The organism is Alteromonas sp. KS69 (genome assembly GCF_003989595.1).
Classification (GTDB): Bacteria; Pseudomonadota; Gammaproteobacteria; order Enterobacterales; family Alteromonadaceae; genus Alteromonas; species Alteromonas naphthalenivorans.
This window is the reverse complement of the sequence record NZ_PYHU01000027.1, coordinates 1-52,449: the sequence shown is the minus strand read 5'-3', so window position 1 is coordinate 52,449 and position 52,449 is coordinate 1. Positions and strand designations below refer to the sequence as shown.

Genomic DNA, 52,449 nt, shown 5'->3' with positions numbered 1-52,449 from the left:
AAAAAGAAAGAAACCCCTCCGCCACAAGCCACTAACTGCTTGGGTTATGGCGATTTATGTTACTTTAGAGGGGAAAATCCCTAGAACCCCATATACAAAAATAAAAAGTTCGATTATGCAACTATTAATACACCAGCAGCTAAATTTTTGTCTGAAATGGCTGGATACAGAACCGTATTCTACCAATGTAGGCATACTTTTATTACCAACTTGATGCTTATTTGTTCTGCGAAAATCGAAATAGCAACTGAAATGACATGCTATGACGCCACTCAAGTTGAGCAAATAAAGAAAGTATTTTGTATTAATCCGAGCACAATACTTGACCAAATTAGTGGATTTGTTGGTCATTTATCGCCACGAACAACGTTGACATCTTACGCACATCGTGTTCACTTTTGCCTTATCAATTATCTTGAAAAAGGCTATCACAACATAAGCTTAAAAGCGCTTTCGAAATTAATGAACATAAGGCAAAGTGATTTAAAAAGAAAGGTGCACATTGATGGGTTAAACACTAAAGATGATGAGCAAGATCTAATAAAGCATGTCAAAGACGAGCTGAAGAAGTACGTTAAAATACCGAAAATCACCAACCAAAACGCCAAGTCGCTAAACATACTAAACACAGAACATTGGAAGCCTCTCGCGCCCACTCTAGGGTTGGCTGCTGAAATTGGACGCTATTTGTCGCTATCACTAGATGAAAAAACAGTTGCCGAAGGTTTGTCTGTTGATATCAAGTTTTGCGAAGGTGTAAAACACTCAATATTTAAACTTAAAGATGATGGTTTTGTTGCTACTCATCAACAGGCTGAAAAAAAATATGTTGATGCTGATCCTAGCAAAATTACAATCCCCAGCATCAAGCCTATGACATACGATGAAACGATGGAAATTGCTAAAAAGCTTTTACCGCTACAGACAAATTACGAAGACTATGACGCAGTCGCTGAAAAATTTTTATTGAGCCCTGTCACCAAACCATATGTATTATTTTCAAATGCTGATGAATTAGTGAAAATGCTAAAAGCACTCAAAGTTGCAGTGCCATTCGAAAGATGGAAAGTAAAATATGAGTCAGTTTTTAATCAGGCCTCAAGCAAAAATATTGAAAAAATTGAAAAAATATTGCCAGAAAATAACGTGATTCCAAGTGAACACACCGTACAAGATGCAGTTAAATATCCAGAGGGCAGATATTATCTATATCATCGCCATATGAATGAACAAGAATACATTGAGGAAAAAGCAAAATGGGAAGTGTATAGCGACAATGTTGTACGCACCGCTATTTATTGGGCGGAAATATTTCATCTCTCAATTAAAGCGAATATACACGATTCTATAAAATCACCTCATATTGAGAAAAAAGCACAGTTACCAGAGCAGTTAAGTTTTTTAGATGATTTAGAATAAAAAACTTTCGATGGCCCCCTTATGGTGACAACAGTTGTTTTGACTAGGCTCGCTTTTTAACTCTGCCCAAACAAACCAGTTTCACTTGCCCACTACAACGGAACAAATTGACAAAACACCATTCTACTTTTATATGGATTTAGTTGAGAGATTGTATCTAATTTCAGCTTGTGCGACATTGCTGACGTAAGCAATGTCGGTATATCAGTCTAGCAGCCATCAGCAAGCAGCGTTTAAACATGACCCAACACGGCAAATACGATATGAATAGAAGACGCATGCCATTATAATAAAGGGCGAGATGGCACAACCGTAAACCGGCGTGCCATGTATTCTGCTCACCCATCAATTTCATTTGCAAATTAGTGGCACATATCACATCGCTGCGCCTCAACCTTACAATTTTTTCGGATTGCAGGGCGCCCCTCCGCCTAACAGTAACCTTAGAGCACAAGTGATGGCATCAAAGCGTGGAAATAACAGCCCTAAACTCGTAAATAGAGGAGACAGATAATCTGATAAGCCTAATCACGCGAGGAGCATGAGTCTGGCTCGCCGGTCACGGAATACTTTGTAGTTATCCGCTTTCTTGGAATGGTTTTCAACACTTCGAAGAGCAAATTACGGTTCATCAACTTATCTGCACTGACGATCCGTTTTGCTCAACGAGTGGTCAAACACCGTATAATTTTACATCATTACTTTCCCAATTTTTTGACTGACTCACCTGCAATACCAAAATGTTGCTTGGGCATTTCATTAATAATTATCCGAACACTTGGCTTGGGTGCACCAATCGCGCGCACAATGGCATCTGTTACTTCGCTGATGAGCGCTTCTTTTTGCTCGTCAGTTCTTCCTTCAATAATATTTATTTGCGCTATGGGCATCTCTATATTTTCCTATTTTGTACCTAGTATGTGACTTTAAGCTAGTATTTTAATAACAACTCTTTTAGAAACCTTGTGGCCCTTGGCATAGCAATATAGGTCAACAGCAAAACTTGAGCCGCTGGCATAATTAAACTGTGTAAGCAAATATTCAAACCTCGTTACCAGACTCACAAATATCGCTTTTGCCAAAGTGTAAGCGTTAATGCCCTCTTTATCATTCAATTGCTGTATCTATCTGTTTATGCTAAACAAATTTTCCAGATACGGTACCCAGCCCCTGATAACGAACACAAAACGAGTCACCTTTATTCACTTGCACCGCGGCAGTAATTGCGCCAATCATAATGAAGGTGCCTGCAGGGATGTGTTCACCTCGTTCTGCCAGCATATTAGCTAGCATGGCAACAGACGATGCTGGATGGCCCAATACAGCAGCGCCAGCTCCTAGTTGCACGACCTCACCGTTGACTTCCATTACCACACCCAAGTTTTTCAAATCTAGGTCTTCAGGTTTGGCCATTGTTCCGCCAGCCACAAAACGACTGGACGAGGAGTTGTCGGCAATGACACTTTTTAGGTCAAATTTGAAATCTTTGTATCGGGAATCTATGATTTCCACCGCAGGCATTACAAAATCAGTGGCGCGTAAAACGTCACCGATATGGATCCCGGGTCCCTTCAAAGGCGCTTTGGTTACAAAGGCCAGTTCAGCTTCAACTTTTGGATGGATCAGTTCATCATGCTTTATTTGCCCACCATCCGGTATTGAGAAATAGTCTGCCAAAAAGCCATAACAGGGCTTTTCTACACCCATCTGCGCCATTTTGGCCCAAGACGTTAAGCCCATTTTCATGCCTACAATTTTAGTTCCGCGGGCTTCCTTGCGGCGTCGAATTTCCCACTGGATATTGAAAGCATCCTCATAGGTCATATCTGGAAAGTCGTCGGTTATTTTGGTTACTTCATAGGCCTGCAACTCGGCATCTTCAAGATGTTTGGCAAGCTCTTCAACCTGTTGTTTTTTCAAATTTCCCATTATATCAACCCCTTATCTTTAGCCATTGTTAACGCTAAATCTTCAATCATATCTTCTTGTCCACCAACAGTACCGCGCTTGCCTAGCTCTACTAAAATATCACGTGCCTGGATGCCATATTTTGCTTCTGCACGCTGGGCAAATAACAAAAAGGAACTATAAACACCAGCATAACCAAGCGTTAGTGCGTCGCGGTCAACCCGTATTGGGTGGTCCATTAACGGGACAACTAGATCCTCCGCCACATCCATTATCTTATACAAATCAACACCATGAACAGCTTGCATACGATCCAGTACCGCTACAAAGACCTCTAAAGGCGTGTTACCTGCTCCAGCTCCTAAACCGGCAACCGAACCGTCAATGCGGTTAGCCCCTGCATCGACTGCTGCTAACGAGTTAGCAATAGCCATTCCCATATTGTGATGACCATGAAAACCCAATTCCGTTGCCGGATTAAGGTTAGCCCGCAAAACACTGATTTTATGCGTGACTTCATCAGGCAACATATAACCGGCGGAATCTGTGCAATAAATACAGTTGGCACCGTAACTCTCCATTAATTTAGCTTGTTCCAGAATTTTTTCAGCACTGACCATGTGGGCCATCATTAGGAAGCCAACTGTGTCCATTTTCATTTTTGCCGCCAAACCAATATGCTGTTCAGACACATCTGCTTCAGTACAATGAGTTGCCACTCGGATGGTGTGGACGCCGCAATCGCGAGCCATTTTTAGGTGATCAACCGTTCCAATACCAGGCAACAATAAGGCCGATATTTTAGCGTTTTTCATCTTAGGCACTACCGCATTGAGATACTCTTCATCTGTATGGGCTGGAAAACCGTAGTTTAACGATGCTCCGCCTAAGCCGTCTCCATGGGTAACTTCAATTAGCGGAATACCGGCTTCATCTAATCCGGTCGCAACAGCAACCATTTGATCTATCGATATTTGATGTTGTTTGGCATGCATACCATCGCGCAGGCTCATGTCATGGAGCGTTACTTTCTTACCTTTTAAGTCCATTACTTTAACCTCTCACTGGTAATTTGATTTTCTGGTTATAAGATTCTTCGGCGAACATTTCTGCAGTGCGCAGCGCGGCGGCCGTCATTATGTCGAGGTTTCCTGCGTATTCAGGCAAAAAATCACCCAAACCTTTTACTTCCATAAATACTGAGACTTTGTTGCCATCAAAAACAGGGCCATTAACTAATTTATAACCGGGTACGTATTTCTGAACTTCTTTAACCATGTTGTGAACCGACTCGATTATTTTAGCCTGATCGGGTGATTCTTTAGTTAAACAGTGAATAGTGTCACGCATCATTAATGGTGGCTCGGCAGGGTTGATAACAATTATTGCCTTACCCTTTTTCGCGCCACCAACTTTTTCAACAGCGCCAGAAGTTGTGCGAGTGAACTCATCAATATTTTGACGCGTGCCCGGCCCAACAGAACGAGATGACACAGTGGCAACAATTTCGCCATATTCGACTTCTTGCACTTGCGAAACAGCCGCAACCATCGGAATAGTAGCTTGTCCACCACAAGTGACCATGTTGACATTCATTTCCAGTTTTTCGGCATGCTGTTTCAGATTAACTGGCGGGATACAATATGGGCCAATGGCTGCTGGCGTCAAATCAATCATTATCACCCCAAGCTCATTAAGCTTGCGGCTGTTTTCAGCATGCACATAGGCTGATGTGGCATCAAACGCAATTCTAATATCATCCTCAATGACTTTTTCCAGCATGCCATCAACACCCGTGGTCGAAATTTTAATACCCATTTCTGCAGCTCGTTTTAAGCCTGCAGATTCAGGATCAATTCCTACCATCCAAACCGGCTCTATCCAGTCTGAACGCATTATTTTCATCAGTAAATCAGTGCCGATATTACCCGGACCGATAATTACCGCTTTTAATTTTTTAGACATCGTTAACATTCCTATAGTTAGACAAAACGGACGGAAGCGTTGCCAATTCCACCAATGCTGACACTCATGAAATCACCTGCTTTAACCGGTTCTAGCGGGACTAAAGAACCTGACAGGATCACTTCCCCTGCTTTAAGCGGAATACCGAACTGCCCCAGTGTGTTGGCTAACCAGGTCACACAATTAACCGGACTGCCGAGCGCCGCAGCGCCGGCTCCGGTAGATATAATTTGGCCATTTTTTTCAACCACCATTCCGCAAGTCGAAAGATCGACCTTGCTTGGGCTAACCGCTTTGTCACCTAAAACAAAAAGGCCGCATGAAGCGTTGTCGGCAACGGTGTCTTGAATTTTGATATTCCAGTCTTCAATACGGGAGTCGACAATTTCGAAGCACGGTATGACACATTCGGTTGCGGCCAATACATCAGCATTGGTAATGCCTGGGCCAATCAAATCTTTTTTAAGGATAAATGCAATTTCTCCCTCAGCCTTTGGCTGGATCAGCTTTTCGGAGATCGGCATTTCTTCACCTTGGCTATAAGCCATATCATCGGTGAGATATCCAAAATCAGGCTGATGAACATTAAGCATGTCCTGAACAGTTTTAGAGGTAACCCCTATTTTTTTGCCAATAATTTTTGCACCCGCTTGCACCCTGCGTTCGACCATTCGTAGCGAGATGTGGTAAGCATCTTCAATACTAATGTCATTGAAACGCTGAGTTAAAGGCTTGACTGTTTTCCTTTGTAAAATCGCGTTGTAGAGTTCGTCCCCACAAGCCAGAATTTGTTGTTTATTCATAATGTCCTCAGTCTCTTGCTAATTTGTTTCGGCTTCTGCCAGAAAATCTACCACCAGTTTAGAAAAACGTGCGGCATGTTCTATTTGCGTCCAATGTCCACAATGACCAAACATGTGTAGTTGGGCATTGGGTAGCCACTCGAAAAGAGTCTGGCTGGTTTGCAATGGAATGACTTGATCTTCTCGTCCATGCAAAATCAGCGTTTCGTGCGTGAGAGCCCGTATGTCACTTTCTTTACTTTCTAAGGCATCTACCCATCGCTGTCTAGGCGCTGGAAACATAGAAGAAAACGATTCTTGAAAGCCCGGCCGTATACTAGCTTCATAGCGCAGTACAGCCAGTTCATCTGTTACTAAGTTTCGGTCATAGGCAAAAACATCAAGTAAGCCTTTCATTGTTTGCAACGACGGTTCATAGCCCCAAACGGCATTGAGCCCAGGGGTGAGTTTAAATGGCACACCTACACTCCCCATTAACGCCAAACGACGCACTCGCTGTGGAAAGCGGATAGCCAGCGCTAGCGCGAGCCCTCCACCAAAAGAATTACCAATAAGATCGGTGCGTTCTATACCTAGTACATCTAGTAAGTCTATAGTGTGGTTTATCCAACGGTCGACGTTACACAAGCTACTCGCTGGCCTTTCGGTATAGCCAAAACCGAGCATGTCTGGAGCTATTACCCGGTGGTTTTTGGCCAGTTCCGGCATAGCCAGACGCCAATTTGCCCAGGCTGTTACTCCAGGGCCGGAGCCATGGATCAGCATGACTGGCGCGCCGGACCCGATATCGTGAACATTAGTTTTTACACCTTTTACATCGATCATCTGTCCGATTTCTGGATTGTTAATATTTGTCATAAAATTGTCCTTTAATGTCGGTGTATTTGTCATTTTCGGTTAACCTGTGCCGCGGTTTATAGCTTGATACAGATATTCTTCAATTCAGTATAAAACTCGAGGCCATGAACACCGCCTTCGCGACCAATACCTGATTGTTTTGCACCACCAAACGCGGTTCTTAGATCACGTAAAAACCAACTATTTATCCATACCAAACCTGACTCTATTTGTTCGGCAACTCGGATTCCCCGTGCACTATTTTCTGTCCAAACTGCCGCGGCTAAGCCATAGTTGGTGTCATTTGCCAGTGCTATAACCTCTTCTTCAGTATCAAAGGGCCGAATATGGCAACAAGGACCAAAAATCTCTTCTCGTATTACACGTGCATCGTCGGCAAGTCCGGTCCAAATTGTCGGCTCTATCCAAGCACCATCATTAAGGTCCTCACCCATATCAGGTATTCCACCGCCGATTTCAACAGTGGCGCCTTCTTTAACCGCTAATTGATAATAAGAGTGAACTTTCTCTCTATGTTTAAGACTCACTAGCGGACCGAAATTGGCTTCTATATCTTCAGGACGACCTAATTTTAATTGCGCTACACCTTCCTTCATTCGTTTTACGAAGATGTCAAAAATGGACCGCTCAACGTAAACTCGTTCAGTACCAAGACACACTTGACCACAGTTAACAAACGCCGAGCGCATTGTGCCCTCAATAGCTTTTTCTAAATCACAGTCAGCGAAAACAATACCTGGATTTTTACCGCCGCACTCCATAGAAATATTGCGTAAGCCAACAGAAGCTGCTTTCATAATAGTTTCGCCAGTAGAGGTTTCACCGGTAAATGTTATTGCATCAACCAAAGGATGACTGCTTAAAAATTGACCTGCAGAATTTCCACCAAAGCCATGTACCACGTTAAATACACCAGGTGGCACACCACATTCGTTCATAACGTCACCAAGTAATGTGGTAGTGGCAGGTGTTTCCTCTGAAGGTTTTACAACAACGGTATTGCCGCAAGCCATGGCCGGCCCAACTTTCCATGTCATTAACAATAAAGGTAGATTCCACGGAGAAATAACCGCAATCACTCCTTTAGGGGTGCGTTGACCAACATTAACAGCCCCTTTACCATCGGGTGTATCTAGACGGAAGCTTTCGGTCGGATGATTCGCCAACGTTTCAGCAAAGGCTTTAAAGTTAGCCGCCCCTCTTGGGATATCAATGTGACGAGCAACACTATGAGGTTTACCCGTATCGAGACATTCAGCGTGCAAAAACTCGTCAAAGCGTTCATTGATTCTGTTGGCTACTTTATTCAGTAAATCAGTACGCTGACGCTCGGTCATTTTACCCCAAGGTCCCTTCAATGCGGCTTTTGCCGCCTTAACTGCTGCGTCTACTTCTTGTTCACCTGCTTCATGAATCATGCCTAGCAAATGATTATCAACAGGGCACCGGTTCTCAAAAGTTTTACCACTTTGAGACCCGACATACTCACCATTAATAAAGTGCTTGTATTCTTTCATTTTTATATCTTCCAGTATAAATGTAATGCTAATCGACGATTGTTAACGCGGGCCAAGCCCGCAATCTCTGATTATGTTAGAACCGACAAGAATCTTTCGTTTAACACACGGTCATGATAGAAAATCGCTTTACCGAGGTCTTCGGCTTTCCAAGTAACTGGTTTATGATCTGGGTAGTTATAATCGCCACCAGCAAACACTTCAGTACGATTACCTGAGGGGTCGAAAAAGTAAATTGTTTTGCCATGAGTTAAGCCGTGTCGGGTGGGGCCAATATCGATTGGCACGTCCTCCATTGAAATCAGGTCGGCGGCTCTTAAAATGTCTTCCCAAGTTTCAAGAAAGAAAGAAGCATGGTGGAATTTGCCTTTTTCTTCATGCATGATAAAGGCAACGTCGTGTGCTTTGGTTGATAACGATAGGAATTGCGCTATTCGGTTTCCATCAGGATCGATTACTTGTTCTGCTAGATAAAATCCTAGAACATTTACAAAGAGATCATATGTTTCGGCTAGTGCATCACCGTAAAACAGACAATGGTCAAAGCGAACAGCTTTCATGCCTATTAAACCGCGGGGCCATGCTTCTGGATTGACTTCCGTTACACCCCATTTGCCGGTATATTTTTTATCAGCGTAGAGCTCAAAACAATGTCCTGAAGCTGAGTTGAATTGTATACGTCTTCCACAATCCTTTAATTCTCCCGCTTCCACGTGTTTGACAGTGCACCCAAATGCCACTAAGTCTTTTTCCAATTGAAGTAACGCGTCTTCATCGACAACCTTGAACGCCATAAAGTCGCAGCCAGGCTCATCAGCTTCGCGCAATACCACTGAAAACTTATCTACTTCGCTCCAAGCTTTTAAATAAACTCTGCCTGTTTCGTCTCTGTCTGTTTCGATTAAGCCAAGCAAATCAACATAATGCTTCAGTGCCGCTTCCATATCCATCACACGCAATTGTACGTGCCCTGGTCTCATTATACCTTTTTTCATTTTGAAACCTCTTTTAGTTACTTGTTTTGTGGGCTTCTTGATTCATAGAAGCCTTTGGTTGGGGTGCACACTCAAAAATTAAGTCACTTTTTGGCTTTACACGACAAGCCAGCGCATACCCGCTTTTTAATTCTTTCTCGGTAACATGTAGTTTGCTCATGCGACCATATTCTGCGGAGCCAGATATGATGTTGATTCGACACACCCCACAACCACCACCTTTACAACCTAATTTGATGCATTCTTTTTTGTTGCGTTGCATGGCATGAAGGACATATTCATCTTCACGACATACAAACACTTGTTGGCTAGTGATATCGGTTATTGTGAATTCACGCATCTTATGTACCGTGTTATATCTTTTTAAATAGCGCTGAGCGCTGGTCGTCAGCCCCATCAGCGGCGGTTAAGAATTTTTCCATAAAGATGTCTTTTTCAAACAACCTACCTTGCATCAAAGCAGTGACTGCCGCATCTATCATCGGAGGCGGCCCACAGAGGTAAGCTTTATGATTGGCAAAACGACCATCAAAATGGGCTTTAGCTGCTTCATGTACAAAGCCTTTAAATCCCTGCCATGTAACATCATTAGCAGCATCACTAAGCGCTGGGATGTAAGTAAGATTGGCGTGCTTTTCTGCCAAAGAAGTGAAAAGTTCTGAATTGTAGAGTTCTTCTTGATCACGAGCACCTTGGAATAGCGTGATTTGGCGTTGATCACCTTTTTCGAGAAGGTCTAAAATCATTGATTGAGGACTTGATAAACCTGAGCCCCCAGCAATAAATATTAGATCTCCAGGTTGCGAATCCCTCACAAAGAACTGCCCATATGGCCCTGACAATGGTAGTGTTTCACCTACCTTTAACTGCTCATGAATATAGCTAGTAGCAGCGCCCCCTATTACATGACGAATATGCAATTCAATTTCTTGACCGTTTGATGGTACGTTAGCGATAGAGAAGGCTCGAACACCATCGCAACCAGGTATAAGCAAATTTATATATTGGCCAGCTTGAAAGGTCATAGTGCCATCTAATGCAAGGTGAACACCTTTAATTGTGGGTGACAGATCAACAATTTTAGTAACGGTTGCAGTAAAATCTTCTACTGCATACCCTTTAAAATCTTCATCAACGTCAATGTCGGCCTCAATGGTGACATCGCTTTCTACTGTTGCGCAGCACGCTAGTACCATGCCGTCGTCGCGCTCTGAATCCATTAATGCAAAAGGTGATGCATTGCCAACATCTACGTCACCGTCAACTACAGTAACCTTGCAGGTAGCACATAATCCATGGCCGCATGCAAACGGAATCCAAACGCCTTGGCGCAGAGCAGCTTGCAGGATGGTTTGACCTTCTTCGACCTCAATTTGCTCGCCTGTAGGCTCGACTGTTACTGTATGTGTCATACTCAGACTCCTAGAAACTAACGTTATAGAGGCCGTTTAGACCAGGGGTAATCATGCTGAGCATGCTTTTATGATCTATGCCTTGGGCAAGCAAAGTGTCAGTTTCGCTAGGTGAAAACGGTTGACCGTTTAACTCCCACTGTATCTCGTCGTATTTGATTTTTGCTGCTTCAGGATGCGGAGCGATTGCCGGTTGTATATGCGACGCATAAACTTCAGGAAATGTTGCTTCAGGAGAAACTAGCAATGCAAATGGTGCGCAAAACATAATGTGATTACGCCAATGAACATAGAGTAGTTGCATACCGTTGAAGTTTTCAACAAGGTCGTTGGGTACTGCTGTGTAATCAGAAATTGCTTTTACAGCCATGGTGTTATCCTCGTATTTAGATTTCTCGGGTAGCGCAGGGCTACCCGAATGTTGTTATGCCGCGTCGTTATCTTTATTTAACGGTTTAATGCCTTTTATTTCATTCCAACGCTTCTCATCTGGTGAACCAACATAATCAAAGTTATCTTCACCAATATTGATGTGGTAATGGTCTGTTAACACTTGCGGTAGGTCTGGACCGCCACATTTGCCTTTATAAATTTCATGTACAGGGAGTACAGCTTGAATATACTTTGTGGGTTCATTTTCAAAAATTTCACAGCAGGCATCAGAGCAAAAGTGGTAACGCTCGCCTTCATGCACCGTATCACAATGGCTAAATGAGGTCGGATCATCAGTCTTAGTGAATAAAACTGGAACCTGACAAACCTGACATAGTTGAGGCAGTGTATTGTTGTAAAAACGTTCGCCTTTTTTATGTTGCGCATCCCAATGTTCAAAGCGAGGACGATAGTATTTATCAAACGTGTTCGGGTACTTTTCAGATAGCCATTCCATTTCTTCCTGCTTTGGAATCCAAGTATGAAAGTTTGTCGCTTGCCCGTATTGATAGAAAGTTGTCCACAACTGATGGCTGATATGCTCTTTGGCAGCATTAGCTACATCCTGATATTTAGGAGGCTTGATGCCATAACGCGCTAATTCTTTGAAAAGTGCCCCGCCACTTTGCTCGTAATAAACTTCCCATGCTTCTTGCCAAGACATCACTTTGTTTGGCAACATGTAGTCCATCATCATGCTTACTAAGCTAAGTAGACGAAAACCACGCCAGAACCATTTGTCTATCCATTTTTGAACAATTGGCACGTTATCTTCGTGCTGCTCAAGCATGAATTTTATTATCTCTAAACCCAGCGTCATATGGCGTGCTTCGTCAGATTGCGCCGAGAAACCAAAGGTTACCGTTGCCATATCACCGTTATATGCTGCACCCGACATAAATGGCACAAACAATAGATTGGTTAGCACGTACTCAAACGAGAACGAGATGGCGGTTAAGAATTCAAATGGTCCTGCAGAACGAGCATCGTCAAAGAATGACTTAGGCACTGACAAAAACCATACGCGGTCATGCATCAAAGGCGCATCGTGCAAGCCATTAAAGTGCTTGTTGTAGTGGCTCATCGCATGTTGCTGGGTTTGTGAGTGACGCAGTTCATCTATTGCTTGCATTTGACAAGCAACTCGCGCTCCCGCTCCGCTAAATTGACGCCCAACTTTCGCATACCCTTGAAAAGCTGCATATTCGAGTGGCGATACGCCGCTTAAAAATAGTTTTAGTGAGTTAACATATTTAGCATCTGAAATGTTTTGATGGCCGTTATTTTGGGCAAAAGCATCAAAAATAGCGTAAAGCTTTTTCTCTTTCTCAGCTTGATATTTCCAGTACGAGTCCATGGTAAGGCGGAAAGGGTCTTCCCAGCCATCCCAATCGACTATTTTGATGCCTTCAAAATCTTCATGTGGGAAAATATCAGATTTTTTCTGATAACTAGGTTCCCAGTCCATATCTCGAGTTAAGTATTGATACTTTTGCTTTAAATTTAGTTTCTTAGTAGCAGTCATTAGTTACTCCTGATTAATTCCACGAAAGGATAAAATGGTCGTCATCTTCATCAACATTGCCGCCAATACTGATGACATCTAACAGCATTTCTTGCACATCCCACTCACGATTTAGTTTTTCTTCCATTGTTTCTCGAGTAATCACCAAGCGTTTATCAGCCTGGATCCGAATCATCGCAGGCTGATGTTCTATTTCAGCATGTGGGTTATCTTCACTAATCGCTTCTACTAAGTAACGTGCGTTTTCGTTGTCTTGAAATGCAATAAATACATACTGGCTCATGATGTAGCCCCTGTTGATTGAAGACCTGTCTTTTTCAATAAGGCAGCGAGTTCAGCTTGAATTTTAGAAAGAGACTCTTTGCCAACTGTCTCTAGGGCAATAGGTTCTAGCGCTTCGAATACGCGCGGCTCCCAATGGTTGACCCAAGCTTGAATGGTTTCCTTGTTATAATCAGATTCTGCGACCGCAGTCTTAATAACGGCAACAATCCAACGTGTGGTGTCTTTATTCCAGTCGCGCATAAACTCAGTTAGCATGCCAACGTCGCGTGCGCCCATTTCACTAAACCATTCATCGAGTGCTTCATATGCGAATGAAAAAAGCACTTTGTCTATTAGTAAATTCTGTAGCAGTGTTGACTCAAACCAGTCGCTAACGGCCATCGAATCTTCGGCGAGCTTGCGCATGGGTTGCCACATTGGGTCATCCATCCAAAATGCTTTACTGGTATGCAATGCAGTACCGGTATTACCATCGATCATTAGTGCGATGCGCGATAAATATTGACCAATGCCAAGATGATCCATAGCTTGATAAATATGTGCTTGAGCAACTGTGGTGGCAATCGAGTCAGCGGCAACCATGCTGTTATTCATATTTGCTGATTGGTTCAAATGACGAAATGGCACTAAATATTTAAGCAATTTATGATGAATACTTTCGTCTAAACTAGATATGAGGTCACGTTTTTCGCAAAACTTAAAGCTCGACTCAGCGTTTTCTTGCATTTTGGCTCTGCTGCCTACATACGCACCATAATAAAATTGTCGAGGATCGCTGATTGCGTACCAGTCCTCCATTTTAAGCACAGTACGACTTGGATCGTTTAGCTGCTTGTCGGGTTCCCACAATGGTTTGTAGTGGAAGTTTTCAGTCGCTTCAATATCATAACTTGCCTCTTGATAACGTGTTGCAGGCTTATCACCAAAGCGACGCTTAATATGACTATAGGTGTTCCGGATTGTAGAAACGGAACTGGTTTTTATCTCAACGCTCATATTCTCTACCTTGTTAGGTTAATCAATTTCATTTAAAACTAAACTTTTTTGGTGTCGCCAAAGCGCCACTTTTGGTTGTCCTCGTCGATTTTCTTAGACATTGCTTCGTCCATGTGAACGACGTCATTGTGTTTGCAAAAAAGCTCGAAAGCTTTTTTAGGCAACACCAATTCAACAAACAAATCGGGGTATTCAATGGCAAAATCGAATTCAACGAATGTATCTTCAGGTGCACTGCGTACCCGCACGTAGCGAGTCAATGCGTTAAATTTGTCTTTGTTTAAATTAGTAATCATGTTAGCCGCTTGCATTAGTTATGTTATTCATTTGTTAATGTGAGACATAGCAACAGCTGTGCCAAAGGTCGTCCACATCCTTTAATGTTAAATATAACGCATTGATTTATATGTTTAATTGTGAGATTTGAAATCTTTTTTAGTGTCTTTTTTCGTCATTGCGAATGTTAATGATTTAATGAATAAGTGAAAAAGTTAATCATATGGTTAAAAAATGTGAAATTGTGTGTAGTATGAAAAAGGCTTTCGTTTATAACTGATAGCAACCTTTGTTTAACCTGCAAAACTGCAAAATTAGAAACCATCGTAAAAATTATTAATGGGGAAGTTCATGAGTAGCGTTTTTAATATAGGAGATGTTGAGGCTGATATTAAGGATTTGACTGACCTCATTAGATTTAATACCGAAGATGGTAAGGTTTGGTTTGGTGAACAGCGAATGTTGCTAATGCACGTGTCTGCTATGGCGGCATTTCGCAGAGAATTACTAAACAGTATTGGTGTAGAACGTGCCAAAGGTTTCTTTTTACGGCTTGGGTATCAAAGCGGATTGCGAGATGCTGAACTTTCACGTCGTTTACGGCCAACCTGCAGTGATATTGATATTTTCCTTACCGGACCGCAGTTACATTCTCTCAAAGGCATGGTTAAAGCGACCCCTTTAAAAATAGATATAGATCAAAAAAATGGGCATTTCTATGCTGAAATTGAGTGGTTAAATTCTTGGGAAGTAGAAGTTGTGCAGACTGAACTTGGCAAAATGGATGACCCCGCCTGTTGGTCATTACTTGGTTATGCATGTGCCTTTACGTCTTCATTTATGGGCCGAGAGATTATATTCCGCGAAGTCAGTTGCCGTGGTTTTGGTGACGAGCGTTGTTTAATTATTGGCAAACCTGCTCAAGATTGGGAAGACCATGAGGAGTTTTCGCAATACTTTAAGGAAGAGCCACTTATCGAGCAGCTATACAGCTTACAGTCTCAAGTTAATTCACTGCGCAATAATTTAGAACGCCAACAAGGTCAATATTATGGAATAGGTCAATCGGCTTCTTATAAAGAAGCTTGTATGAAAATTGATAAAGCAGCGCAAGGTAAAGTCTCGGTTTTGTTGCTTGGTGAAACCGGCGTAGGTAAGGAAGTCATTGCTCGCAGCGTACATTTGCGCAGTAAGCGCGCAGAGCAACCCTTTGTAGCGGTAAACTGCGCTGCAATCCCACACGAATTGATTGAAGCCGAATTGTTTGGGGTTGAAAAAGGCGCATTTACGGGCGCTAATCAGTCACGTGAAGGGCGTTTTGAGAGAGCTGATAAAGGGACTATTTTCCTCGATGAAGTCGTTGAGTTAACGCCGAGAGCACAAGCTACATTGCTTCGCGTGCTTCAAGAACAAGAGTTAGAGCGTGTTGGTGGGACTCAAACACATAAAATTGATGTCCGCGTCATTGCTGCAACAAACGAGTCATTGGAACAAGCGGTCAATGACGGCAGGTTTCGCGCAGACTTATTTTATCGTTTAAGCGTATTTCCAGTAAATATCCCCCCATTACGAGATCGATTAGACGATATTCCATTGCTGGTCGAACACTTTTTACAGAAATTTCATGATGATTACTCAAAGCGTACCTTAGGTCTTTCTGATAAAACCTGGGATTATCTTTATAAATACACTTGGCCTGGCAATATCAGAGAGCTAGAAAATGTGATAGAGCGAGGCGTTATTCTAACTGACAGTAATGAAACGATTTCAGTAGACTCATTGTTTGCATCGACAATGGAGCAACTGTTGGCTAATAACGTAGGACATGTTTATGCCGATGGAGCAGTGGTAAAAGCTAGTGAAAAAGATAAAGACAAATGGATTGACGATATTCTTGACAGAAAAATAAGCCTTGATGATGTTGAAAAAATTCTTACTGAAAAAGCAATGGCAAAAGCTAAGGACAATATTTCTGGCGCTGCTAGATTGCTCGGTGTAACTCGGCCAGCCCTTGCTTATCGCTTAAAAAAACACGGGATTGTTGTATAAAACCTCATTTTTCTTAAACAAGGAAACCTTTTAAACTATAGGTTTTTGAACCAAAATTTAGGAATCAAATAGAACAGGTGTATACCATTCATCTAATTTATTTCATAGGATAGAATCATGGCTAAGGCAATTGTACTTCGTGAATATGGTGTTCCAGAGAATCTGCGACTCGAGACCGTCGAAGCTGGTACGGCGGATGATGCCCGTATATTGGTTCGTAACGTCGCAATAGGTGTGAATTTTATAGACACCTATTTTCGCCGTGGCATCTACCCTACTGCGCTGCCAGCCGTAATTGGTGATCAGGGCGTTGGTATTGTTGAAGAATGTGGCAGTGCAGTAACTGGTGTCAAAGTCGGCGACCGTGTTGCTTATGCCTCGATCTTTGGTGCATATATTGATCGGCGCTGGTTAGATCCGTCTCAGGTCGTACGTGTACCGGATGAAGTTTCCTCAGAGGTAGTCGCCGCAAGCCTGACACGCGGGCTCACTGCAGAGTATCTGTTATTCCGTCTACATAGCATAAAACCGAGTGATACCATTATTGTGCATGCTGCCGCTGGTGGCACGGGTTCAATAATATGCCAGTGGGCACGGCATATGGGCGCAACTGTAATCGGAACTGTCGGATCCGAGGCGAAGTTTGACGCCGCCAAACAAGCCGGCTGCCACTTTGTCTTATTACATTCAAAAGATGATTTTGTTGAGCAAATACGCGACATCACCGACCGCAAATTGGTGGATGTGGTTTACGATTCGATCGGCAAAGATACGTTCAATAAGTCGCTGGAATGCATTAAGCCTCGCGGTCTTATGGTGGCATTTGGCAATGCGTCAGGCAAACCCGATCCTATGGATGTACTAGCTTTGGCTCGTTGTGGGTCGCTGTTTCTTACCCGGCCAATTTTGACACACTACGTCAGCACACACGAGGAATTGGAGCTAGCTGCTGCACGCTATTTCGCAGCACTTGCCGAGGGTATCGTGACGCCACATGCAGTAACGACATACCCACTCAATGATGCGAGCGTTGCGCACCAACACTTGGAAGATCGTAGTAAACTTAGTATACCAATCTTGGTACCGTGAGTTTATTCATATAACAAGTTGAAAATTAATCTTTCTTCAAGCATTTTATTGCCATTCATGAAAAGAAAACAAATAAAATTGTTGAATTTGAATTAGCAGAATACTTCAATAAAGGGATGAATTACTTTATTACCGTGCAGCTAAGGATTATATTTCTGGTGCTGCTAGATTGTTCGGTGCAAGACCACCAGTCCTTTTTTATCTCTTAAAGAAACAAGAAATTACTGTATCAAATCACTATATTTTTACGTCACAGAGCGGTCAATTGTTAGGATGAATAGGAATAAGTCCGCATAAATAGAGGCGGCTGACTGACTAACAAAACCAGAAAAATTCAACTAACGATAAAAAGTTATCAAATCATCAAAATATGTATTTTTCACCGTTTCACATACGATTATAGTTTATCATTTCATTAACATTTTATATTTCAGTTTAATGAGTTGATTTCTATATCTTCAAAAGTTGCAAGCCTAAATTATTGAAATAATTAATTAAAATAAAATAATGCGTAAGTTTTCTTTACTGGCATAGCTCTTGCTTTTGTGAATTTTATGTTAATTTAAAAACGTAATAACTCATGCAGCTCAAACGATTTCTCTCCCTCTCCTTAATTTTCGGTTTTAAGTCACTCCACAGAAGTAAAGCTCGGATATGTGCAACGTTTGTCGCCACAAGCGCTTTGTTTCTCTCGGGCTGTGAATCGCCCTTGGTTATGGACAAAGTGAATTATCAACATGAGCAAGCTATGCAGCGGACTGACTTTTATCAAGCGTTTGCCAGCAACGATAATGTCGCTGTTTTAGTTGGCAACAGTGGAGTTGTCCTGTCGAGCATAGATGGAGCAACATGGGAGCGTACTGTTTTAAGTGGTCAACCCTCGTTTCTGGCTGTTGACACCTGCCCTGACCAGCGTTTTATAGCACTTTCATTCGACAATCATATTTGGGTATCGAGCCCTACCGGTGATGATTGGGTCCCTATTAAGGTTGATTCTGCAGAGCAACTCATAACCATCGATTGTGCCCCTAATGGCAAATGGTGGGTTGCAGGTGGATTTTCAACATTTTTAAGCTCAAGTGACAAGGGCCAAAGCTGGCAATCTAACACTCTAGAAGAAGACGCCATTATTACAGACGTCGTTTTTTTGTCTGAACAAGAGGCAGTAGCTACCGCAGAATTTGGCATGTTTGTAGTCACCGAAGATGGCGGTAACACATGGCAAGTGAGCGGCTTCATGCCCGCTGAGTTCTATCCTCATGCAGCATATTTCACTTCGATTGCCGAGGGTTGGGTGGCTGGACTTAATGGATTTATTTATTACACCAAAAATTCCGGTAACACTTGGCATAAACAAAGTGCCGATAGCACCGTTCCAATTTATCAATTTCAAGAAATTGATGGGGTGTTATTTGCTTTGGGCGACAACGCGACTGTTTTGAAACTTACCGGGGACCAATGGAAAACCGTGCAGCCCCCTTCTGCGCCGGTTTATTTGCGGGCGGCTTTATATTTTAAACAAAAGCTATTAGTTGCAGGTGGACGTGGGATGTTTATAACAATTACTCCTAATACCGCAGCCTTGTCGATCAATAATACGGAACTATAAACATGACATCAAAGCACCGGTTTACGCACTTTTTACACACTTTAGAAACAAATATATTCAAGCATCCAGGGTATGTTCTAGGTGCAATAGTTTTGTTAACTTTATTCTTTTTAAGCCGTATTCCAGCCCTAAAGATTTATACTGACTTTGCGAATCTATTACCCCAGGAACACCCATATATACAACTACATAACAGTATTAAAGACAGCTTTGGTGGTGCCAACGTGTTGGTTGTTGGTGTTGAGTTTACTGGCGAAGATCTTTTTTCAAATGAAAACTTAGCAATTTTAGATCGTGTCACCATGGCGGTTGACAATTTACCAGGTGTTAATCACAACCTCGTTGCAAGCTTAACCCATCGAAATTCAAGGCACATATGGTTGACTGAGGTTGGAAGTATCAACTCACAGCCCTACTACGATTCAACTTACGGGGAATATAGCGATACAGAATTAGAGATGATGCGCGAAAACGTAGCTGCTAACCCCCAAGTATATGGACCATTAGTTGCCCCCGATTTTAAAATGGCGCTGGTAAAAGCACAGTTAATTGAAGGGCAGTTAGACTACGAAAAAACCTTTACACAATTGCAAAATATTATCCGTAACGAGAGCCATGCAGGTGTGACAATTTACGCCACTGGTCAGCCTGTACTAGTGGGCTGGGCTTATACTTATATGGAACAGATTTTACAAATTTTTGTCTTCACCATATTGATCATGTTAGCGCTTTTGGTGTTCCATTTTCGTAAAGCTTACGGCGTGTTAGTACCTCTTGGCGGGGTACTTATTTCAACAATATGGGGCTTGGGTATTATCAGTTTGCTGGGGTATAACCTTGACCCCCTAGGTTTGGTCATCCCCTTTTTAATTGCGGCTCGGGCCATGAGCCATGGCGTGCAACTAGTTGAAAGATATTATGCTGAATTAAAATTTCACCCAAAAGGTAGTGATGCTGCAAAAGCCACCTTCGATAGTTTGTTTCGGCCTGGCACTTTGGGCGTTGTTTCGGATGCAGTTGGCTTATTATTGATTGCGGTAGGATCAATACCGCTAAATACTCAGCTTGGCTTCTATGCATCGATATGGGCGATGACGGTAGTATTAACTGTATTGGTGGGTGTGCCCTTGTTACTTACAGTATTACCCACACCTAAAGATCCAGAAATAAAAGAAACATTTTTGCGCTATATCGGTTCCAGTTGCTCTCGCATTGTTGCTCGCCCTAAGGCGGCCCCAAGATTGTTAATAGGCGCGTTTATTTTTACTATCGTGGGATTATTCGCCGCTTCGCAAGTACAAATTGGTGATTCCGAACCGGGCTCTCCAATACTCTACCCCGACCACGATTACAATATTTCATCCCGAACGGTAAATGAACGATTTCCTGGCTCTGAAGAGCTATACATCATAGCAGAAACGGATACTAATGGCGGCCTAAAACGACCCGAAGTGTTGAAGTCCCTCATTTCACTACAGACACATATGCTAACCGATCCTGAAGTGGGTGGAAGCAAAGGGTTGACTGATCTTGTCCAGCAAGTTAATCGATTAATGCATAATAATGACCCTCGCTGGTATCAGATCCCTCACGATGCTTCATATGTTGGTGGTTTGATGTTCACCTATATGGCGTCTAGTCCAATTCCGGGCGCATTAAATGAATTCAATGATACAGATGACCGCATTGCCAACTTAGTTTTTTATTATAAAGACAGACAGGGTGAAACCATTCGCCGTGCTATTCATATGGCAAAAACATGGATTGAAGAACATGGTAATGACGTTGAAGGATTAGAAATTCGTCTGGCTGGGGGCACCATGGGCGTGGCTGCAGCCATGAATGAATCTGCCTTTGAAACCAATATCATCGTGTTGCCACTTGTCTTTTTGTTTATTTTTGCTTTTGTCATGCTGTTTTATACCTCTTTGCACGCAGGTTTAATGATGCTTTCGACTATGTTATTTGCATCAATTTTAACCTATGCCTACATGGGACTCTACGGCATGAGTATTGACATTAATACTGTGCCAGTGGTTGCAGTTGGCATTGGTGTTGGTATCGACTACTCCATTTATATGATGGACCGGATCCGTGAGTTTATGGCGAAGTCAGGCAATTTAATTGACGCAGTTCGCCAATCGATAGCTACCACTGGCATGGCCATCAGCTTCACGGCGGTCACATTGATCGCGGGTATCGTTATGTGGGTCATCCTGTCAGAACTGAGATTCCAGTCTGACGCAGCTCTTTTGCTTTGCGTCATGATTGTGATCAATGGATTCGCTGCGATGCTTTTGGTGCCGTCTTGGGTACTGGTTTTTAAACCTAAATTTATTGTCAATGTGTATAGCGATGAAGACGGTGTGCTGCATGCCAATGCGCCTGACGAAAAATCCACTGTTTAGTCAATCCCGACATAAAATGGCGGAGTAACTACCTGAAATCAAAGCCAACTAAAGTTTGGCGATTTCTTTTAGCACATATAAGAGGACCTAAAATGCCTAAAAACACACAAAACATAAAGTGTACGATGCTCAAAGTTGCACTGGGATTTGCCCTGTTACCTGTTTTTCAGCAGAGTAGCTTTGCAGAGGACGTTCGAGTAAATACATATATCGAAAACGCAACATTTTTTCGTAAAGATGTGGGTTTATCGAAATTTCGTAACACACTGCAAATAGAAGCTGAGAAAACCTATAAATCTTCAGGGGCATTCAGCAATGTTTCTTTAAGCGGCACGTTCCGACTTACCTACGATGGTGTATATGACCTTAATGATGAAGACTTTGGTGAGAAAGCGGGTCGTGCAATTTCCATAGAGAACATTGCAGCCGGTCCGGGCTCTACGGTGCCTTTTGGTGAAGGTTTAGCTTTACCATTTACCTTTGACAATGCAAATAATCCTAACGAAGGCTTGATTGTACTCGGTGAGCAACTCCACGCAACCGATGGCGGCGTTGCTATGGGAGTTCCGGTACGTCCTTGTGATACAGATTCTCGCGGCTGTATTAACGGCTATCTCGACAAAGACATGCAAGAACTGCGATCGCCAGAGCTCAACGATCGTTTGGATTTTATTCGTGAACTCTATGTTGATTTTGATTTTAATCTAGATAATGGAAGTATTATTAGTACTCGACTAGGTAAGCAGCAAGTCATTTGGGGGCGAACTGACTTATTTAGGGTACTCGACGTTATTAACCCTGTTGACTATTCACGTAATAATATCTACGACGAATTAGAAGATATTCGTATCCCTATGTGGATTTTAAAAACAGATTACCGAATGGGGGCAACAGAAACGTTTGATGACGTAAACTTGCAACTAATTTGGAATTTTGACCGGTTTCGCCCGAATGATTTAGGGCAATGTGGACAACCCAATGTGATCATAGATGCAGGCTGCTTCTTCAGAGGAATGAATTCGCTATGGGAAAATGGTGGAACGGTTGCTAACTTTGCCGGTGGAGTTGCTGCAACTGACTTTGGACCAGGACAAATCGGTATCCGTCAGGCCAATTTGCCAAGTTGGAGTTTATCTAATTCTCAAGTGGGGCTTAAATTTGAGGGCGTTTTGGGTGATTTAGGCTTTTCTTTAAACGCCTTGAGTTATCGTTCACAAATGCCTTCACTAAGAGCGAACATACAAGCTCAAAACGCATTCACGGGTGAGGTAGGGCTATGGCCAGCGCTAATTGCTTTTGATATTAATTTTCCTCGTTTAACCATGCTTGGTGGTTCAATGGATTATTACTCTCAAGGTATCGATACCGTGTTTAGAGTCGAAGCTTCTCATACCTCTGGTGAAGAGTTTGGAAACACCTTGAGAGAAGATCTGTACTCTGAGTCTGATGTTGTGCGCTATGTACTTGGTGCAGATAAAAGCATCTTCATTCCTTTCTTAAATGATAAAACTGCGTTTCTTTTCTCGGGCCAAATATTTGGTCAGCACATATTAGATTACGAACGCGAAGAACGCTTATTAGGGACTGCTGGTATACCTGATTGGGAAGAAAACTGGACAGCTACCTTGCTTATTAAAGGATGGTGGATGAACAATAGATTGAGTCCCCAAATTCTTGCTGCACATGACGTTAGAGCAAGTGCTACTGCTGTATCATTGTCGGTTGAATGGATTGTTAATGACAACTTTAAATTCACCGGTGGTGTTAACTTTAAACTTGGAACCGGCGCGCGTAAGTTTGACGACTGCCGAACATGTAACCCTTGGTCACCATTTACTGCATCGTTTCCTGAACATACACCAGGGTCTACTTTAGGCCTGCAAGGTTTTGAACCTTTAGGACGTTTTCAATCGGGCCCAATTGGCATGGCTCAAAAAGAAGACGAACTTCAATTTACCCTTCGCTACAGCTTTTAACAGAGGATTAACACTATGAAAAAACTAATTTCAGGCATTAAGCTAAGTATTGCCACTACTTTGATATCAAGCGCTTTGATGGCAACAACAGCATTGGCAGACGACAAAGTTATTCAGGAGTCTTTCTTTCCATACGCCGAAAACACACCTTCTTTTGAAGGCCTAGCAAAGGGACTGGTGATTGATAAGTCTAACGTGGCTCAATTTAAAGATGTCATCGATCCAGCGTTTTACTCATTTATTGAAAAGGGTTTAACGTCGATAGTCGTTGGCGAAACAACGTCATTGGCCTTACACCAAAGCTATATAGATGCAAGCACGGAAGGTTATGGCAAGGTTACTCTTGGTGAGAAAGTGGGAGAGATAAGTGGTTGGGATGCGGGTAGACCTTTCCCCGCCGAACCGAGCAATGATGATCCACGCGCGGGTGAGAAGCTCGCGTGGAACTATAAATATGGTTATAACTGGGGAGATAGCGCTGCAATATACCCGTTTTATTGGAAATACCGGGATATGGGTTCGGCAAAAGTGGAACGAACTATTAAGTTCAACTTTCACTTTCTCAACTTTAAAGGTCGGGTAAATCAGCAGCCCACGCCTGAAATCACGCCTAACCCGTCAGATTTGTTTCGTTCTATTTACGTGCAGGTTTTGGCACCCGACGATGTGCGCAATACACAGCTATTGATCCATCGAGCGGCCGACGACTTAAAACGCGATAACTCGTGGTTATACCTTGGCTTTCAACGCAGGGTTAGACGTTTAGCGACAGGTCAGGTTACCGATGCTTTCTTAGGATCAGACTTGATGATTGAAGATTTTGAAGGATACAATGGCCGTATTTCAGATATGAATTGGGAATATAAAGCAACGCGTTATATGCTGATGCCGTTCTTTAATCATAACGAGTTGACCCTAGATACTGAAACACATAGCGACGATGATGGCTATCAAGTTGTTGCATTTAGTGGTCAAGGTGGATGCTTCCCCAATATTACATGGCAATTACGCAAAGTATATGAAGTAGAAGCGAATCCAGTAAACGATTCTCACCCAATATCAAAACGTGTGCATTTTATGGATGCTCAAACATTTACAATACCCAGAACGATTTCATATGATCGCAAAGGTACTATGTGGAAAACCTTTACAATTGGACAGTCTGATCCGGACCATCATTTGCCAGCAAATAAAGGCTCGGGTGTATCTATTGATGATGCATTTAGTATGATTGACGTTCAAGCAAATCATTGCACAACGGGACAATTTAAGGGGCAAGTTGACCCTGAACTTACAACCCCTAGCATGTTTAGTGTGCAGCACTTGCGTGCAACGGGCAGTTAGTTAACTCTCTCAACCCCTTGGGGCTGCGCTTGCAGCCCCTTTTTTGTTTGCCCAGCGAAGCTGGCAAACCCGTCAGGTTGAAAGAAACCTGAATCACCCTGACTGAGGGGAAGATAATCCGAATGGCAAGGGCGTTGTTGGCCAACGGCAGGGTCTGAAGGAAGCCATAGGAAGTTAGAGGTACACAACGCAAGTGAACCTGATTCGGCAAGACAGGAGGGTAAGCGTGCAAAATAGCGCGAAGCCCGATACTCAGTCAGTCCTGTTTTGTGTTTGAGGGTGGAATTTCTAACAGGGAGCCATAACGTGGTTACCAGAACAGTAACTGGGGAAGCCTGGCATTAGATCCAATCAAATGGTTGGACGTATCGTTCAAGGAGTGATCCAAGAATGTTGCGAGTGTGAGGTGGCATAACGTGGTTACCAGATAGAACCCGTAGTAGTGAGTAAGGCTAGGCCGATGAAAGCCAGTAATGGTGTGGAGGGTAAAACCAAGCCGACTATCAGCATTGTGTTTGATAGGATCTATTTTAGCCAAAAGCTTAAATGGATTGCGAAGGGGGGAAGCAGACTTTAAGACTCTGATGAGTTGTGAGTTTTTTTATCATTGATACACAAGCCGCCAGATCAGCGGGACAAGTCGAATCGGTGCGCTAGGAATAGTGATGTCTGGTGAGACAGGCCGTATATGGGAAGTAATTGTAGTCAAATTTGGTAGATTGCCTCAGTGCTAGAACGCCAAACCCTGCAATGAAAGTTACCACAATGTTAGAAAATGAACGATGTCCATAGGGCGCACGATACTAGATTGCAAATTAGCATTGTGTCACTTAGCAAGTGATATGAAGTATGCAGGAGCCGTATACGAGGCCCGTACGTACGGTTCTGTGAGAGGGATGAGGCGCAAGCCTCACCCTACTCGATATTGTATTGTGAGGTAAAAGCCAGTGACAGCAAAAAATGAACCTATTACGGTGATTGTTTCACGCCGCGTTAAGCCTGGTAAAGTAGAGGAGTTTGAATCGCTTAGCTCAGAAATGACTGAACGTGCTAGTCAGTTTGCAGGGTATATGGGCACGACTTTATTTAAACCATCTTCTAGCAATGATCCTGAATACCGAGTGATGTTCAAGTTCAAAGACATAGACAGTTTGAAAGTGTGGGAGGCCTCATCTCAACGAAGTGATGTATTAGAAAAAATTGAAGGTTTATTAATTTCGACAAGTGAAAGAGAACAAGTGTCTGGCTTGATCACATGGTTTACGCTACCGTCGGCAAATCCACTAACTCCGCCTCCTCGCTATAAAATGACACTTATTAGTTGGTTAGCATTATACCCAGCCGTTACCTTTATCTTTTGGTTATTGGGTACTTGGTTAGCAGAATTCCCCCTGATTTTGAGAACCTTTTTGGTAACTGCGCTTGTTATTGTTCTGATGACTTATGTGTTGATGCCTTTTATGACAAAAACGTTTTCCTTTTGGTTATATCCGAAGCCAAAACATAAAGGCGACAATTAGTCCTCAGTGTAATTTTAATGGCAGCTCTTAAATTTTTACTGACTTGTAAGAGCCAAGCACTTTTACCTTATTCGTTTGGCTTATTTCCTTTAAAGCCTCTGCGACACTAACATCCGATTTGCTACCCTCTAGTTCAATAAAGAAGTGATACTTTCCAAACTGTTTTCGTGTGGGGCAGGAGATAATATTGGTCAAGTTGATTTGACGAGAAGCGAACGATTGAAGGACCTCACTTAAAAGGCCAGGATGGTCATCATCATCAAGCACGATAATGCTGGTTTTGTTAGCTTCAGTATCTAAAGGCCATGCACGATTATTGCTTAAGGTGGTTGCTTCCCTAATATTACCTGGCAGTTACGTAAAGTTTATGAAGTAGAAGCTAAGTCAGTAAACGAATCACATCCGTTGTCTAGACGTGTGCATTTTATGGATGCACAAACATTTACTATACCTAGAACGGTTTCATATGATCGTAAAAGGACTATGTGGAAGACTTTTACGATTGGGCAAGCTCACCCTGATCATCATTTGCCTGCCAACAAAGGGTCGGGCGTATCTATTGATGATGCATTTAGTATGATTGATGTACAAGCTAATCATTGCACAACGGGGCAATTTAAAGGCCAAGTTGATCAAGAATTATCACCGCCAAGTCTGTTCATCGTGCAGCATTTAAGAGCTACAGGAAGTTAACGTTTCCAACCTTGGGTCCGCGTAAGCGGGCCCCTTTTTTTCAAATTTTTAATTAGGACGACGCACAGTGCCAATAAAAAGCGAGCCTATTACCGTAATTATTTCTCGCCGAGTCAACGATGAGAACGTCATTGAATTTGAATCACTTACTGCTGAAATGGCGAGTCGAGCCAGCCAGTTCGATGGGTATTTAGGGACCACACTATTTAAGCCAAGCTCAAACGACGATCCTGAATATCGAATTATGTTCAAATTTAAGGATCGAGACAGTCTTAATGCTTGGGAGGCTTTTTCGCAAAAAGACGAGGTTTTGGTGAAGATTGAATATTTATTGATTTCACAAAGTGAGAGAGAGCAGATTTCAGGTTTAATCACTTGGTTTACGATGCCTTCTAAAAACACGTTAACACCTCCTGCACGAATTAAAATGACGGTAGTTAGTTGGTTTGCACTTTATCCTGCAGTAACGCTTATTTTTTTGGCTATTTGGGCCTTTGCTTGCAGACCTCCCTTTACTTATTAGAACCTTCGCTGTTACGGCGGTTGTTATCGTTGCTATGACCTATTTTTTGATGCCATTTATGACAAAAACCTTCTCATTTTGGTTGTATCCGAAAAAAAATAATAATACAGAAAGTTAGCAATTTTTCGTGGCTTAACAATCAACTTTGAAGTGTTGCCGTTTTATATGCACCAAGCACCTTAACTTTATTTCGTTGACTTATCTCTTGCAAAGCTGAAGCCACCAAAGGATCGTTTTGACTACCCTCTAGTTCAATAAAGAAATGGTATTTCCCGAACGATTTCCGTGTGGGTCGCGATATAATAGAGCTTAGGTTTATTTGCCGTGCAGAAAAAGATTGAAGAACTTCACCTAACTATAGTCTCTACGCCCATACAAACAAGTGCGGTCGGGGACGTTGAGTAAAACGTTAATTTCATCATTTGTCGGGTAATCAAAGGTAAAACGATCTTGTCGTTTCTCAGGAATTGCCAAGACAGGCTGCATATCAGCCAATAAATCGGGTTTATCGGCAATAGCAAAAGCGTCAAAATGAGCGTATCGAGGTTAAACGCGCATTGCGCGTTTGCACTTTATTATTGCGCTCATCTTCTAAGTGTTGCAAAAATAATATGACGATATCTGCATTGATATCATTAAAGCAAAATGTCGATATGAAGCCAATCGGCGACTAACTTATCTCCTTTACTGCCTCGCCAGGCTCCGAGGAAAACCCTACCATGGCATGTTCAGGAATGACAGTTTCTAATCATTCCAAACTCCCATCCACTTCAAAGTGGTGACCGTTCAAGTTCAGGATCAGGTAGGCAATCTCAATTGCACCATCGTTCATTTTCTATTTACTGCTCTTGCTGGCGCTCCCAAAAAAACATTGACGATTGCCTTTTCATAATCTCTGCTTTGAATACTTTGTCACTCGGCTTAGTGGCCATGCCATAACATACATGCAAAGGGATTAAATGCTCTTCCCTTGGATGACAATACCTCGCGCCTGGTGCAGATACCCAATGCGCTAGTCTTTCTTCTCTTACATATTCTGACAGCGCCTCATCGCTAACTGTTTCACCTAACCACTCCTCAAAAGCGAGATTATTCGTGCGAGCCTCCAGCGAATTTGGAGTAAAAAATGCGCGCATATTGTGGAACGAAAATCCGGACCCAATGACCAGCAAATTATCCCAATTGAGTGACTGCAAAGCCTTGCCCATCTGAATATGCAGGTCTGGATCAAGGCCGTGCACCAATGATAACTGCACACAAGGAATTTCTGCTTCCGGATACATGATTTTAAGTGGCACAAACAAGCCATGATCAAAACCCCGTTGCTCGTCTTGCACCGCATCGATACCGTTTTCTTTCAGTACGTTCACTACACTATTTGCCAATAAAGGTTCACCCGATGCCTGATATTGAATCTCATACGCATCTTTTGGAAACCCTCCGTAGTCGTAAATAATTCCAGGATTAATTCCTGAGGTTACCGTAGGTAAACGCGCTTCCCAATGAGCACTGATCACCAATATCGCGCTGGGCTTATCCACTTCTGCGGCGATCTCTTTCAACGTCTCCACCATTTCATGATGATCTGGGTCTCCTAACAAAGGCATGGGACCCCCACCATGAGAAATGTAGACAATGTTTCGTTTCGATTTCATGTTAACTCCAGCTATTTTTAAAGCTCAGGACCAACGGGAACAATCCCAGTGGGGTTAAGCGCTTTTATCGAGTAGTAGCCTGCTTTAATGTGCTCAATATTAACCGTACCTTGAATACCCTCTATCGCCAAAATACGATGCATGTAATCTTGGAGTTTTGGCATATCTTTGATCCTGTTTCGATTACACTTGAACAGCCCGTTGTAAGCCACATCAAAACGAATCAAGGTCACAAATAAACGAATATCTGACTCAGTGAGTACATCACCAAATAGAAATTCACGTCCATCTGCGAGTCTTTCTTCCAACGAATCGAGCGCAGTAAATACTTTTACAAAGGCTTCTTCGTAAGCTTCTTGTGTAGATGTAAAACCGGCTTGATAAACACCATTATTGAGATCGGAATAGATATATTCATTTGTCGCATCGATCTCTGACGCTAACTCCTTGGGAACTAAATCAGGACCAATACTTTTTATTTCGACAAATGCTGTATTAAACATTCGAACAATATCCGCCGACTCATTGTTAACAATGGTTTGTGTTTTCTTATCCCATAAAACAGGAACGGTTGCTCGACCAGTAAATTCTGGCGTGACTTGGGTATACAGTTCATGCAAATAGGTTGCTCCGTTGAGATCATCACTATCACTGCCGTTGAAGCCACCAAACTGCCATCCCTGATCCGTCAACTTCGGGTTGACCACTGAAACGGAAATAATATCTTCCAGGCCTTTTAATGCTCTCGCCATTAAGGTGCGGCTTGCCCAAGGGCAAATGTAAGCTACGTATAAGTGATATCGATCAGCTTCCGCTTTAAAACCACCTTCACCAGTGATACCAGGCGAGCCATCTGGTGTAATCCAATTTCGAAACGACGATGTTTGTCGTATAAAGCGACCTTTTTCATCTTTGTTCTGAACCGGTTGCCAATTTTCTTCCCAAACGCCATTCACTAACATGGGTAAAGACCTCCATAAAAATGACCTTCCTACAGTAAAGGAAGGCATTACTTATTGAACATTAAGCTACTTGTTTTAAGTGCGATGACTCATTAACGGAAGCACTACCAACGACGTTTTTTGCTATCGCATTATCAACCGCATAGCTTCCAGCGCCTTGAATAGTTAATGCTACAGTTGCAGCAAACAATGCAAGTGCGTATTCATAACCATTGTTTGTCAAGAAAAGACCATGCTCAAAGTGGACGCTAAAAATAGCCACTAACATAGTAAAAGCGCTTACTGCAGCAGCAGGTCTGGTTAGCAAACCAAGAACCAAGACAAGGCCGCCAAAAAATTCTGCACTGCCAGCCAAAAGGGCCATCAAATACCCCGGCTCCAATCCGATACTTGCCATCCATTGCCCGCTGCCTTCGAGACCATAACCGCCATACCAGCCGAACAATTTCTGTGCGCCATGAGCGGCCAAGATAATCCCAACAGGTACTCTTAAAGCTAAAGCCGCAAAGCCAGCATCTGATTTCAATAGCTTATGTAAAGTTTGCTTATTCATCGTTTAATTCCTCCTAAGTCGTAAATGAATACTGACCGTGCACACTGCCTCAATCAGCTTAATATTTATACTACTACCAACATTACGATGAATAAATAATGCTTTTATGGAATAATTACAAACATAATGTTTGCAATACGGACTTTATTTATGGACCGCTTAGAAACGATGAAAGCGTTTGTCACCGTGGCAGAACTGGGCAGTTTTACAAAAGCTGCTGAGAAACTAGCGACTTCAAATCAACTGGTGAGCAAGTATGTATCTCAGTTTGAAGAGCAATTAGGTGTGAGATTGTTTAATCGAACAACTCGGCGTGTTCACTTGACCCAGGAAGGAGAACAGTGTTTACAGCATGCAATACATATTCTGGATAGTGTTCATGATATGGAAAACCACTTTGGCGAGATCCAAAAGGCTGCCAAAGGGCTTTTACATATTAGTGCACCAGTCTCTTTTTCAACACTGCACCTTGCGCCACTAATACGGGATTTCAAAAAACAGTACCCGGAAGTTGGTGTCAATCTGGAGTTAAGTGATCGCAAGGTGGATGTTATCGAAGAAGGATTTGATGTAACACTGAGGATTGGGCACTTAAAAAGTTCATCTTTGATTGCAAAAAAAATAGCGCCTGTCAGATTAGTACTCTGTGCGTCTCCCTCGTATATTGAAAAATACGGGGCTCCGACCCACCCAGAGGAATTGAATAATTCGCACTTTCTACGTTACAGCTACATGGATTACTCTACATCCGAAAATCCATTAATGAAAGTGCTGCGCGCTAGTTCGCAGAGCAATCAATCTGGATTGGCTGCAAACAATGGTGAGATGTTAATGGCAGCCGCTATTGCTGGTGAAGGCTATATTTTGCAACCAACATTTATCGTCGGAGAAGCGCTAAAACAGGGAAAGCTCAAAACCATGCTCAATAATTTTGAACTTGAGACTATGGGGTTATACGCAGTCTATCCGCATCGAAAACTTCTTGCTCCAAAGCTTCGTGCCTTTATCGACTTTATTAGTTCTTATTTTGGAGATCCACCCTATTGGGATCATTATTGATTAACACTCTCTGATGTCGACTGCCTCAAGCAGCTGGTTTAATCTGGATCCTATACTGGCGCTGACGGTCAATCGGTGATCAGAAAGGTCATTTTTTCGAAGAATTGAAGCCTATAAAGTATCATAATATCAAAGGGATAAGTGGCCTAAGTGGGCGTTTTTTACCGCTTTTGTAGTTTGACCCATATTTCACCTTATTTTCAGGTGATCAAGGTAGGTCTCGACACCCGCTTTGACTATCGGGCTTTGCACCCATAGCTTGGCCGGTTCCAGAATCTGGCTGTAACGCCGCTTCTGGTTCCAGAAAAAGCAGTTTGATGTATCAGGGGTAGCGGGGTGATGATGGCGTGTGCAAGATAGTAATCGTGAACTGGCAAGATGCGTATAAAGTTTAAGTACCACAGCAGCCACCTTTGCCTTTACTTTCGGTTGTAAGTTGAATCGGCGGACATGGTACGGAGCCATAAGAACAATACACACAACAGTCACCCGCTTTGGGTTTCAACAAGGTATGACACTGTTCGCACTCGTAATACCACTAGCACGCGTCGGTGGGCATGGATTCTGTTTTTTTATGGCCGCATTCAGGACAAGTCAGCACTGACTGCAAAATCACCTCTGGCATCATGGTATTTCCTTTTTCACGATGGTCAATGGATAACCGGCATTCCTGGTTGCTTCGACCTTAACTTGATCACCTCCGACATAAAACGAATCAATACACTTTCCTTTTTTCTTATAACTAGGACGGCCAACACACTTTCCATTCTTTTTTTCTTTTTAAAAAAGTCGCTCCATGCTCGATTTAAAATGACGGTAGTTAGTTGGTTGGCACTTTATCCTGCAGTCACGCTTATTTTTTGGCTATTTGGACCTTTACTTGCAGACCTACCTTTACTTATTAGAACCTTCGCTGTTACGGCGGTTGTTATCGTTGCTATGACCTATTTTTTGATGCCATTTATGACAAAAACCTTCTCATTTTGGTTGTATCCGAAAAAAATAATAATACAGAAAGTTAGCAATTTTTCGTGGCATAACAATCAACTTTGAAGTGTTGCCTTTTTATATGCACCAAGCACCTTAACTTTATTTCGTTGACTTATCTCTTGCAAAGCTAAAGCCACCAAAGGATCGTTTTGACTACCCTCTAGTTCAATAAAGAAATGGTATTTCCCGAATGATTTCCGTGTGGGCCGAGATATAATAGAGCTTAGGTTTATTTTCCGTGCAGAAAAAGATTGAAGAACTTCACCTAACAAACCTGGGTGATCGTCATCGTCTAGTACAATGATACTCGTTTTGTTGGCATCGTTTGAGATGGGATGAATATTATTGCGACTTAAAACCAAGAACCGCGTTTGGTTATTCTCGTAGTCATTTACACAGTCAATAGTCAGTGCAAACTGTTCAGAATTAAATGAGCCTGAAGGCACTATTGCACCCACTTTAGCATTACCAGCTAAACATTCTTGTAAAGACTCAATGTTACTTTCAGTTAGTTGGATATTGACATTATCAAGACCACTAATAAAGTCGACACATTGACCTTTTGCAACAAACTGCACAAATAGCTGCTCTATTTCGTTAATATTCGCCGAATTTGCAACAAATGAAAACTTTATGGGTAAAAGAATTTCGTCAATTATACACAAGTCTAAGGCTGCCAACTCGTCTAAAACAACCGCGATAAAACCCTCAGAAAAGTTCTCGATAGGTAAAATGCCAATATCACTTGAGTGACCTATCTCATGCAAGACACTTTTAATTGAAGGTAGAAAACAAATATTACAAGACTCAGATCGCTGTTTGATAAATTTATGTGTAGCCAGTTCTGAAAATGTTCCAGCGGGACCTAGTGTGACAATTTTTAACATATTCTACCTTGCAAATTCAGTAAGGCTTTGCCAAAACTGTTGATTTTGAGGAGCCGGCACACCTTGTTTTTTTGACCTTTCAAGCACGCTACCAACAATTGCATCCAATTCAATTGGCCGACCTTGTTCTTTGTCTATCAGCATAGAGGTTTTAATTGGCGCGAAATTTTTTATAAGCTCAAATAAATTTTCTATATCTTGCTGGCTAATTATTACGCCATCATTAAGCGCAGCAACTGCAGTTTCTTGCATCGCGCTAAGTACAACAGTCGCATAATATGGATTGTGAGTCAGCTCAAACGTATCTAAACCGGTAATTGCCGACAACGGATTGACGCCGTTATTAATGACAAGTTTCTTCCACAATTCCGATTGTATGTCGGATGTGAGTTCAAAAGGAATATTGGCGAGTGCTAGATATTTAGCAAAAATAGTCAGCTTAGTTGGCATCAATTGATGCTTGTCGAGTTTTGGCCATGGGCCGTAGGTGATTTTTGCAATGCCAGTAGAAACTACTTCACCCGGTTTAACAACTTCACCACCAATTTTTATGGCCATGCCACCCCAAATTCTTTTAGCACCGAAAGCGTTAGCTAAAAATGCTTCGCTATCAACCCCATTTTGCAATGACAATATAGGACAGGTAGATGGCTCTAACCACTCCCTAAGCTCCATCAATACAGACGAGAGTTGATTCACTTTTAAACAAATTAAGACGACATCAAACTGATCACTTCGATACTGAGTCTTTAAGCTTGCGTGGGCTAGAGCAGTTACTGCGCTAATGCTCTTTTTTCCTTCATGTGTAACTTTAAGTCCACTTTTTTGAATTGCCTTTAAATGGTGTCCCCTAGCGGTGACAGTTACTGACTTACAGCATTGGATTAACCGGCTCGCATAATATCCACCAATCGCCCCACAACCTATTATCAAAATGTTCATGTACTTAAGTCAATCCATACTAAATCAGCTGCTTTCATTTGAATTCCGATTATATTTTTCTTCAGTAAATTGATAGCCCTTCGGATTTTGGTTTTACTAACGACGGTTTAAAAACCTCGGCTAGTCTTGCTGATGATTCTAGCAATAAGCCTGTATCAGTGCCCACACCTACAAATACTGCGCCGCATTTAATGTAATGTTTTGCCAACTCTTTATCACCGGTAAGTATTCCTGCGGCTTTGCCAGAAGCAACAATACGAGCAATACAATTTTCGATTACCTGCTGTACTTCTGGATGCCCAGGATTTTTTATGTGTCCCATAGATGCGCTTAAGTCAGCTGGGCCAATAAAAATGCCGTCTACACCTTCTACTTGTAAAATATCATCTAAATTATTAACACCCGTCATTGTTTCGATTTGAAGTAGAACACAAATTTCCTGATTCGCCGTCTCCAAATAGTCCTTTGTCCTGTTAAATTGGGAAGCGCGAGCAAGAGGGCTCCCTACCCCACGTATCCCCTCTGGCGGATATCGTGTGGCGGCTACTACTTGCTGTGCTTGTGAAACTGTGTCAACCATAGGTGCTAGTATGGTTTGCACGCCTAAATCAAGTATTTGTTTTATTCTGACTGAATCAGGCCATGGAGGTCTAACAATTGGAGTAACAGGGTATGGAGCGACTGCTTGCAGTTGTTCAAGGATGCTTCTTAAATCATTGGGAGAATGCTCAGCATCAATAAGAAGCCAGTCAAAATTTGCACCTGCAAGCAGTTCAGCAGTGTAGGCGTTTGCTAGTCCAAGCCATAATCCTATTTGTGCTTGCTTTCCCTTTATAGCTAATTTGAAATCATTGATAGGTGCTGGCACGGACATTCCTTAATTTGATTAAAACAGTTTCTTTGAATTTTACTTAACATTAGCATCAGGCGAGCCGCTGTAATGACTTTAAGCTAGAAGCTATGCACGAGTTGTGCCAGACCATTGGGGTAAAGAACAATGTTATTTGTGTACCTGTATTTCAGTGCGTTATGGTTGGATGGGGAAATTTCAAGTTAAACAAAAGCTAACGCAATAGATGCATCATCCAAGGATATAATGAATTATTTTGCGAGTTTCCCTGATACTTTCATCAAATGATCATTTTAGTTTAAAAGATATGATAATTTGCATCCGATCTCTTTTAGCGCTTTTAATCGACACGAATCTCATGTTTGTTCGCGTGATTAATACCTATGCTTGTTTTGAAAGTCATTGCAACTAGACTGAGCACTTTCCGGTCAACAAACAACCCTGAAAATCAACAGAGCCTTATGTCAGCTATCAGGCATTCTTTGACTTTACCTTAAATCAATATTTAATCAGATTCTTAAAAAACAATGTGCATATTCCTACGCGAAGTAGGCAGTGGGAACTGGTTTAGATGGAAAGCGTGTTCAGGCAGCGGGAGCATTATGTTCCAGCGCCACTACCTAAGATGTGCTGTCATTTCAGGGTAACTGATTGCGCAATCAATATTTACCGAAACCTGTCGAATAAAACGTTTAACTAACCAGCTAGTTTAATTACACGCATCCTCGTTGTGCAAATTAAAAAGTTGACTAAACATTCTAACCTCTAGTGTGAGTTATCAAATCAATGCGGTTCTAGATGCTGCGACAATTATAATATTCAATTTAGTTTTACACGTACACATTGACATTTTAAGATGCTTAAAGTAGGTTAATTTCACCCAACGTCTTGTCATATTGGGCAATATCTCAGGTTAAATTAACCTAAAATATCAGCACAAGACTAGAAAACCAGGTGAATTCCACCCACTTTTTTTGTGCCAATTCAGTGGCCAAATCCGTGTCCAAAGTAAATGTAGATTAATAGTTGCTAATCGTTCAACCACTTGGTAGTTTATAAAACGTAGTAAATACGAGGGATACAGCACAACACCAATTTATACCTTTCTATGCCACGTCGAGGCTATATTCTCCGAAGCCGAAGGTCGCGCGTTCGAATCGCGCCAGGTGCGCCATTTCTTCTGTTTAGTTCAAACAAATCATCGTTTTCACTTTTCAACTGCCACTACCTAAACTTCGTTCACCAGCCACTTAATCACGTTGCCTATGGCGAAGGTAGAATGGTAGTTAGAACAAATGGTATAGCCACGGCCTGGCGATGTTAAGCTTGGGCCGAGTGGAACAAGCTTTCCTTCTTCAATGAATGAGGTAATTAAACCTTTCCAGCCAAGACATAATCCTTGCCCAGCTACAGCGGCTTCAACAATTAATGGAAAATTGTTATAGCGAAACCCAATAGGATTATTTGAAGGTTTAATGCCCACGCCCTTCGACCAGCTTTTCCAGTTTGGCCAGCGCGGATCATCAACATCCTTATGTAGCAAAGGAAAGTCACTTAAATTGTTAAGCGCTTGGCCAGGCTCTAAACCTAGTTTTCTGGCAAGGTCGGGTGAGCACACCGGAAACACCTCTTCCTCAATCATCATATGCTCATATTCATACTTACCCGCTAAGCTTGAATAGTGAAAAACAATGTCGGCTTGGGAAGCTATTAAATCAGATAAGCTATTTGTCGGCTGTATTTCAAATAAATAGTCGGGAAAGGCTTGCTGTAAACGCTGCAATCTTGGCATTAACCAATGAAAAGCGAATCCAAAATAAGCACTTATAGATATCTTGGTTCTGAAATCGTTGAAATCATGTTTTGCACTATCTGTTGCCCGCAAGATGGTCGCCAGAGAGCGTTCTATTTCATTATGGTACTTTGTGCCTGCCATAGTAGGTGTGGTTGGCTTGTTTTCCCGGTTTATCAGTACACCGCCCAATACCTCTTCTAACGCTCTAATTCTTTGTGATACAAGCGGTTGGCTTATGCCTAGTTCTTCGGCTGCAAGTGTCATAGAGCCATGTTTAACAGTGGCGTCAAAGGCAATAAGGCTGTGTAGTGTTGGTGACTCGTTGCGCTGCTTCATAATGAATTTGCATGTTTTCCATAAGCCTTAGCTACTGTTGTGCTAAAGCGAATTGCTTGATACTCGCAGCCTGACATTTCACAGAGGAAAAATCAAAAGTGCAACAGGTGCAAACACTCAATTACCACATAGATGAGCAGCAAGTTCGCGTTCTGGCCTCCATCGATGGCAAAGAAATTTCATTACCCGCGCTGTGGCTAAGGGAGCGTTGTCAGGATACTGAAAACGTGGATAAGACAACTAAGCATCGCCTGTTCGATCCGCATCAACTCGATACAGATTTAGCGCTTACGCGGGTGGAAAAGAAAAGTGAACTACGCGCTAGCTTAACTTTTAGCGACGGTTACAGCGGTGAGTATGATCTCAGCGAATTTAATGCCGATTTTGACCACCTTGATGGCGCTCCAGCCCCACGTCCTTGGAAAAGTGATATCGATAAGTCTGTTTTTCATGTGGATTATCATTCGCTGCATTCAGATAAAGGGCTTATTGCAGGTATTGAAAAGTTTCTTACCTACGGAGTAATAATAGTTGATAACGTACCCCAAAATCTTGATGCCACTATTGAGGTTGCGGAGATTTTTGGCCACGTAAGAGAAACCAATTTTGGTAAATCTTTTGAAGTATATTCACGCCCTAATTCAAGCGACTTAGCCTATCGCTCGGTGCCACTTGGGCCGCACACCGATAACCCTTATCGCGACCCAATGCCGGGTATTCAGCTATTGCATTGCCTACAAAACCAAGCGGGCGAAGGCTTATCTACGCTGGTTGATAGTTTGTCTGTTTTAGAGCAACTAAAGAAAGAGCAGCCCGAGGGCTACAAAATGTTAAGTGAAGTGCCGGTTCGCTTTCGTCATTTCGATAGCGAAGTCGATTTAGTGGAGCGACGCACCATTATTGAGTCGGACGCTACCGGAAAAGTAACCGGCATTGCCTATAGCCCGCGTTTAGATAATTTGCCTTTGCTGAACAATGACGATCTTATTACCTTTCACAATGCGCGAAAACGTTTAGGGCAACTATTAAGCTCGCCAGAGTTTGAATGGAAGTTCTGCTTACAGCCAGGTCAGCTGCAGATGTTTCACAATACCCGCGTGTTACACGGTAGAACAGGTTTCGATCCGAATAAAGGATTGAGACACTTGCACGGTGCTTACATCGATTACGATGCACCAAAAGGTCGTTATAAATTGTTGAAGCAAAAAATGAGTGGTCAGTAATAGGAGGTTATATGGAAACCGTATCTTTTAAACAAATGAAAGAGGGTACCAAAGAAGAGTATCTATTTCTGAACAAGCACGAAGATGACTTTGCTAAAGGCCTGCCCGATAGGATCTTAAATGCCCTGCAGCAGTTAGAAAATACGCTCTCTGGTTATCAGGTGTCGCGTCTGGAGCATTCGTTGCAATCGGCCACTCGGGCTGAAGAAGATGGTGCTGATGATGAAATGATAGTGGCTGCGCTAGTTCATGATTTGGGCGACGATTTAGCACCTCATAATCATGCACAATTTGCAGCGGCTATTTTACGTCCCTACGTGCGCCCCGAAGTGACATGGGTGATTAATCAGCACGGCTTGTTTCAAAATTTCTATTACGCCCACCATCTTGGCGGCGATCCTAACGAGCGTGAATATTTAAAAGACCACCCTTGGTATCAGTCGTGCGTAGATTTTTGTGAGAAATGGGATCAGGCATCATTCGACCCTGATTATCCTACTAAGCCCCTGTCTCACTTCGAGCCACTCGTGCGCCGCATTTTTACTCGCCCCGCGTTCGACCCACGGTACGTGGGCAATCAAACCATGGGGAAAAGCGCGGTAGATATAGCAATGTCTGGAAAAAGCAGCGCTTAGTTTAACTGCAGCCCCTTAAAAATTCAGTAGAGCCCGTGATTAAACGCGTTAATAACGGGCTCTAATCATGGGTATCAGCAGCAGGTAGCGTGATGATAAAGCAAGTGCCTTTACCTACCTCACTGTCAATGGTTATTTCACCGTTATGGCTTTCAATAATGCCGTGACTTATGGCTAAACCAAGCCCTGTACCTGCGCCAATTTCTTTTGTTGTGAAAAACGGTTGAAACAGTTTGTCGATATTTTTAGCGGGAATTCCGCAGCCGTTGTCTCTAACTCTTACCTGTACAGTGTTATTCGTTTCTTCTATATCAATATCAATCACACCGTTTTCTTCAATGGCCTGCACGGCGTTGACGAGTAGATTTACAAATACCTGACTTAGCTCTGTTAAGTTACCATTTACATAGCAATCGTCACCGGGTTCATAATATAAGGCAGCATTATGTTTCAACTCGTTATTAACCAAAGAAATAGCTAAGTTAATGGCAGATTGAACAGACATTCTATCTTGTGTTGAATCTGAAGGATGAGCAAAGCTGCGCAACCCTGATACGGTTTTGCTTACTCGCCTAGCACCATCAACACTTTCATGAATAAGCGGCGGAATGTCTTCTGACATAAACGCTAAATCATCCCAATTAATACTGGATTGCGTTAAATTTTCTATCTGATTTTTATCTTCAGGTGATAGTTTTGACAATGCGGTTACTAGCGGAATGATGCTTTGCATGTAGGCATCGAGGCTAGACAAGTTGCTGAGTAAAAAACCAATGGGGTTATTAATTTCATGGGCTACACCAGCAGCAAGGGTACCAATAGAGGCCATTTTTTCCGATTGAAGCAACTCTTTAGTGCGTTGGTCTACTAAAGATTCAAGGTGCTCTGCACTGGCCTTAAGGTCTTTATTTAGTTTCCTGACATCCTCGTACATGCTTTCTTTTAGCTGAAGTGTACCGATGTAGAAATTAATGGGATCGTGATTAACAAAATCAGTGAGCGACAATCCCATTTCTGCCAGCTTACCCATTTCAGTAAGCTGTGGGTAGCCTATAAAGTAATACCCGGTAGGAATTTGGTAAAGCGCTCCTCCAAACACAAAGTCGGTATTGCCGGACGGGCAAATAGTGACTAATTGACCGTTAAACATGGTAAGGAATTGCTTGCTTACGGGAATTTTGGGCGTAAGCAGTGTAAAAGCTTCTAGCAGCGGCATGTTCTCGCAAAGTTGACTGCATATTTTTGCAAACGCCGGAGAGAAGCTCTTAATATTAAGCTGTTGGTCTAGCTCAAATTGGAATGTTTGAATTTGCAAAACTCTTCCTACACGAAATTAATGCGGAACGTACTAAATGGAGTGTCTTCATCTTTTGTTTTAACCTGGGTAACTGCAGCAGGCTCTTCAAAGTAATTACACACGCCTATTAGCAAACCTTCAACAAAGGGCTCCAAGCCCTCTCTACTAGAATAATAGTGAATGGTAATACTTCCGTCATCGTTTTTTTCGCATAAAAAAGAAGGTGGGACCAGTTCTTTAAGTTGTGCAGAAATGACTTGGTGCATATTGTTCAGGTTTGATAGGAATTCAAATGCTCCCCCCGATACCAGAGAATACATAGAATGGTAACTGCCTTGAGAGGTTTCTTTTACCCAGTCTTCTCCCATTTGACGTAAAAAAGTGGCTAAATCGACACCCAAGTAAGTTATGGAGGCTCCCACAAGCCCAAAAGTTACGTCATCGCTGTAAGGCTGCATTTCAATAAAAGAGGACTCATAGTCGTCGAGCGACTGTTTGATCTCGTTCCACGCCTGCTCGCCATAACGGTTTATTACCGTAGTTGAAATAAACTTGTTTACCATGCCGTACATAAAAATACTCCCCACTTAAACTTTATAAAACATAGCACAGCGCCAAAAAAAAGAATGTAATTCAAAAGTCGAGATTGTTTTATTTAAGGTGGTGCAAATGTACAACGATTTTCTTCCGGCTCTCACTAACTTATACAGAGAGAAAAATACGAAATAAAAGAACTTATTGTCACCATGCCAAAACAGTGTTGTTATAAATTACATGAGTATTTGCATAGAGTTTGTGCGGATTATTGACAATAAGACGCGCCTACTTCACTAGCGTGTAGGTTATTGAAAGAGACGATAGGTCTATTAACACCAAAAGAAGCACCCAGCGCACCATCAAAGGAAAGACCATGCATACAAAAAATTATTTTAATCATCAGGCTTTTCGTGTTCGTAGAATTCTCGTTTCTGCAGTCGGTATAGCTATAAGTAGCCTTATTACGTGTAGTGCCGCTGAAAACACTTCCACCACGAAAATTCAGGGTGCTTATAATTCTAACAGTATCTCAAGCAGTACTTCTGGTTCTGCATGCGAAAAAGCAGATTTAGTACTGCATAACACCACCATATATACCGCCAACGATGAGCAGTGGACCGCTGAGGCGATGGCTAGCCTAGACGGTAAAATAGTGTTCGTAGGCGCAAACGAAGCAGCCAAAAAGTATATGTGCGGCAAAGCCAAGATTATTGATATGGCTGGCAATACAGTTTTTGCAGGCTTTACTGATGGGCATCAACACCTAGAGGGTGTAGGTAAACGTACCAAAACCTTAAGTCTTTTCGGGCTACCTACGTTAAAGCAAACCGTACAAGAAATAGAAAATTGGGCAAGCAGCATACCCGAAAACAATTGGGTATTAGGCCGCGGCTGGATAGAGCGGGAATGGACTGATGGACAACGCTTTTTAACCAAGCAAGATGTAGATGCTTTTACGAAAAATAAGCCGCTTTTCATGCCCCGTGCCGATGGTGTATCGGCACTAGTAAACAGCAAAGCACTGCAGCTAGCAGGCGTAAACCGAAATACCCCCGATCCTGAAGGCGGTAAATTTGAGCGAGATGCAACGGGTGAGCTAACGGGCTACGTGCTCGCCAACGCTATGAATGTGTTTCGCAACATTATTCCTCAAGAAACCGATGAGTATCTGAAAGACAATTTACTCAAAGGCATGCAGGTTAATGTGTCGATGGGCTGGACACAAACGCACGATGCCGGTATGTCGTACAGACTTGTAGATTTAATGCAGCAATTGCATGAAGAAGGCGAAATGCTGCATCGAATTTATGCGGCTATTCCGGTTCAGGAAGCGCAGCAGCGCTTTAAGCGCGGGCGTGAAAAAACAGATGACGACATGTTGGATGTACGCGGAATTAAAGTGTTTATAGACGGTACACTAGGGTCGCGTGGCGCAGCGTTAATCGAGAACTATTCCGACGCTGCGCACAACGGCTTTATGAATAGAATAACCCAACAAGCATTGGTGCCTATTTTGGAAGAGGCGTTGGAAGAGGGGGTTCAAATTCAAACCCACGTTATTGGAGATAGGGCGGTTCGTTCACTGCTTAACTGGTATGAAAACGCATACTCCTCTGTACCAAAGTTGCAGTGGGAAAACCAAGATTTGCGGTGGCGTATGGAACATGCTCAGGTTATTACACCTGACGATCAGCAGCGATTCGTTGAGCTAAACGTATTGCCTTCAATGCAACCTAGCCACGGCATAGGCGACTTAAACTTTGCTAGAGAGCGCTTGGGAGACGAGCGGTTAGCTTATGCCTATCCTTGGAAGAGCTTAGTAGATAAAGGGCTAAAAATTATTGCGGGTTCAGATGCGCCGGTAGAAGTAGGCGACCCACGTATAGAGTTTTACGCAGCAGTTGCCCGTAAAAGACTCGACGGAACATCAGGTGAAGGCTGGCACCCCGAGTTAGCAGTTTCACGAGAAACTGCGCTTAAAATGCTTACCATTTGGCCTGCTTACGGCGCGTTTCAAGAGCATCTGCGCGGCTCGGTAGAAGTGGGCAAGTATGCCGACTTTACCGTGTTTAACCGCGACATTATGACGGTAGATGAGGCTGATATTCTCTCAGCGGATGTAGTGATGACTATTGTAAATGGGCAGGTGGTTTACACGCGAGAAGGCAAGTAAAAATATTACTTGATACGAATCAAGCCTTCTTGCGCTACCGATGCGACCAACTCACCCGATTGTGTGAAAATGCTTCCTCGGTTAAGACCACGACCATTGCCCGACCAAGGCGTATCCATCAAATACAATAACCACTGGTCGGTTTTAATGTCATTAGCGTGGAACCATACGGTATGGTCTATGCTGGCAGTGGCTACATTTTCATCCATCCACAACATGCCGTGTGGACGGCCACTTGTACTTAGTAATGTTAAGTCGGTAGCGTAAGCCAATATTGCCCTATGCAGCGCGGCGGTATTTGGCAGCGTTTCTTTTGCTTTAAACCAGGTGGCCTGACTCAGTTTTTTATCGCTTCGTAAAAAGTGGGCTTCTTCGTTAATGGGCCTCACCTCAATAGAGCGATACCGGCTAAGCATAGAATAAACGTGCTCGGGTAACGAGCCTTTGTGCTTATCTGCCAATGCATTTTCGTTAAGCAGACTATCGGGTGGAGGAACATCATCTGGCATTTCAATTTGATGCTGATATCCGTCGCTTTTGCCTTGAAACGAGGCGATTAAATTGAAAATTGGCTTGTTGTTTTGCAGGGCAACTACTCTGCGGTTGCTGAAATTGCGGCCGTCTAGGTCGCGATGTACTTTGTACGTTATATCGTGATCGCAGTCACCCGGACGGATAAAGTAGTTATGGCAAGAGTGCACAAGCTTGTCGACGGACACGGTTTTCGATGCAGCCATCAGTGCCTGCGCTAATACTTGGCCGCCAAAAACGCGACCGGTAGATGATGGCAACCTATGCCCTAAAAACTCATCATTTTCCGATGCACTAACATCTAATGCTTTTACATCTAGCAGTTCGGTTAACCAATACGTTGCCGGCAATTCCTTCATATTGTTCCTTTATCGCGAGCTATTCACAGCGATTGATGGCACAACCCACGACTTGTATTCACCTAATAAACATCATGCGTCAGCGCCAATCTGCACCTAAATACCTTATTAACTATAAAGTGAAACGCCTTTTATTTGTGGCTATTTTTGAGGAATTCCCATCATAAATTTGATTACTCAACTATAAGTTAATCAGAAGCTATTGAGCTTAGGTGTTCAGCAAAAATCGATAGCCCCTTACATTCCCAGCGTCTGGCAATTGCGGTATCAGTTTTTATGCGGGTTAAAAGAGGGTTATATATGCCCATGTGAAAGAACAGGCGATAACACATAACGCATAGGGTTATGTGTGTTAACACTTTGCAGTGCGCTAATAATAGCATTGGTGTCTTTACCGCTATGCAGAATATCAAGCTTCCAAAGCTGCCGCCCGCCAGCTACTTGTTCAGCAAGGTCCAATTTTGCATTGTCACGACTGTAACCAAAGCATGGCGATATCGAAAAGCCGGAAATACAGGTAAGTGGTAATAGGCAATCTATTACATCCTCTTTGCGCTTTTGTTCAACATAAACAGTAAGGTTAACCATTTCAGGCATGTTTCCTTCGCTCCCAGTAATAGTAGCCAATGGGCAATAAATACAGCGTTATAAACGTAGAGGTAATTAATCCGCCAATTACTACAATAGCCAAAGGTCTTTGTATTTCAGCGCCCGGGCCACTGGCGAATGCAAGTGGAAGCAGGCCAAACATCGCCGTTGTTGCCGTCATCAAAATAGGCCGCAATCTCGCTACCGCGCCACTTTTTACTAATTCATAAAGCGGCATGGCTTTACCTTTAAGATCCTCATAATAAGAAATCATAACTACGCCATTGAGTACGGCTACACCTAAAAGTGCAATAAACCCAACTGAGGCGGGTACCGAAAGGTATTCACCGGTCACAAACAATCCAAATACACCGCCCATCAAAGCAAACGGCACGTTACCCAGAATAAGCAACGCTAGTGACCACCTTCCAAATATGGTAAATAGAATAAGGATAATGATGACTATTACGATGGGAATAACAGTCATCAGGTTTTTACTGGCCCGTATTTGATTTTCAAATTCGCCACCATATTCTACTGAGTAACCTGCGGGCAAATTGATGGTGCTAGCTACCGCATTGCGCACTGAGTCAACAAACCCTACCAAGTCGCGGCCTTCAACATTCGATGTCACTACCGAAAAGCGAAGTGCTTTTTCGCGCTCTATAATGGCCGGGCCTTGGGTACGCTTGATATCTGCAAGGGTGGATAGAGGCAGCATCTCATTGTTTGGCATTAAGATCATCAGGTCTTTTAATTGTACTGGCGAAGTAAATAAAGCTTCGCCACGGTTAAGATCGCCAAAATATATGGGTGTTCTCACGCGCCCTTTAATGACGTCTCCCACGTGAAGCCCCGAAACTTGCATTTTCAAGTATTGCGACAGTGAGGATGTGCTCATGCCATAGTCTAGTGCAATTCCCGGTTTAGGAACTACGCTAAGAAAGTCACCGCCTTCAATTAGCGTGGCGTTTACATCTACTGCGCCGTCTTGGTTGCGAACTACGTCAGCAATGTCGTTGGCTATGGCTGATAACTGCGTAAAGTCGCTACCGAAAATTTTAATTGCCAGAGTACCTGTTGTCCCGGTAAGCATTTCTGACACGCGCATTTGTATAGGCTGGGTAAACCCAATATTCATACCTGGAAAGTGCGCAAGAGCATCGCGAATAGCTGTTTCCAGTTCGCCCTTATTTTTAAAACGCCATGTGTCGGGCGGTGATAGCTGCAAAAATATATCGGTTTCATTAAGCCCCATTGGATCTAACCCTAATTCGTCAGATCCTGTTCTAGCAACAATATGCTTTATCTCAGGAAATTCAGACAGCAAAGCAAGCTCTACCTGCTTATCTAATGCTAGCGAAGAGGCCAATGAAATAGTGGGCGATTTTTCTAATTGCACAATAATGTCGCCTTCGTCCATAACAGGCATAAAGGTTTTACCTAAATGGCCGAATAATACGCCACTGAATAGCAAAAGGCATAGCACAGCGGCTACCAGTAATTTACTGTGGGTTAACAGTATACTCAGTGAATGGCGATAAAGTGCTTGAAGTTTAGTTAAGTAACCTGGGGTAGTGCCGTCTTTGTTGGTAAGCACAAAAGACGCAACAACAGGAATAAACGTTAACGCGGTTATTACCGATGCCACCATGGCATACACAATGGTCATTGCCACTGGAGAGAAGAGCTTTCCCTCTAAGCCGGTAAGGGTGAGCAAAGGCACAAATACAACAATAACTATTGCCGTGCCCGCTATCACCGGCACGGCAACTGCCCGTGTTGCTCTATAAATAAGATGTAACCGGGGTAAATGTTGTGCCTTACCAAGTTGAGATACGGTGTTTTCTACTACCACTACGGCGCCGTCGACCAACATGCCTATTGCAATAACCAGCCCACCTAAACTCATTAAGTTTGCGGTTAAACCAGTTACTTTCATGGCCAAAAACGTAAGTAGCACCACTACAGGTATAACGAGCGCCACAACAAATGAAGCGCGTACGTTACCTAAAAATAGTCCTAACACTAATACAACGATAATTACCGCCTGCCCAAGCGCACTAGTAATGGTGCCTACCGCGGTATCAATCAGGGTTTTGCGATTGTAAAAAACGTCAAGGGTTGTGCCCGCGGGTAAGGTTTGTTCAATGGCCTCTAACTTTGTCATAACATCGCTGACAACCTCTGCGGTATTGCTGTCTTTTAAGGCAACAATGAGGGCCTGCGTGGTTTCTTTTCCATCGCGTGTTACACCACCGTAACGGGTTAAACTGCCAAGTGAAATGGCACCCAATTGCTTAAGGGCTATAGGTTCATTTTGATAGTTGCCTACAATAATGTTACCCAGTGTGTCGATAGACGTAGCACGGCCTTCGGTGCGTATTACCAGTGAATCTACACCTGCCTTTATTCGTCCTACACTGCCATTGACATTGGCTTGCTGAAGTGCACCCGACAGTTGGTCAATGTTAAATTCAAAAGCGTTTAATTTGGCAATGTCGGGGGCAAACTGAAATGTTTTGGTGTAACCACCCAATACGTTTACATCGGCCACACCCGCAACGGTGCGAAGTGCTGGTCTTATCTCCCAGTCGAGGATCGATTTGCGTTCTTGTAGAGATAATGAAGGGTTTTCAATGGTAAACATAAACATTTCAGATAGCGGCGTGCTCATTGGCGCAATGCCGCCTTCAGCAATGCTGGGCAATATTGAGCTAACGGCGGCTAGCCTGGCGTTCACTTGCTGTCTAGCCCAATAAATATCCGTACCTTCTTCAAAATCTAAAGTGATAGAAGTAATGGCGTATTTTGTTGTCGAGCGCAGAATGGTTTGATGAGGTATACCTAACAACTCAACTTCAATAGGTTGAGTAATTTGCGCTTCCATTTCCTCGGCGGTCATGCCGTCGGCTTTCATGATCACCTTTACTTGGGTCGGCGATATATCTGGAAAGGCATCTACCGGCAGCGTTTGCCAAGCGCGATAGCCAAAAAATATCAACGCTAAAAAAATACATAAGATGAAAAGTCGTTGAACAAGGGCAAACTGAACAATGCGGCCTATCATTCAATACCCCCAAGGCCCAGTAAAATTCCCTGAACCGCGCTTATTGAGGACGTAAGTACTTCATCGTTATTTGTCAAATCCGGTGCCGTGAAAACCGCGCTATCGTTATCTGTGTTTCCGATAAGAGTGATGGGCACCGCTTTGAGCGTGTCATCGTGGCGAACAAATATCGATGCTTGACCATGTAAATAAAAGACGCTGGCCGCTGGAACAGAATGAGCAGATACCGACAGCTGTACCCGCACATTAACTTGTGCGCCAAGTTGCAATGCACAGCCTTCAGGCAGTGGCGCCGACCATACACGCACAAAAAAGCGGTGGCTAATTTTTTCTATCTTTTCAATTTCAACACTGCATGAGTCAGTGTGAATGGCCTCTACAAATTCTTTTTCAGACTCCTTCACAAGCGTGGTAAGACGAATAGAGTTTGGGTTGACAATGGCACCTAACTGGGTTTCTGTAGCCTGGGTTTTTATATCAGTAGATGGTTGTTCAGGAAGCATAAATATACCTTTTGATGGCGCCAATAGATAACCCATATCCTCGTCTGAATGAGGCTCAAACATTTCCGCGAAATGATTCAGGTGCCCCCATGTAAGTTGAGCGTCATAATATTGCTGCGCAATGTTAAGCCACTTGTCTTGTGAAATTGCATTCACTGACGCAAGCTCGCGGTTTTTATCAAAACGCGATTTTGTCATTTCGAGCAGTGCTGTTTTAGCCGCTAGATTGTCGCGAAAATGATGGACTTCGCTGCCGCTTAACATTGCAATGCGTTGGTTTTGTTTTACGTTTTCGCCATGTGCCACTAAATACTCTATTTTTTGTGGGTCCATGGGCGATATTATTTGAAGAGGTGAACCGGGCAGTACTTTTACTATGCCAGTGGAAGCTGGCTTTTCCATCGTACTCACTGCATTGATTGGAGTGTAAGTAAGCGATAACTTACCAAGCTCACCCAGTGATACTGAGTTGCTTGCATGCACATCACAAGCTAACACCATTGAAAATAAAACCAGTACATGACGAAAAATGGCGTAGTTCACAGTGCAACTCCTGCAATCTGATTAAGTTTAGACGCAGCTTCTGCGCGACGTACTTTCATTTTTTCTAATGCTAAAATAGTATCCTGCTGTGAAAGCAACTGTTCTAGCCAAACTACTTTGGGCAAGCTATCAGCCTGCTTTAAATATAAGGCTGCAATCTCTTCACCGAGTGTCACTTGTTTCGACAGCACTTTTTCAGCCTCCTTTGTATATTCATAGGTGGCTGTGGTTTCGCTGAGTTGCTGCTGTATGCGTGCATACGTTGTAGCCAGTGAACCATTTAATGCATTGCTAGCGTCTCGCCAAAGGGCGTAATCGTTAACCGAGGTAGTATCACTTCCAGTTAGCGGAATATTCACACTTACGCCAAGTAAATTATTGTTGCCAGCGGGCCCTTTAAGCTGTCGGGCAATAATGCCCAACGTCCATGGTGCAAGCGACTGGTCGGCAAAGTCATAGTTCAAATTTAACTGTTGCTGACTTAATAAAAGTAACGTGAGCTCTGGGTGTGTTTGAATTGCGTTATCAATGTTCGGTATCACCGTTTCTTGTGGCGAATCAGGTAGGTCCTGAGTTCCCGCAATTTCTCTGTAGCGTTGTTTTGCATTGTTTAGAGCAATCTTCGCTTGAGATAGTGTGAGTTGATGAGACAACTTCTCTTGCTCCCAGCGCAGTAGTGTAGCGCGGTCGAGTTCACCACTTTGAGACTGCTTTTGTATGGTGACGTCTAGCGAATCAATCCACTTCTGCTTTTCCTGTAACCCCTCAAGTTCAGTTTGGGCCATAACTCGCCGCCATAGCGACTCTCTCAGTAGGCCGCTTGCTAACAATGAAAATCGTTTTTCCCGTGCCTTAATAAACCGCTGAGTTAATTTAGATTGCTGCTCGTCAAGTTCCCGGCCTTTCGGAGGCCTAAAGGGTAAAAATACACCAACTTCATACTCGTCTTCGCCATTGCTGGTGTTACTTGGTAGCGCAATAATTTGTAGCGAAGCCGGCCCTTGCAGCCAGTGATTTACCGCTTTTGCTTCACGCTCTATATGAGCAGGGTTGTTTTGATAGAGTTGGATAAGTCGCGTGCGTGCACCGTCGTAGATATCGGGTAACGTTTTCGCGATACCTTGGCTACTTGCTAACAGTAGAACTGAAAAAATGAGGTATGTTGGGTAGTGAGTCATAAGTTCTCGTTGTAGAAATACACAAAATATATTTCGGGTGCATTCATATTCACAAACTACAATGACAATACGGTAAACAAGGTAGAAAAGATATTGGGCATAGCACCTAATAACCTAGGGCAAACCGCCTATAAACGATATAAAATTATGATTTAAATCAAGTTTTCGAAAAAAAGAGCCGCTAGCTCATGCCTGCCTTTGCAATCTGCTTTGCGATAAATTGCAGAAGCATGGTGGCGTATAGTCTTTTCTGAAGTACTCCGCATTTCTGCAATTTCTGATAGCGTTAAGCCTCGCAATAAAAACATTGCCACTTCTTTCTCACTCGGCGTTAAGCCCCAAACATTAAACTGTGCTTCAATCGCTTTTGAAAACTGCTGTTTCGATTGATGCAGTTCCGCGGTTACTTTCTGCTCTCTTTCTGACGAAGCGGCAAGCTCTGCTTTTAATTCTTTTGCGTTGTTTGATCGTTGGCGAATATCAAAAATAAGAAAAATGAACAGCCCGGATGAAATCAAAATCAAAATGGATTCTTGAATCAGGTGGGTGAGGCTAGCTTCGTCGGCAACATCTGCATTTAAATCTGCAATTTTAAGCACAATAATACAAATTAAAGTAATAGAGAGTATTTTGTCTTTCATCGGTTGGTCGTCACATTCGGCTATATGTATGAAAATTAAACCAGTTGATTACCGCTGCGGCTCGCCTCATTGACTTATTTCCACGGTAGTTCCATTAAACCGCCTAAAGGTGAAACCTCCAAACTCTTCTCTATATTGGTGTGCTATTTCTCTTAGTGCACTGATGGCATACTCCTCACCTAGCACTAAGCCATAGTCTCCATCAGAGCGATAATGCACACCAGCGAAATTACGGCCCAATGAAATATTACTGGCGAGTTTATTAAGCTCACCCTCTATGGTGAGTGATTCACCCTTATAAGGCAATAATCGCTTTCCATCAGCACTTGTCATTACTGGGTCGGGAATAACAAAATCACCATTAAAGAACGCTTTCAGCATTGTGACAGCGGCGCCAGCCATAACGGCGTGGGCAGCTGGGTAAGTAGGGTGAAGCGGCGCGCCCTTGGGCGAGGCTTGCGGCAATAAATAGGTGCCATTTTCTTTCAGAGCTTTATCAAGCGCTTTGGAGTTCAGCATTTCTTCATGTATCGGGTATGCAATGCCATTGTCTGCTAAATGGTTGTGAACACGCCCGAAATATACTTCAGGTCGTGCACGCCTGTGTACTAGCCACTTTTGGTACCACGCTACTTGCTGTGACGGCATTGATACACGAGATAAAAGATCAATGGCATGATTAACACCAAATAGCGGCGCACGAGCTTGAGACTTGGTTTTACTATAAGGATCTGATTTAGCAAATGCTTCATCACCAAACGAACCAATAATAAGGGCTGCGTTGAGGTAGGCCATGTTCACAAAATCGTGCAATACGTATTCGCCCAACGCTCTACCGCTATATAAATAGAGACTTTCGGCTTCATATAATGCTGTAGTGATACCAGAGGGCTTACCGCCGTTTTGTATACGAAGCCACTCGTTGTAATTTGTGAGATGATCGTTACCAAGCTTGGGCACCTTATAGCGTTGAGGAATAGTAGTAGCGCCGTAAGGAATAGGCTTCAATAAAAATTGTGAAATATAAGGCCCAACAGTTTCGCCAGGGCCTACACCCCTAAACAATGTTTGCGAGCTTATCTTGCCCTTTATATGCGAGTTGTTTGATGTGGGGCCGCGAAACTCAGACAGCTGCTGTAAGTCTTTTGTGGCATCTTTAACTAGTGAATTACTTGCGTAGTCAGCAAAAGGTACATCTCGAAGTAACGCCTTCCACATAACCTCAACGGCTTCTGAGGCTTGCCATGCGCTATCAAACTCGGGAGCTGACGGTATTGTGAAAGTGTCTGGGGCGTCCCCTTCGTGAACACTTGCGTAGGCCGCGAGTGGATTACGAAGCCCAAACCCGTTTTTCACGCCCATAGGCACATTTTCAAAAGCAGTACTGTTACCTTCTTTGAGTGCCGTTAATAGTATCTCGTAAGCCTTTTCATCCACTACTCCCCACTCGTTATGAGGTAAACCTTTACTAAAACTGTTCAGGTAGTAAGGTAACTTGGTCTCATCTGGCGTTCGTTTTAGGGGTTCTAGGGATTTTCCC

Annotated in this window: 46 protein-coding genes and 2 pseudogenes; 14 read left to right on the top strand and 34 right to left on the bottom strand. The window is 42.9% G+C overall.

The window, feature by feature from the left end:
- The first annotated feature begins 147 nt into the window (after nucleotides 1-147).
- Entirely contained in the window at nucleotides 148-1,419 is a 1,272-nt protein-coding gene (locus C7Y69_RS15080; RefSeq protein ID WP_126873265.1) for a hypothetical protein, read from the top strand.
- Nucleotides 1,420-2,117: 698 nt separating this feature from the next.
- Here the strand turns inward: C7Y69_RS15080 and C7Y69_RS15075 are convergent.
- From C7Y69_RS15075 to C7Y69_RS15005, 15 genes are all read right to left on the bottom strand, one after another.
- On the bottom strand, nucleotides 2,118-2,309 hold the full coding sequence (locus C7Y69_RS15075) for a 2-hydroxymuconate tautomerase (protein ID WP_007105069.1): 192 nt from the start codon (nucleotides 2,307-2,309) through the stop codon (nucleotides 2,118-2,120).
- A gap of 247 nt (nucleotides 2,310-2,556) precedes the next feature.
- On the bottom strand, nucleotides 2,557-3,348 hold the full coding sequence (gene dmpH, locus C7Y69_RS15070) for a 2-oxo-3-hexenedioate decarboxylase (RefSeq protein WP_007105068.1): 792 nt from the start codon (nucleotides 3,346-3,348) through the stop codon (nucleotides 2,557-2,559).
- The gene (dmpG, locus tag C7Y69_RS15065) at nucleotides 3,348-4,376 is read right to left on the bottom strand and encodes a 4-hydroxy-2-oxovalerate aldolase (RefSeq protein WP_007105067.1); all 1,029 of its coding nucleotides are present in this window, start codon (nucleotides 4,374-4,376) and stop codon (nucleotides 3,348-3,350) included. The genes dmpH and dmpG overlap by 1 nt, the downstream gene beginning before the upstream one ends.
- Before the next feature lie 4 nt (nucleotides 4,377-4,380).
- A complete protein-coding gene (locus C7Y69_RS15060) occupies nucleotides 4,381-5,292 on the bottom strand; it encodes an acetaldehyde dehydrogenase (acetylating) (protein ID WP_126873264.1) in 912 nt (303 codons plus the stop codon).
- A 17-nt stretch (nucleotides 5,293-5,309) separates the two neighbouring features.
- The gene (gene dmpE / locus C7Y69_RS15055) at nucleotides 5,310-6,095 is read right to left on the bottom strand and encodes a 2-oxopent-4-enoate hydratase (protein ID WP_007105065.1); all 786 of its coding nucleotides are present in this window, start codon (nucleotides 6,093-6,095) and stop codon (nucleotides 5,310-5,312) included.
- 18 nt (nucleotides 6,096-6,113) lie between these two features.
- Entirely contained in the window at nucleotides 6,114-6,953 is an 840-nt protein-coding gene (locus C7Y69_RS15050) for an alpha/beta fold hydrolase (protein WP_007105064.1), read from the bottom strand.
- A 56-nt stretch (nucleotides 6,954-7,009) separates the two neighbouring features.
- Nucleotides 7,010-8,470 (bottom strand): 2-hydroxymuconic semialdehyde dehydrogenase, encoded by a 1,461-nt coding sequence (locus C7Y69_RS15045; protein WP_126873263.1) that lies wholly within the window; start codon nucleotides 8,468-8,470, stop codon nucleotides 7,010-7,012.
- Between the two features lie 71 nt (nucleotides 8,471-8,541).
- Nucleotides 8,542-9,465 carry a catechol 2,3-dioxygenase gene (locus tag C7Y69_RS15040; RefSeq protein ID WP_126873262.1) on the bottom strand — a complete coding sequence of 308 codons (924 nt, stop codon included), beginning with the start codon at nucleotides 9,463-9,465 and terminating at the stop codon, nucleotides 8,542-8,544.
- A gap of 13 nt (nucleotides 9,466-9,478) precedes the next feature.
- Nucleotides 9,479-9,805, bottom strand: a complete 327-nt coding sequence (locus C7Y69_RS15035; protein ID WP_126873261.1) for a 2Fe-2S iron-sulfur cluster-binding protein — start codon at nucleotides 9,803-9,805, stop codon at nucleotides 9,479-9,481.
- Nucleotides 9,806-9,818: 13 nt separating this feature from the next.
- Nucleotides 9,819-10,877, bottom strand: a complete 1,059-nt coding sequence (locus C7Y69_RS15030) for an NADH:ubiquinone reductase (Na(+)-transporting) subunit F (RefSeq protein WP_126873260.1) — start codon at nucleotides 10,875-10,877, stop codon at nucleotides 9,819-9,821.
- 10 nt (nucleotides 10,878-10,887) lie between these two features.
- Nucleotides 10,888-11,247 carry a phenol hydroxylase subunit P4 gene (locus tag C7Y69_RS15025; protein WP_126873259.1) on the bottom strand — a complete coding sequence of 120 codons (360 nt, stop codon included), beginning with the start codon at nucleotides 11,245-11,247 and terminating at the stop codon, nucleotides 10,888-10,890.
- Nucleotides 11,248-11,301: 54 nt separating this feature from the next.
- Nucleotides 11,302-12,834: an aromatic/alkene/methane monooxygenase hydroxylase/oxygenase subunit alpha gene (locus C7Y69_RS15020; protein ID WP_126873258.1), complete on the bottom strand. Its 1,533-nt coding sequence runs from the start codon at nucleotides 12,832-12,834 to the stop codon at nucleotides 11,302-11,304.
- Between the two features lie 13 nt (nucleotides 12,835-12,847).
- Nucleotides 12,848-13,117, bottom strand: a complete 270-nt coding sequence (locus tag C7Y69_RS15015) for an MmoB/DmpM family protein (RefSeq protein ID WP_007105057.1) — start codon at nucleotides 13,115-13,117, stop codon at nucleotides 12,848-12,850.
- On the bottom strand, nucleotides 13,114-14,115 hold the full coding sequence (locus tag C7Y69_RS15010) for an aromatic/alkene monooxygenase hydroxylase subunit beta (protein ID WP_126873257.1): 1,002 nt from the start codon (nucleotides 14,113-14,115) through the stop codon (nucleotides 13,114-13,116). Before C7Y69_RS15010 ends, C7Y69_RS15015 begins: the two co-directional genes overlap by 4 nt.
- Nucleotides 14,116-14,153: 38 nt before the next feature.
- The gene (locus C7Y69_RS15005) at nucleotides 14,154-14,411 is read right to left on the bottom strand and encodes a phenol hydroxylase subunit (protein WP_126873256.1); all 258 of its coding nucleotides are present in this window, start codon (nucleotides 14,409-14,411) and stop codon (nucleotides 14,154-14,156) included.
- A gap of 331 nt (nucleotides 14,412-14,742) precedes the next feature.
- Between C7Y69_RS15005 and C7Y69_RS15000 the strand changes: the two genes are divergently transcribed.
- From C7Y69_RS15000 to C7Y69_RS14960, 7 genes are all read left to right on the top strand, one after another.
- The gene (locus C7Y69_RS15000) at nucleotides 14,743-16,440 is read left to right on the top strand and encodes a sigma-54-dependent Fis family transcriptional regulator (protein WP_126873255.1); all 1,698 of its coding nucleotides are present in this window, start codon (nucleotides 14,743-14,745) and stop codon (nucleotides 16,438-16,440) included.
- Between the two features lie 117 nt (nucleotides 16,441-16,557).
- Complete coding sequence (locus C7Y69_RS14995; protein WP_126873254.1) at nucleotides 16,558-17,529, top strand: quinone oxidoreductase family protein; 972 nt, start codon at nucleotides 16,558-16,560, stop codon at nucleotides 17,527-17,529.
- Between the two features lie 724 nt (nucleotides 17,530-18,253).
- Nucleotides 18,254-19,138, top strand: a complete 885-nt coding sequence (locus tag C7Y69_RS14990; protein ID WP_260563527.1) for a YCF48-related protein — start codon at nucleotides 18,254-18,256, stop codon at nucleotides 19,136-19,138.
- A gap of 2 nt (nucleotides 19,139-19,140) precedes the next feature.
- Nucleotides 19,141-21,546: an efflux RND transporter permease subunit gene (locus C7Y69_RS14985; RefSeq protein WP_126873252.1), complete on the top strand. Its 2,406-nt coding sequence runs from the start codon at nucleotides 19,141-19,143 to the stop codon at nucleotides 21,544-21,546.
- 125 nt (nucleotides 21,547-21,671) lie between these two features.
- Entirely contained in the window at nucleotides 21,672-23,522 is a 1,851-nt protein-coding gene (locus C7Y69_RS14980; protein ID WP_126873251.1) for a DUF1302 family protein, read from the top strand.
- A 15-nt stretch (nucleotides 23,523-23,537) separates the two neighbouring features.
- Nucleotides 23,538-24,866 (top strand): DUF1329 domain-containing protein, encoded by a 1,329-nt coding sequence (locus C7Y69_RS14975; RefSeq protein ID WP_126873250.1) that lies wholly within the window; start codon nucleotides 23,538-23,540, stop codon nucleotides 24,864-24,866.
- Nucleotides 24,867-25,813: 947 nt separating this feature from the next.
- Complete coding sequence (locus tag C7Y69_RS14960) at nucleotides 25,814-26,386, top strand: antibiotic biosynthesis monooxygenase (protein WP_126873248.1); 573 nt, start codon at nucleotides 25,814-25,816, stop codon at nucleotides 26,384-26,386.
- Between the two features lie 27 nt (nucleotides 26,387-26,413).
- On the opposite strand, the gene C7Y69_RS14955 is transcribed toward C7Y69_RS14960, so the two are convergent.
- A complete protein-coding gene (locus tag C7Y69_RS14955; protein WP_260563526.1) occupies nucleotides 26,414-26,653 on the bottom strand; it encodes an ACT domain-containing protein in 240 nt (79 codons plus the stop codon).
- Nucleotides 26,654-26,728: 75 nt separating this feature from the next.
- Between C7Y69_RS14955 and C7Y69_RS14950 the strand changes: the two genes are divergently transcribed.
- Nucleotides 26,729-27,079, top strand: coding sequence for a DUF1329 domain-containing protein (locus tag C7Y69_RS14950; protein WP_260563528.1), 351 nt, complete (start codon nucleotides 26,729-26,731; stop codon nucleotides 27,077-27,079).
- Nucleotides 27,080-27,146: 67 nt separating this feature from the next.
- Nucleotides 27,147-27,602: an antibiotic biosynthesis monooxygenase gene (locus C7Y69_RS14945; RefSeq protein ID WP_260563525.1), complete on the top strand. Its 456-nt coding sequence runs from the start codon at nucleotides 27,147-27,149 to the stop codon at nucleotides 27,600-27,602.
- A 139-nt stretch (nucleotides 27,603-27,741) separates the two neighbouring features.
- Here the strand turns inward: C7Y69_RS14945 and C7Y69_RS14940 are convergent.
- The 4 genes and pseudogenes from C7Y69_RS14940 to C7Y69_RS14925 all read right to left on the bottom strand — a co-directional run.
- A pseudogene (locus tag C7Y69_RS14940) lies at nucleotides 27,742-27,945 on the bottom strand (ACT domain-containing protein); the annotation flags it as partial.
- A 496-nt stretch (nucleotides 27,946-28,441) separates the two neighbouring features.
- Entirely contained in the window at nucleotides 28,442-29,257 is an 816-nt protein-coding gene (locus C7Y69_RS14935) for a DODA-type extradiol aromatic ring-opening family dioxygenase (RefSeq protein WP_126873247.1), read from the bottom strand.
- A gap of 17 nt (nucleotides 29,258-29,274) precedes the next feature.
- Nucleotides 29,275-30,219 carry a glutathione S-transferase family protein gene (locus C7Y69_RS14930; RefSeq protein ID WP_126873246.1) on the bottom strand — a complete coding sequence of 315 codons (945 nt, stop codon included), beginning with the start codon at nucleotides 30,217-30,219 and terminating at the stop codon, nucleotides 29,275-29,277.
- 61 nt (nucleotides 30,220-30,280) lie between these two features.
- On the bottom strand, nucleotides 30,281-30,772 hold the full coding sequence (locus tag C7Y69_RS14925; protein ID WP_126873245.1) for a DoxX family protein: 492 nt from the start codon (nucleotides 30,770-30,772) through the stop codon (nucleotides 30,281-30,283).
- Between the two features lie 150 nt (nucleotides 30,773-30,922).
- Here C7Y69_RS14925 and C7Y69_RS14920 point away from each other — a divergent pair, with 150 nt between their 5' ends.
- Entirely contained in the window at nucleotides 30,923-31,831 is a 909-nt protein-coding gene (locus C7Y69_RS14920; RefSeq protein ID WP_126873244.1) for a LysR family transcriptional regulator, read from the top strand.
- Nucleotides 31,832-32,222: 391 nt separating this feature from the next.
- On the opposite strand, the pseudogene C7Y69_RS21925 reads toward C7Y69_RS14920, so the two are convergent.
- The 5 genes and pseudogenes from C7Y69_RS21925 to C7Y69_RS14890 all read right to left on the bottom strand — a co-directional run bounded on the left by C7Y69_RS21925 (nucleotide 32,223) and on the right by C7Y69_RS14890 (nucleotide 37,631).
- Nucleotides 32,223-32,456, bottom strand: a pseudogene (locus tag C7Y69_RS21925) (GDCCVxC domain-containing (seleno)protein).
- Between the two features lie 418 nt (nucleotides 32,457-32,874).
- Nucleotides 32,875-33,708 (bottom strand): prephenate dehydratase, encoded by an 834-nt coding sequence (locus C7Y69_RS14905; RefSeq protein ID WP_126873243.1) that lies wholly within the window; start codon nucleotides 33,706-33,708, stop codon nucleotides 32,875-32,877.
- A gap of 3 nt (nucleotides 33,709-33,711) precedes the next feature.
- Entirely contained in the window at nucleotides 33,712-34,650 is a 939-nt protein-coding gene (locus C7Y69_RS14900; protein ID WP_126873242.1) for a ketopantoate reductase family protein, read from the bottom strand.
- Between the two features lie 61 nt (nucleotides 34,651-34,711).
- A complete protein-coding gene (gene hpaI, locus C7Y69_RS14895; protein WP_040514557.1) occupies nucleotides 34,712-35,524 on the bottom strand; it encodes a 4-hydroxy-2-oxoheptanedioate aldolase in 813 nt (270 codons plus the stop codon).
- 1,204 nt (nucleotides 35,525-36,728) lie between these two features.
- Nucleotides 36,729-37,631 carry a LysR substrate-binding domain-containing protein gene (locus tag C7Y69_RS14890; protein WP_100970672.1) on the bottom strand — a complete coding sequence of 301 codons (903 nt, stop codon included), beginning with the start codon at nucleotides 37,629-37,631 and terminating at the stop codon, nucleotides 36,729-36,731.
- Nucleotides 37,632-37,729: 98 nt separating this feature from the next.
- Between C7Y69_RS14890 and C7Y69_RS14885 the strand changes: the two genes are divergently transcribed.
- The gene (locus C7Y69_RS14885; protein ID WP_260563524.1) at nucleotides 37,730-38,854 is read left to right on the top strand and encodes a TauD/TfdA family dioxygenase; all 1,125 of its coding nucleotides are present in this window, start codon (nucleotides 37,730-37,732) and stop codon (nucleotides 38,852-38,854) included.
- An 11-nt stretch (nucleotides 38,855-38,865) separates the two neighbouring features.
- The gene (locus C7Y69_RS14880) at nucleotides 38,866-39,489 is read left to right on the top strand and encodes an HD domain-containing protein (RefSeq protein ID WP_126873241.1); all 624 of its coding nucleotides are present in this window, start codon (nucleotides 38,866-38,868) and stop codon (nucleotides 39,487-39,489) included.
- Between the two features lie 61 nt (nucleotides 39,490-39,550).
- Here the strand turns inward: C7Y69_RS14880 and C7Y69_RS14875 are convergent, their stop codons facing one another.
- Nucleotides 39,551-40,804 (bottom strand): sensor histidine kinase, encoded by a 1,254-nt coding sequence (locus tag C7Y69_RS14875; RefSeq protein WP_126873240.1) that lies wholly within the window; start codon nucleotides 40,802-40,804, stop codon nucleotides 39,551-39,553.
- 8 nt (nucleotides 40,805-40,812) lie between these two features.
- Nucleotides 40,813-41,358, bottom strand: a complete 546-nt coding sequence (locus C7Y69_RS14870) for a heme NO-binding domain-containing protein (RefSeq protein WP_126873239.1) — start codon at nucleotides 41,356-41,358, stop codon at nucleotides 40,813-40,815.
- 338 nt (nucleotides 41,359-41,696) lie between these two features.
- Here C7Y69_RS14870 and C7Y69_RS14865 point away from each other — a divergent pair, with 338 nt between their 5' ends.
- Entirely contained in the window at nucleotides 41,697-43,496 is a 1,800-nt protein-coding gene (locus tag C7Y69_RS14865) for an amidohydrolase (protein ID WP_126873238.1), read from the top strand.
- A 5-nt stretch (nucleotides 43,497-43,501) separates the two neighbouring features.
- Here the strand turns inward: C7Y69_RS14865 and C7Y69_RS14860 are convergent, their stop codons facing one another.
- From C7Y69_RS14860 to C7Y69_RS21605, 7 genes are all read right to left on the bottom strand, one after another.
- Nucleotides 43,502-44,386, bottom strand: a complete 885-nt coding sequence (locus tag C7Y69_RS14860) for an acyl-CoA thioesterase (RefSeq protein WP_126873237.1) — start codon at nucleotides 44,384-44,386, stop codon at nucleotides 43,502-43,504.
- A gap of 294 nt (nucleotides 44,387-44,680) precedes the next feature.
- Entirely contained in the window at nucleotides 44,681-44,983 is a 303-nt protein-coding gene (locus C7Y69_RS14855) for a DUF3240 family protein (protein WP_126873236.1), read from the bottom strand.
- Nucleotides 44,976-48,044: an efflux RND transporter permease subunit gene (locus C7Y69_RS14850; protein WP_126873235.1), complete on the bottom strand. Its 3,069-nt coding sequence runs from the start codon at nucleotides 48,042-48,044 to the stop codon at nucleotides 44,976-44,978. Before C7Y69_RS14850 ends, C7Y69_RS14855 begins: the two co-directional genes overlap by 8 nt.
- A complete protein-coding gene (locus C7Y69_RS14845) occupies nucleotides 48,041-49,090 on the bottom strand; it encodes a hypothetical protein (RefSeq protein WP_126873234.1) in 1,050 nt (349 codons plus the stop codon). The genes C7Y69_RS14850 and C7Y69_RS14845 overlap by 4 nt, the downstream gene beginning before the upstream one ends.
- Nucleotides 49,087-50,268 (bottom strand): hypothetical protein, encoded by a 1,182-nt coding sequence (locus C7Y69_RS14840; protein WP_126873233.1) that lies wholly within the window; start codon nucleotides 50,266-50,268, stop codon nucleotides 49,087-49,089. The genes C7Y69_RS14845 and C7Y69_RS14840 overlap by 4 nt, the downstream gene beginning before the upstream one ends.
- 152 nt (nucleotides 50,269-50,420) lie before the next feature.
- On the bottom strand, nucleotides 50,421-50,909 hold the full coding sequence (locus C7Y69_RS14835) for a helix-turn-helix transcriptional regulator (RefSeq protein WP_071978196.1): 489 nt from the start codon (nucleotides 50,907-50,909) through the stop codon (nucleotides 50,421-50,423).
- 66 nt (nucleotides 50,910-50,975) lie between these two features.
- Nucleotides 50,976-52,449, bottom strand: a 1,474-nt coding sequence (locus C7Y69_RS21605) for a phosphoesterase (RefSeq protein WP_185864181.1), incomplete at its 5' end; no start/stop codon positions are given.

Excerpts from the sequence above, each read along its gene's own strand:
- C7Y69_RS15030 (WP_126873260.1), bottom strand. The coding sequence starts at position 10,877 with ATGACACATACAGTAACAGTCGAGCCTACAGGCGAGCAAATTGAGGTC.
- C7Y69_RS15075 (WP_007105069.1), bottom strand. The coding sequence starts at position 2,309 with ATGCCCATAGCGCAAATAAATATTATTGAAGGAAGAACTGACGAGCAA.
- dmpE (WP_007105065.1), bottom strand. The coding sequence starts at position 6,095 with ATGAATAAACAACAAATTCTGGCTTGTGGGGACGAACTCTACAACGCG.
- C7Y69_RS15015 (WP_007105057.1), bottom strand. The coding sequence starts at position 13,117 with ATGAGCCAGTATGTATTTATTGCATTTCAAGACAACGAAAACGCACGT.
- C7Y69_RS14925 (WP_126873245.1), bottom strand. The coding sequence starts at position 30,772 with ATGAATAAGCAAACTTTACATAAGCTATTGAAATCAGATGCTGGCTTT.
- C7Y69_RS14995 (WP_126873254.1), top strand. The coding sequence starts at position 16,558 with ATGGCTAAGGCAATTGTACTTCGTGAATATGGTGTTCCAGAGAATCTG.
- C7Y69_RS14935 (WP_126873247.1), bottom strand. The coding sequence starts at position 29,257 with ATGAAATCGAAACGAAACATTGTCTACATTTCTCATGGTGGGGGTCCC.
- C7Y69_RS14870 (WP_126873239.1), bottom strand. The coding sequence starts at position 41,358 with ATGTACGGCATGGTAAACAAGTTTATTTCAACTACGGTAATAAACCGT.
- hpaI (WP_040514557.1), bottom strand. The coding sequence starts at position 35,524 with ATGTCCGTGCCAGCACCTATCAATGATTTCAAATTAGCTATAAAGGGA.
- C7Y69_RS14880 (WP_126873241.1), top strand. The coding sequence starts at position 38,866 with ATGGAAACCGTATCTTTTAAACAAATGAAAGAGGGTACCAAAGAAGAG.
- C7Y69_RS14855 (WP_126873236.1), bottom strand. The coding sequence starts at position 44,983 with ATGCCTGAAATGGTTAACCTTACTGTTTATGTTGAACAAAAGCGCAAA.
- dmpH (WP_007105068.1), bottom strand. The coding sequence starts at position 3,348 with ATGGGAAATTTGAAAAAACAACAGGTTGAAGAGCTTGCCAAACATCTT.
- C7Y69_RS14900 (WP_126873242.1), bottom strand. The coding sequence starts at position 34,650 with ATGAACATTTTGATAATAGGTTGTGGGGCGATTGGTGGATATTATGCG.
- C7Y69_RS14985 (WP_126873252.1), top strand. The coding sequence starts at position 19,141 with ATGACATCAAAGCACCGGTTTACGCACTTTTTACACACTTTAGAAACA.
- dmpG (WP_007105067.1), bottom strand. The coding sequence starts at position 4,376 with ATGGACTTAAAAGGTAAGAAAGTAACGCTCCATGACATGAGCCTGCGC.
- C7Y69_RS15020 (WP_126873258.1), bottom strand. The coding sequence starts at position 12,834 with ATGACTGCTACTAAGAAACTAAATTTAAAGCAAAAGTATCAATACTTA.
- C7Y69_RS14835 (WP_071978196.1), bottom strand. The coding sequence starts at position 50,909 with ATGAAAGACAAAATACTCTCTATTACTTTAATTTGTATTATTGTGCTT.
- C7Y69_RS15040 (WP_126873262.1), bottom strand. The coding sequence starts at position 9,465 with ATGAAAAAAGGTATAATGAGACCAGGGCACGTACAATTGCGTGTGATG.
- C7Y69_RS14840 (WP_126873233.1), bottom strand. The coding sequence starts at position 50,268 with ATGACTCACTACCCAACATACCTCATTTTTTCAGTTCTACTGTTAGCA.
- C7Y69_RS15005 (WP_126873256.1), bottom strand. The coding sequence starts at position 14,411 with ATGATTACTAATTTAAACAAAGACAAATTTAACGCATTGACTCGCTAC.
- C7Y69_RS14865 (WP_126873238.1), top strand. The coding sequence starts at position 41,697 with ATGCATACAAAAAATTATTTTAATCATCAGGCTTTTCGTGTTCGTAGA.
- C7Y69_RS15045 (WP_126873263.1), bottom strand. The coding sequence starts at position 8,470 with ATGAAAGAATACAAGCACTTTATTAATGGTGAGTATGTCGGGTCTCAA.
- C7Y69_RS14980 (WP_126873251.1), top strand. The coding sequence starts at position 21,672 with ATGCTCAAAGTTGCACTGGGATTTGCCCTGTTACCTGTTTTTCAGCAG.
- C7Y69_RS14905 (WP_126873243.1), bottom strand. The coding sequence starts at position 33,708 with ATGTTAAAAATTGTCACACTAGGTCCCGCTGGAACATTTTCAGAACTG.
- C7Y69_RS14850 (WP_126873235.1), bottom strand. The coding sequence starts at position 48,044 with ATGATAGGCCGCATTGTTCAGTTTGCCCTTGTTCAACGACTTTTCATC.
- C7Y69_RS14975 (WP_126873250.1), top strand. The coding sequence starts at position 23,538 with ATGAAAAAACTAATTTCAGGCATTAAGCTAAGTATTGCCACTACTTTG.
- C7Y69_RS14890 (WP_100970672.1), bottom strand. The coding sequence starts at position 37,631 with ATGAAGCAGCGCAACGAGTCACCAACACTACACAGCCTTATTGCCTTT.
- C7Y69_RS14930 (WP_126873246.1), bottom strand. The coding sequence starts at position 30,219 with ATGTTAGTGAATGGCGTTTGGGAAGAAAATTGGCAACCGGTTCAGAAC.
- C7Y69_RS15000 (WP_126873255.1), top strand. The coding sequence starts at position 14,743 with ATGAGTAGCGTTTTTAATATAGGAGATGTTGAGGCTGATATTAAGGAT.
- C7Y69_RS15060 (WP_126873264.1), bottom strand. The coding sequence starts at position 5,292 with ATGTCTAAAAAATTAAAAGCGGTAATTATCGGTCCGGGTAATATCGGC.
- C7Y69_RS14920 (WP_126873244.1), top strand. The coding sequence starts at position 30,923 with ATGGACCGCTTAGAAACGATGAAAGCGTTTGTCACCGTGGCAGAACTG.
- C7Y69_RS15025 (WP_126873259.1), bottom strand. The coding sequence starts at position 11,247 with ATGGCTGTAAAAGCAATTTCTGATTACACAGCAGTACCCAACGACCTT.
- C7Y69_RS14860 (WP_126873237.1), bottom strand. The coding sequence starts at position 44,386 with ATGAAGGAATTGCCGGCAACGTATTGGTTAACCGAACTGCTAGATGTA.
- C7Y69_RS15010 (WP_126873257.1), bottom strand. The coding sequence starts at position 14,115 with ATGAGCGTTGAGATAAAAACCAGTTCCGTTTCTACAATCCGGAACACC.
- C7Y69_RS15035 (WP_126873261.1), bottom strand. The coding sequence starts at position 9,805 with ATGCGTGAATTCACAATAACCGATATCACTAGCCAACAAGTGTTTGTA.
- C7Y69_RS15050 (WP_007105064.1), bottom strand. The coding sequence starts at position 6,953 with ATGACAAATATTAACAATCCAGAAATCGGACAGATGATCGATGTAAAA.